General features: G+C 63.5%; 50 protein-coding genes and 2 pseudogenes (1 of these 52 cut by a window edge). 27 read left to right on the top strand and 25 right to left on the bottom strand.

Translation table 11 applies throughout. The features are described 5' to 3' along the window. Positions 1 to 196, bottom strand: partial view of a selenium-binding family protein gene (locus tag AB7M16_RS22595; protein ID WP_260381885.1) — the beginning only. 1,205 nt of this gene lie to the left of the window's left edge; the window shows 196 of its 1,401 coding nt (coding positions 1-196); its start codon is at positions 194 to 196; the stop codon falls past the left edge of the window. A gap of 48 nt (positions 197 to 244) precedes the next feature. Here AB7M16_RS22595 and AB7M16_RS22590 point away from each other — a divergent pair, with 48 nt between their 5' ends. Further along, positions 245 to 391, top strand: a complete 147-nt coding sequence (locus AB7M16_RS22590; RefSeq protein WP_172785190.1) for a hypothetical protein — start codon at positions 245 to 247, stop codon at positions 389 to 391. Between the two features lie 282 nt (positions 392 to 673). On the opposite strand, the gene AB7M16_RS22585 is transcribed toward AB7M16_RS22590, so the two are convergent. The 5 genes and pseudogenes from AB7M16_RS22585 to AB7M16_RS22565 all read right to left on the bottom strand — a co-directional run bounded on the left by AB7M16_RS22585 (position 674) and on the right by AB7M16_RS22565 (position 5,834). Continuing rightward, positions 674 to 1,612: a dihydrodipicolinate synthase family protein gene (locus tag AB7M16_RS22585; protein ID WP_212259540.1), complete on the bottom strand. Its 939-nt coding sequence runs from the start codon at positions 1,610 to 1,612 to the stop codon at positions 674 to 676. 127 nt (positions 1,613 to 1,739) lie between these two features. Continuing rightward, positions 1,740 to 3,821: a methyl-accepting chemotaxis protein gene (locus AB7M16_RS22580; RefSeq protein ID WP_260381884.1), complete on the bottom strand. Its 2,082-nt coding sequence runs from the start codon at positions 3,819 to 3,821 to the stop codon at positions 1,740 to 1,742. A 122-nt stretch (positions 3,822 to 3,943) separates the two neighbouring features. Further along, positions 3,944 to 4,716, bottom strand: a pseudogene (locus AB7M16_RS22575) (enoyl-CoA hydratase). 14 nt (positions 4,717 to 4,730) lie between these two features. Further along, the gene (locus tag AB7M16_RS22570; protein ID WP_453945274.1) at positions 4,731 to 5,180 is read right to left on the bottom strand and encodes a MarR family winged helix-turn-helix transcriptional regulator; all 450 of its coding nucleotides are present in this window, start codon (positions 5,178 to 5,180) and stop codon (positions 4,731 to 4,733) included. A gap of 45 nt (positions 5,181 to 5,225) precedes the next feature. After that, entirely contained in the window at positions 5,226 to 5,834 is a 609-nt protein-coding gene (locus AB7M16_RS22565; RefSeq protein ID WP_260381881.1) for a TetR/AcrR family transcriptional regulator, read from the bottom strand. Positions 5,835 to 5,975: 141 nt separating this feature from the next. Between AB7M16_RS22565 and AB7M16_RS22560 the strand changes: the two are divergent. The 3 genes and pseudogenes from AB7M16_RS22560 (at position 5,976) to AB7M16_RS22550 (ending at position 10,625) form a co-directional block, all read left to right on the top strand. Continuing rightward, positions 5,976 to 7,227: pseudogene (locus AB7M16_RS22560) on the top strand (HlyD family secretion protein). After that, on the top strand, positions 7,169 to 8,794 hold the full coding sequence (locus AB7M16_RS22555) for a DHA2 family efflux MFS transporter permease subunit (RefSeq protein ID WP_453945273.1): 1,626 nt from the start codon (positions 7,169 to 7,171) through the stop codon (positions 8,792 to 8,794). The pseudogene AB7M16_RS22560 and the gene AB7M16_RS22555 overlap by 59 nt, the downstream one beginning before the upstream one ends. A 109-nt stretch (positions 8,795 to 8,903) precedes the next feature. Continuing rightward, positions 8,904 to 10,625: an ATP-dependent Clp protease adaptor ClpS gene (locus AB7M16_RS22550; RefSeq protein ID WP_453945272.1), complete on the top strand. Its 1,722-nt coding sequence runs from the start codon at positions 8,904 to 8,906 to the stop codon at positions 10,623 to 10,625. A 196-nt stretch (positions 10,626 to 10,821) separates the two neighbouring features. Here the strand turns inward: AB7M16_RS22550 and AB7M16_RS22545 are convergent, their stop codons facing one another. The 7 genes from AB7M16_RS22545 to AB7M16_RS22515 all read right to left on the bottom strand — a co-directional run bounded on the left by AB7M16_RS22545 (position 10,822) and on the right by AB7M16_RS22515 (position 20,715). Further along, complete coding sequence (locus AB7M16_RS22545; RefSeq protein ID WP_453945271.1) at positions 10,822 to 12,276, bottom strand: GntP family permease; 1,455 nt, start codon at positions 12,274 to 12,276, stop codon at positions 10,822 to 10,824. A gap of 3 nt (positions 12,277 to 12,279) precedes the next feature. Beyond that, a complete protein-coding gene (locus AB7M16_RS22540) occupies positions 12,280 to 13,299 on the bottom strand; it encodes a patatin-like phospholipase family protein (protein WP_453945270.1) in 1,020 nt (339 codons plus the stop codon). Positions 13,300 to 13,409: 110 nt separating this feature from the next. Continuing rightward, on the bottom strand, positions 13,410 to 14,654 hold the full coding sequence (serA, locus tag AB7M16_RS22535) for a phosphoglycerate dehydrogenase (protein WP_453945269.1): 1,245 nt from the start codon (positions 14,652 to 14,654) through the stop codon (positions 13,410 to 13,412). A gap of 124 nt (positions 14,655 to 14,778) precedes the next feature. Next, positions 14,779 to 16,011: a rhodanese-like domain-containing protein gene (locus tag AB7M16_RS22530; RefSeq protein ID WP_453945268.1), complete on the bottom strand. Its 1,233-nt coding sequence runs from the start codon at positions 16,009 to 16,011 to the stop codon at positions 14,779 to 14,781. A gap of 76 nt (positions 16,012 to 16,087) precedes the next feature. Beyond that, complete coding sequence (locus AB7M16_RS22525) at positions 16,088 to 17,284, bottom strand: PepSY-associated TM helix domain-containing protein (RefSeq protein ID WP_453945267.1); 1,197 nt, start codon at positions 17,282 to 17,284, stop codon at positions 16,088 to 16,090. 2 nt (positions 17,285 to 17,286) lie between these two features. Beyond that, positions 17,287 to 19,626: a TonB-dependent siderophore receptor gene (locus AB7M16_RS22520; RefSeq protein WP_453947243.1), complete on the bottom strand. Its 2,340-nt coding sequence runs from the start codon at positions 19,624 to 19,626 to the stop codon at positions 17,287 to 17,289. A 204-nt stretch (positions 19,627 to 19,830) separates the two neighbouring features. Then, entirely contained in the window at positions 19,831 to 20,715 is an 885-nt protein-coding gene (locus tag AB7M16_RS22515) for a dihydrodipicolinate synthase family protein (protein WP_453945266.1), read from the bottom strand. A gap of 174 nt (positions 20,716 to 20,889) precedes the next feature. Here AB7M16_RS22515 and AB7M16_RS22510 point away from each other — a divergent pair, with 174 nt between their 5' ends. Continuing rightward, on the top strand, positions 20,890 to 22,302 hold the full coding sequence (locus tag AB7M16_RS22510) for an FAD-binding oxidoreductase (RefSeq protein WP_453945265.1): 1,413 nt from the start codon (positions 20,890 to 20,892) through the stop codon (positions 22,300 to 22,302). A gap of 7 nt (positions 22,303 to 22,309) precedes the next feature. Beyond that, positions 22,310 to 22,984 (top strand): GntR family transcriptional regulator, encoded by a 675-nt coding sequence (locus tag AB7M16_RS22505; protein WP_453945264.1) that lies wholly within the window; start codon positions 22,310 to 22,312, stop codon positions 22,982 to 22,984. Here AB7M16_RS22505 and AB7M16_RS22500 read toward each other — a convergent pair. After that, positions 22,981 to 23,118, bottom strand: a complete 138-nt coding sequence (locus tag AB7M16_RS22500) for a hypothetical protein (protein WP_453945263.1) — start codon at positions 23,116 to 23,118, stop codon at positions 22,981 to 22,983. The genes AB7M16_RS22505 and AB7M16_RS22500 overlap by 4 nt on opposite strands. 224 nt (positions 23,119 to 23,342) lie before the next feature. Between AB7M16_RS22500 and AB7M16_RS22495 the strand changes: the two genes are divergently transcribed. From AB7M16_RS22495 to AB7M16_RS22485, 3 genes are all read left to right on the top strand, one after another. After that, on the top strand, positions 23,343 to 25,364 hold the full coding sequence (locus AB7M16_RS22495; protein WP_453945262.1) for a YgiQ family radical SAM protein: 2,022 nt from the start codon (positions 23,343 to 23,345) through the stop codon (positions 25,362 to 25,364). Between the two features lie 722 nt (positions 25,365 to 26,086). Then, positions 26,087 to 26,944: an HD domain-containing protein gene (locus tag AB7M16_RS22490; protein WP_172785208.1), complete on the top strand. Its 858-nt coding sequence runs from the start codon at positions 26,087 to 26,089 to the stop codon at positions 26,942 to 26,944. A gap of 275 nt (positions 26,945 to 27,219) precedes the next feature. Beyond that, entirely contained in the window at positions 27,220 to 28,665 is a 1,446-nt protein-coding gene (locus AB7M16_RS22485) for an IS1182 family transposase (protein WP_453942833.1), read from the top strand. Positions 28,666 to 29,435: 770 nt separating this feature from the next. Here AB7M16_RS22485 and AB7M16_RS22480 read toward each other — a convergent pair. Beyond that, positions 29,436 to 29,693, bottom strand: coding sequence for a hypothetical protein (locus tag AB7M16_RS22480; protein ID WP_246571937.1), 258 nt, complete (start codon positions 29,691 to 29,693; stop codon positions 29,436 to 29,438). Between the two features lie 380 nt (positions 29,694 to 30,073). Between AB7M16_RS22480 and AB7M16_RS22475 the strand changes: the two genes are divergently transcribed. After that, on the top strand, positions 30,074 to 30,559 hold the full coding sequence (locus AB7M16_RS22475) for a hypothetical protein (protein WP_212259556.1): 486 nt from the start codon (positions 30,074 to 30,076) through the stop codon (positions 30,557 to 30,559). Positions 30,560 to 30,601: 42 nt separating this feature from the next. Here the strand turns inward: AB7M16_RS22475 and AB7M16_RS22470 are convergent, their stop codons facing one another. Then, positions 30,602 to 30,940 (bottom strand): hypothetical protein, encoded by a 339-nt coding sequence (locus tag AB7M16_RS22470; RefSeq protein ID WP_453945261.1) that lies wholly within the window; start codon positions 30,938 to 30,940, stop codon positions 30,602 to 30,604. A 284-nt stretch (positions 30,941 to 31,224) separates the two neighbouring features. Here AB7M16_RS22470 and AB7M16_RS22465 point away from each other — a divergent pair, with 284 nt between their 5' ends. From AB7M16_RS22465 to AB7M16_RS22445, 5 genes are all read left to right on the top strand, one after another. Further along, positions 31,225 to 31,494, top strand: coding sequence for a hypothetical protein (locus tag AB7M16_RS22465; protein ID WP_453945260.1), 270 nt, complete (start codon positions 31,225 to 31,227; stop codon positions 31,492 to 31,494). A 164-nt stretch (positions 31,495 to 31,658) separates the two neighbouring features. Further along, complete coding sequence (locus AB7M16_RS22460) at positions 31,659 to 32,414, top strand: outer membrane protein (RefSeq protein WP_212259558.1); 756 nt, start codon at positions 31,659 to 31,661, stop codon at positions 32,412 to 32,414. A gap of 283 nt (positions 32,415 to 32,697) precedes the next feature. Then, the gene (locus AB7M16_RS22455) at positions 32,698 to 33,213 is read left to right on the top strand and encodes a Spy/CpxP family protein refolding chaperone (RefSeq protein WP_439365531.1); all 516 of its coding nucleotides are present in this window, start codon (positions 32,698 to 32,700) and stop codon (positions 33,211 to 33,213) included. 428 nt (positions 33,214 to 33,641) lie between these two features. After that, on the top strand, positions 33,642 to 34,160 hold the full coding sequence (locus AB7M16_RS22450; protein WP_246571939.1) for a hypothetical protein: 519 nt from the start codon (positions 33,642 to 33,644) through the stop codon (positions 34,158 to 34,160). A gap of 178 nt (positions 34,161 to 34,338) precedes the next feature. Beyond that, on the top strand, positions 34,339 to 35,724 hold the full coding sequence (locus tag AB7M16_RS22445) for a TAXI family TRAP transporter solute-binding subunit (protein ID WP_453945259.1): 1,386 nt from the start codon (positions 34,339 to 34,341) through the stop codon (positions 35,722 to 35,724). 629 nt (positions 35,725 to 36,353) lie between these two features. On the opposite strand, the gene AB7M16_RS22440 is transcribed toward AB7M16_RS22445, so the two are convergent. Together AB7M16_RS22440 and AB7M16_RS22435 are read right to left on the bottom strand one after the other, a co-directional pair. Next, on the bottom strand, positions 36,354 to 36,875 hold the full coding sequence (locus AB7M16_RS22440) for a DUF4188 domain-containing protein (RefSeq protein WP_453945258.1): 522 nt from the start codon (positions 36,873 to 36,875) through the stop codon (positions 36,354 to 36,356). Between the two features lie 804 nt (positions 36,876 to 37,679). Next, positions 37,680 to 37,967 carry a hypothetical protein gene (locus AB7M16_RS22435; RefSeq protein WP_453945257.1) on the bottom strand — a complete coding sequence of 96 codons (288 nt, stop codon included), beginning with the start codon at positions 37,965 to 37,967 and terminating at the stop codon, positions 37,680 to 37,682. A gap of 591 nt (positions 37,968 to 38,558) precedes the next feature. Between AB7M16_RS22435 and AB7M16_RS22430 the strand changes: the two genes are divergently transcribed. The 4 genes from AB7M16_RS22430 to AB7M16_RS22415 all read left to right on the top strand — a co-directional run bounded on the left by AB7M16_RS22430 (position 38,559) and on the right by AB7M16_RS22415 (position 42,987). After that, positions 38,559 to 38,945: a nuclear transport factor 2 family protein gene (locus AB7M16_RS22430; RefSeq protein WP_036035076.1), complete on the top strand. Its 387-nt coding sequence runs from the start codon at positions 38,559 to 38,561 to the stop codon at positions 38,943 to 38,945. A 225-nt stretch (positions 38,946 to 39,170) separates the two neighbouring features. Further along, positions 39,171 to 41,195, top strand: a complete 2,025-nt coding sequence (locus tag AB7M16_RS22425; protein WP_453945256.1) for a GAF domain-containing protein — start codon at positions 39,171 to 39,173, stop codon at positions 41,193 to 41,195. A gap of 295 nt (positions 41,196 to 41,490) precedes the next feature. Next, entirely contained in the window at positions 41,491 to 42,534 is a 1,044-nt protein-coding gene (locus AB7M16_RS22420) for a transglycosylase (protein WP_453945255.1), read from the top strand. Positions 42,535 to 42,765: 231 nt separating this feature from the next. Beyond that, on the top strand, positions 42,766 to 42,987 hold the full coding sequence (locus tag AB7M16_RS22415) for a hypothetical protein (protein WP_271505482.1): 222 nt from the start codon (positions 42,766 to 42,768) through the stop codon (positions 42,985 to 42,987). 433 nt (positions 42,988 to 43,420) lie between these two features. Here AB7M16_RS22415 and AB7M16_RS22410 read toward each other — a convergent pair whose 3' ends face one another. Continuing rightward, complete coding sequence (locus AB7M16_RS22410) at positions 43,421 to 43,660, bottom strand: hypothetical protein (RefSeq protein ID WP_172786744.1); 240 nt, start codon at positions 43,658 to 43,660, stop codon at positions 43,421 to 43,423. Positions 43,661 to 43,875: 215 nt separating this feature from the next. Between AB7M16_RS22410 and AB7M16_RS22405 the strand changes: the two genes are divergently transcribed. After that, positions 43,876 to 44,133: a PAS domain-containing protein gene (locus tag AB7M16_RS22405; RefSeq protein ID WP_453945254.1), complete on the top strand. Its 258-nt coding sequence runs from the start codon at positions 43,876 to 43,878 to the stop codon at positions 44,131 to 44,133. Between the two features lie 501 nt (positions 44,134 to 44,634). Here the strand turns inward: AB7M16_RS22405 and AB7M16_RS22400 are convergent. After that, on the bottom strand, positions 44,635 to 44,928 hold the full coding sequence (locus AB7M16_RS22400) for a DUF718 domain-containing protein (RefSeq protein ID WP_157283331.1): 294 nt from the start codon (positions 44,926 to 44,928) through the stop codon (positions 44,635 to 44,637). A gap of 464 nt (positions 44,929 to 45,392) precedes the next feature. On the opposite strand from AB7M16_RS22400, the gene AB7M16_RS22395 reads away from it, so the two are divergent. The 5 genes from AB7M16_RS22395 to AB7M16_RS22375 all read left to right on the top strand — a co-directional run bounded on the left by AB7M16_RS22395 (position 45,393) and on the right by AB7M16_RS22375 (position 50,979). Next, a complete protein-coding gene (locus AB7M16_RS22395) occupies positions 45,393 to 47,354 on the top strand; it encodes a LuxR C-terminal-related transcriptional regulator (RefSeq protein ID WP_453945253.1) in 1,962 nt (653 codons plus the stop codon). A 1,059-nt stretch (positions 47,355 to 48,413) separates the two neighbouring features. Then, positions 48,414 to 49,277 (top strand): L,D-transpeptidase, encoded by an 864-nt coding sequence (locus AB7M16_RS22390; protein ID WP_453945252.1) that lies wholly within the window; start codon positions 48,414 to 48,416, stop codon positions 49,275 to 49,277. Between the two features lie 51 nt (positions 49,278 to 49,328). After that, positions 49,329 to 49,478: a type II toxin-antitoxin system HigB family toxin gene (locus AB7M16_RS22385; protein ID WP_453945251.1), complete on the top strand. Its 150-nt coding sequence runs from the start codon at positions 49,329 to 49,331 to the stop codon at positions 49,476 to 49,478. After that, positions 49,465 to 49,845 carry a helix-turn-helix domain-containing protein gene (locus AB7M16_RS22380; RefSeq protein WP_453945250.1) on the top strand — a complete coding sequence of 127 codons (381 nt, stop codon included), beginning with the start codon at positions 49,465 to 49,467 and terminating at the stop codon, positions 49,843 to 49,845. Before AB7M16_RS22385 ends, AB7M16_RS22380 begins: the two co-directional genes overlap by 14 nt. 111 nt (positions 49,846 to 49,956) lie before the next feature. Next, positions 49,957 to 50,979, top strand: coding sequence for an LLM class flavin-dependent oxidoreductase (locus AB7M16_RS22375; RefSeq protein WP_453945249.1), 1,023 nt, complete (start codon positions 49,957 to 49,959; stop codon positions 50,977 to 50,979). A gap of 223 nt (positions 50,980 to 51,202) precedes the next feature. Here the strand turns inward: AB7M16_RS22375 and AB7M16_RS22370 are convergent, their stop codons facing one another. Both AB7M16_RS22370 and AB7M16_RS22365 read right to left on the bottom strand, forming a co-directional pair. Next, positions 51,203 to 52,522 (bottom strand): aminotransferase class V-fold PLP-dependent enzyme, encoded by a 1,320-nt coding sequence (locus tag AB7M16_RS22370; RefSeq protein ID WP_453945248.1) that lies wholly within the window; start codon positions 52,520 to 52,522, stop codon positions 51,203 to 51,205. A gap of 195 nt (positions 52,523 to 52,717) precedes the next feature. Continuing rightward, positions 52,718 to 53,971 carry a diguanylate cyclase gene (locus AB7M16_RS22365; RefSeq protein WP_453945247.1) on the bottom strand — a complete coding sequence of 418 codons (1,254 nt, stop codon included), beginning with the start codon at positions 53,969 to 53,971 and terminating at the stop codon, positions 52,718 to 52,720. A gap of 358 nt (positions 53,972 to 54,329) precedes the next feature. Here AB7M16_RS22365 and AB7M16_RS22360 point away from each other — a divergent pair, with 358 nt between their 5' ends. Next, positions 54,330 to 54,833, top strand: a complete 504-nt coding sequence (locus AB7M16_RS22360; RefSeq protein WP_453945246.1) for a hypothetical protein — start codon at positions 54,330 to 54,332, stop codon at positions 54,831 to 54,833. A 37-nt stretch (positions 54,834 to 54,870) separates the two neighbouring features. Here AB7M16_RS22360 and AB7M16_RS22355 read toward each other — a convergent pair whose 3' ends face one another. Next, positions 54,871 to 55,248 carry a hypothetical protein gene (locus AB7M16_RS22355; RefSeq protein WP_439365514.1) on the bottom strand — a complete coding sequence of 126 codons (378 nt, stop codon included), beginning with the start codon at positions 55,246 to 55,248 and terminating at the stop codon, positions 54,871 to 54,873. Between the two features lie 26 nt (positions 55,249 to 55,274). On the opposite strand from AB7M16_RS22355, the gene AB7M16_RS22350 reads away from it, so the two are divergent. Beyond that, positions 55,275 to 55,703 (top strand): hypothetical protein, encoded by a 429-nt coding sequence (locus AB7M16_RS22350; RefSeq protein ID WP_212259576.1) that lies wholly within the window; start codon positions 55,275 to 55,277, stop codon positions 55,701 to 55,703. A gap of 96 nt (positions 55,704 to 55,799) precedes the next feature. Here the strand turns inward: AB7M16_RS22350 and AB7M16_RS22345 are convergent, their stop codons facing one another. Both AB7M16_RS22345 and AB7M16_RS22340 read right to left on the bottom strand, forming a co-directional pair. After that, the gene (locus AB7M16_RS22345) at positions 55,800 to 56,258 is read right to left on the bottom strand and encodes a hypothetical protein (protein ID WP_172786733.1); all 459 of its coding nucleotides are present in this window, start codon (positions 56,256 to 56,258) and stop codon (positions 55,800 to 55,802) included. A gap of 10 nt (positions 56,259 to 56,268) precedes the next feature. Continuing rightward, positions 56,269 to 56,487 carry a hypothetical protein gene (locus AB7M16_RS22340; RefSeq protein WP_025032458.1) on the bottom strand — a complete coding sequence of 73 codons (219 nt, stop codon included), beginning with the start codon at positions 56,485 to 56,487 and terminating at the stop codon, positions 56,269 to 56,271. Between the last annotated feature and the right edge of the window lie 40 nt (positions 56,488 to 56,527).

Here is a 56,527-nt window from a genome sequence, read left to right as displayed (position 1 = left end):
CGCCCTTGTTGGGCATTGTGACGGTGTGGACGATCTGGCTGTAGGTCGGCGATCCCGGCTTGACGTCGATGACCGCGAGAGCGTCCGGCTTTGAGAAATCCGGACTGAGCAGCAAGGTGTAAGCGAAGTTCTCCGCAGGCGCTTCCATCGCAAGCTTGGGCGATGCGTGAAAGGTGGGATCCGGCCTCATCGTCATGGCACTGCCTCCCTGTTCTGTCGGTTTGCACCAACCTGGCTCGGGATCGTGGCAAAAGAAGAGCTGTTGCGCGATGTCTTGTTGCGCGATGCCTGGGATTCTCCGCAGGGCCGGTTGGCGGGCGTACAATATGCCATCGCCGGGCCGGCGGAAACTGGCGGAATTGCGTTAATTCGACGCCTTCAGGCGAAATGAGCGCCCCCGTCATTGCGAGCGAAGCGAAGCAATCCAGACTGTCTCCGCGGAAACAGTCTGGATTGCTTCGTCGCTTCGCTCCTCGCAATGACGGGGAGAGACCTATTTCCCCCAGCGCAGCCTTCGTAGGGTGGGCAAAGGCGCGCTTGCGCCGTGCCCACCAACTTTCGCGATGGCAACAGGTGGTGGGCACGCTTCGCTTTGCCCACCCTGTACCCTTGTGGGGTTCGTGGCGGCCTTCGGATGTAGACTGGCCGTCCTACGGCCGCGGGGTATGTGGCTCTACTTCCCCCACCTGAGCGCCAGTGCGTCGCGCTCCTTGGCCAGTTCCAGCAGCCCCGCCCGCGTTGCCGGATGCAGCGGCTGCAGCGGATGGCGCACCGCCTCCGACTTGATCACGCCGCCGGCCTGCATCATCACCTTGCAGGCGATCAGGCCGCATTGGCGGTTCTCGTAGTTGATCAGCGGCAGCCAGCGCTCGTAAGCGGCCTTCGCCTTCTCGCGATCGCCGGCGAAATAGGGATCGATGATCTGGCGGATGCCGTCGGGATAACCGCCGCCGGTCATGGCGCCGGTGGCGCCGGCGTCGAGATCGGCGAGCAGCGTGATTGCCTCCTCGCCGTCCCAGGGACCTTCGATGTCCTTGCCGCCCGCCTCGATCAGGCTGCGGAGTTTCGAGGCCGCGCCCGGCACCTCGATCTTGAAATAGCGGATGTTGGCAAACTCGCGCGACAGCCGCGCCAGCAACTCGACCGACAGCGGCGTGCCGGCCACCGGCGCGTCCTGGATCATGATCGGGATATTGATCGCCCCGGAGAGCACCTTGAAGAATTCGACGATGCCTTTCTCGGGGACGCGGAAGGTCGCGCCGTGATAGGGCGGCATCACCATCACCATGGCGGCGCCGGCCGCCTCGGCCTGTTTGCTGCGCGCCGCGCACACGGCCGAGCTGAAATGCGTGGTGGTGACGATCACGGGAACCCGGCCGGCCACATGCTCCAGCACCGTGTGCATCACCGTCTCGCGCTCGGCATCGGTAAGCACGAACTGCTCGGAGAAATTGGCGAGGATGCAAATGCCGTGCGAGCCGGCATCGATCATGAAATCGATGCAACGGCGCTGGCCCTCGAGGTCGAGCTCGCCGCGCTCGTCGAAGATGGTGGGCGCGACCGGGAACACGCCGCGATAAGGGCGTTGGGCCTTGTGTGGGGTGACCGGCATCGAACTCTCCATCCCTGATGTGTCTTGCGTCTGTCGCTGCGCTCGCGGGAGCGAGGCGGCACAGATGTACCCGCAGTGCCGGGCTGCGGCAATGCCCGCGCGACGTCCGATGGAAAGAGGACGAAAATCAGGCGCTCTTCACGGCGCCCAGGAAGCCCTCGACGGCGACGCGAAGACGATCGGCATCCGCCGACATCTTCTTGACGGACTCAGACAGCACGGTCCCGGCATTGCCGGTCTCCTGGTTGAGCCTGGCGACGCTGCCGATCGTGTCGGTGACCTCGCGGGTGCCCTGGGCCGCCTGCTGGAAGTTGCGCGAGATTTCCGTCGTCGCCGCGCGCTGCTCTTCGACCGCGGCGGCAATCGCCGTCATCTTCTCGTCGATGCCGCCGATGGCCCCGCCGATCGACCGGATCGCGGCGACCGCCTGGCCGGTCGCGCCCTGGATCTCCTCGACCTGGCGCGAGATCTCTTCCGTCGCGGTCGCGGTTTGCGTCGCGAGGCTCTTGACCTCGCCCGCGACCACGGCGAAGCCGCGGCCGGCCTCGCCCGCGCGCGCGGCTTCGATGGTGGCGTTCAATGCCAGCAGATTGGTCTGGGCGGCGATCGCGTTGATCATCTTCACGACCTCGCCGATGCGGCTGGCCGTCTGATCGAGGATCTCGACCGTCGCATTGGTCTGCTCGGCCTGGGCCACGGCCTCGCGGGCCTCGCGCGCGCTCGACTGCACCTGCGCGGAGATCTCTCCCACGGAAGCGGAGAGCTCCTCGGTCGCGGCGGCAATGGTCTCGAGATTGTTGGTGGCCTGCTCGGCGGCGGAGGAGACCGCCGCGGTCTGGTTGCTCGATTCCGAGACCAGCGAGCGCACGCCGCTTGCGGTGGCGTCGAGCTCGCGCGTCGAGGCCGCAACGCTCTGGATAACGGCCTGCACCGTATCGTCGAAGCTGCGGCAGGCGGCATCGACGGTGCCGGAGCGGGCGAGCTGAAGCGCCTGCTGCGATTCGCGTTCGCGGCCGAGCCGCTCCGCGGTCGCCGCGCTCTCGCGCAGGCTTTCGAGCGCAGCCGCCATGGTGCCGAACTCGTCGGGATGCCGCGATTGCGGCACCGGCGTCGCATAGTCGCGGGCGCTGATGCGGGCGATGGCGTCGAGGATGGCGCGCACCGGCCGCATCAGGCGATTGCGCACCACGAACACGCCGGCGAGGGTCACGGCCAGCGCGAGCAGGAACGCGAAGGATTGCACGATGAGATTGGTCAACGCTTTGGCCTGGACCGCCTCAGCGCGCGCGATCGACAGGTCGAGCGCCTTGCTCGCGACCGCGACGATGGACGCGAAGGGGGACTGGCACAATGCGTTCCATTCCGAGGCGGGCATCGCGGGCCGGCCGCTGCCGTCGAAGCCCTTGGTGAGCTCGCCGATCTGCTTGAGGGCGCCGTCAGTCTTGGCCCTCGCATCCTTGGCCGTGTTGACGAGTTCGGCCGGCACGTCAGGCGCAGCCAGGAGCTCCTCCATGCCGGTCCACCCGGCGGTGACGACGCCGTTCCATCCGGCCACGGTCTGCTTCTGGGTGTCGTCGAGCGGCTTGCTGGCGTTGACGTTCGGCCGCAGGGTCGAGCACTGGATGCCGTAGCGGTCGCGCACCTGCCAGGCGAGGCGGCGGGCCTGGATCATGCGGGCGATGTAAGGATCGTTCATCCAGGCGCGGTTCGACACCGCGGTGGAGGCGAGATTGGCGGTCTCGATCACCTTGGTGACCGCATCGTACCAGGGTGCGGTGCGCTCCAGCTTGCGCTCGGCGCGCGGCAGCTTGGCCTCGTCGTAGAACAACTGGAATTTTGGTGCGGCCTCACTCCAGCGCTGCTTCAGCGTGCTGGCGAGCTCGTCGCGCGCCGCGAATTCGACGGTGGAGAGCGCAGCGCTGATGGCGTCAAAACCGGCCTGCTCGGCTTTCTCGGCGGCGCCGAGCTTGGCGCGCGGATCGTCCTCGCCGAGCAGCGCGCTCTGGGCATCGCCGCGATTGCTGCGCAGGGCAACCACGCCGTGGAAGATCGACTTGTCAGCATTCGCGAGCCGCTCGGTCTCCAGACTGTCGCTATAGCGGCCGAAAGCCCCGACCATCTGGATGGCCGTGCTGGTCAGCGCGCCGGCCGCCAGCAGCGTCATCAGAACCAGGAGAAGCGTGCTTACCGATTTCTTAAAAATGGACATGGACCCAAAGACCCGCTCGCCGAGAGCGGTCACCTTGCACGGCCACATGCCAAAGTTTCGTTAAGGTTTATATCAAATGATAAGCGCCCCGGAGTTGCCGGCCCCTGTCCGGGGCAGCCGGCTCACGCCACCTTCGTGAAATCCGGCGGGCGGCGCTCCGCAAACGCCGTAAACGCCTCGCGTGCTTCGGCGGTACGCAGGCGCTGCGCGAACTGCTCGCCTTCGGCCTGCATCTGCGCGACCAGCGCCTCGCCGTTGCGCATCAGCCGCTTGGTGGCGATGAGGGCGCCGGCCGGCTGGCGGGAGCGAGACGCTGCGCCAGCGCAAGCGCCTCGGCATCGAGCTTGTCCAGCGGCACCACGCGGTTGGCGAGGCCCCACTCCAGCGCGGACTTGGCCGCCACGGTTTCGCCGAGCGCGAACATCTCGTAGGCGCGGGCATAGCCGATGCGCGCCGGCATCAACAGGCTGGAGGCGGCTTCCGGCACCAGCGCGAGGCTGACGAAGGGCGTCGACAATTGCGCGTTGTCGGCGAGCACGACGAGGTCGCAATGCAGCAGCATCGTGGTGCCGACGCCGACGGCGCGGCCCTGCACGGCCGCGACCAGCGGCCGGGTGCAGCGCGCCAGCGACTGGATGAAGCGCACCACGTTGCGGCTGCCTTCGGACTTGCCGGCCGCGACGGCCGCGAACTCGCCGACGTCGTTGCCGGCGGTGAACATGTCGCCCTCGCCGCGGATCAGGATCACGCGGGCGGACGGGTCGAGCTCGGCGGATTCGATCGTGTCGGCGAGCTTGCCGTACATCGCATCGGTCAGCGCGTTCTTCTTGTCGGGACGCGCCAGGGTGAGGGTGAGAATTCCGTTGTTATTCTCGATCCGGACGTGCTCGGTCATTGGTCTGCTCCGTGTTAGTCGTCTGAACTTCTTGGAAACTTGTCCTGAATGCTCGTCAGCCAGCGCGCGACGATGTCGATCTCCGCGGCCGTGAATCCCTCCGTCAGCGCCGCATTGATCTCGGCCGCGCCAGTCTTCGCCTGCGCCAGCGCGGTGCGCCCCTTCGGCGTCAACCAGATGCGAAAGGCGCGGCCATCCTCGCGGTCGGCCCGCCGCTCGACCAGCCGCGCCGCTGCGCTGCGATCGACGAGGCCGGAAATCCCGGCCGGCCCGAGATCGAGTGCCGCACCCGCCTCGCCCATCAGAATGCCGTCCTGCCGGCCGAGGATGAACAACAACCCCGCCTGCGCCGGCGTCACCTCGCTCGAAGGCTGCGCGGCCATCCAGCGCTGCAAACGGCGTTGCGCGACGTTCAACAAATAGATCAGCCGATGGTGCTTCGCTGCGGCTGCATTATTTCGCATGCGAAATATCTAGCCCAACGGATCCCGATTGTCAAATCAGGGCCGCTAGGCCGACGCGGCGCGACAACCGTCGAGCAGAATTGCGGCGCATGTCTGCGCCCGCCTCTCGATCTCCTTGCGCGAGGGCAGTGCCAGGCTGGCGTAGATCGCCGCGCGCTGCGGCGCCGACACCATCATGCCTATCATCATTCCGGCGGCTTCATCGACGTTATCGAGCGCGATGCGCTTCTTCCTGACTTGATCGCGAAGCCAGCCCGCGAGCGCCGCCACGGTACGGGAGATGCCATCCCTGTAGAAATTCGCGGCAAGGTCGGGGAACGTGGCCGATTGCTGCAGTACCATACGCTGGAGTGCCACGACCTCCGGATCGAGCGCGAGATCGGCACAGGCGACAAGCACGGCAGCCAGACTCGTCTCGACGTCGGCCTGATTGTCGGCCTGAAGATTGACGTCGGAGAGCAACCGATCGAGCCGGTCCGCGCACATCGCTTCGAACAGCGCTGCCTTGCCCGGAAACAGCCGATAGAGAGTCTTGGTGGAGATGCCGGCGCCACGCGCCAGTTCTTCGGTGCTGGTTGCTGCGTAGCCATCGACTGCGAAGGCGTGCCGTGCCGCCTCGATGACGATGCGCTTCGTCTCGTCGTCGGTGCGCACTGGTGGCCGCCCACGCGGGCGGCCTTCTGATGACGATTTTGCCTGAGCCATGTTTTTAGATGATGTCTGTCATTCCATTGACAGTCCTCAAGCTAGTCCTATTTTGGAAATCGTCAAGTTTCCTAATTTAGGGAGCCGGCCATGACCGCACATACCAATCCATCGAAGAGCGAAACCATCGTGGTGCCAACCAGCCCGCCCGAAGGCATTCTGCCCGCCGCGCCGGTCCCCACCCCGCGCCGAAAGCTGAACTTTCGCAAGCTGTTGCTGGCGGGAGTGGCCGTCGCCGCGCTCGCCGGCGCGAGCTGGTACGGCTACGATTACTGGACGGTCGGACGCTTCTTGGTCTCCACCGATGACGCCTATGTGAAGGCCGACAACACCACCATCGCGCCGAAGGTCAGCGGCTATCTCGACCGCGTCCTGGTCGGCGATAACGAGCATGTGAAGGCCGGCCAGGTGCTGGCCCGGATCGACGATCGCGACTTCCGCGTCGCGCTCGATCAGGCAAGGGCCGACGTCGCCGCCGCGAACGCGACGGTGACGAGCAAGCAGGCCCAGCTCGAGGTTCAGGAGGCGGTAATCGCAGCCGCGAAAGCGACCATCGATGTCGACACGGCCGCGAAGACCTTCGCCCAGCAGGAGAACAAGCGCTACACGGATCTCGCCAGGACCGGTTATGGCAGCGTGCAGAATGCGCAGCAGGCGCAGGCGCGCGATGCCGGCGCGGACGCCGCGATCGCGCGCGACAACGCCAACCTCATCTCCGCACAGAAGCAGGTCGATCTTCTCAAAGGCCGAGATCGTGCAGGCCAGGGCCGCCGCCGCCCGCGCAACCGCGGTCCAGCACCAGGCCGAGCTCAATCTCGGCTACACCACGATCGTCTCGCCGATCGACGGCGTCGTCGGCAACCGCACCTTGCGCGTCGGCCAGTATGTGCAGGCGGGCACGCAGTTGATGTCGATCGTGCCGGCCACGGGCACCTATGTCGTCGCCAATTTCAAGGAGACCCAGCTCACGCATGTCCGCGCCGGTCAGAGCGTCGAGATCGAGGTCGACACCTTCCCGGGCCAAGTCGTGCATGGTCACGTCGATTCCATCGCGCCGGCCAGCGGCCAGGAGTTCGCGCTGCTGCCGCCCGACAACGCCACCGGCAATTTCACCAAGATCGTGCAGCGCATTCCCGTGAAGATCGCGCTGGACGCCGGGACGGTGCCTCCGATCGCGCTGCGGCCCGGCATGTCCGTGATCCCGAAGATCGCAACGCGTTCAGCGCCGGCCGCTCAGGCGGCAGCGACGCCCAAAGCAAAACCTGTTTCCGGAGGGTCGTGCCATGTCAAACAGCCTCTCAATATCGACGCCAGCACAAGCAATTCCGGCCGCGACGCCTGAGCGCGTCGCCGCCGACCCCAATCGGGCCAGCGCCACGATCTGGATCGCCGTGTTCGCGGCGATGATCGGCGCCTTCATGGCGATCCTGAACATCCAGATCACCAACGCCTCGCTGCTCAACATCGAGGGCGGCATCGGTACCGGCGCCGACAACGGATCCTGGATCTCGACGTCCTATCTGATCGGCGAGATCATCGTCATCCCGCTGACCGACTATCTGTCGCGGGTATTCTCGTTCCGCAACATCATCCTGAGCTTCGCGAGCCTGTTCGCGGCCTTCTCGGTCGCTTGCGCCTTCACCCATGATCTGCCGTCGATGATCGCGATGCGCGGCCTGCAGGGTTTCTTCGGCGGCGTGCTGATCCCGATGGCGTTCACGCTGGTCTTCACCAAGCTGCCGAAGGGCCAGCAGCCGATCGGCCTTGCCATGTTCTCGCTCGCCGTGACCTTCGCACCGGCGATCGGGCCGACCATCGGCGGCTATCTCACCGAGAATTACGGCTGGCAGACCATTTTCTTCGTCAACGTGCTGCCCACGGCGGTGATGGTGACCACGCTGTTCTTCACGCTGGAGCGCCAACCGCTGAACCTCGCTTTGCTGCGCGAAGGCGACTGGTTCGGCATCGCGACCATGGCGATCGGCCTCGCTTCGCTGCAAGCCGTGCTGGAAGAAGGCAACAAGGACGACTGGTTCGGCTCTCCCTTCATCGTGCGGCTCGCGGTCATCGCCGTGATCAGCCTGTCGATGTTCATCGCCAACGAGCTGATGGTGGAGAAGCCGCTGCTGCGCCTGCGCCTGTTGACGCAGTGGAATTTCGGCATCGGCACCATCGCGGCGGTGTTCCTCGGCTTCGCACTGTTCGGCTCGGTCTATCTCCTGCCCGCCTATCTCGGCCAAGTGCAGGGCTACAATGCCGAGCAGATCGGCAACGTGCTGGCCTGGACCGGACTGCCGCAGCTTCTGCTGATTCCGCTGGTGCCGAAGCTGATGCAGCGTTTCGACGGCCGCTATGTCGCGACCGTTGGCCTGCTGCTGTTCGCCGCGAGCTCCTTCATGAACATCCAGATGTCGCTCGATTATTCCGGCGATCAGTTCCTGATGCCCAACATCGTGCGTGCGGTCGGCCAGGCGCTGACGCTCGCGCCGCTGTCGGCACTCAGCCTCGGCAGCGTCGCGCCGCAGGATGCGGCGGCCGCCTCCGGCATCTCGAACATGATGCGCAACCTCGGCGGCGCCATCGGCACCGCGGTGCTCGCCACTATCGTCACCAAACGCGAGCAGTTCCACTCCAACATCATCGGCCATTCGGTCACGCTCGGCCGCGAGGAGGTCCGCGCCCGCATCGCGCAGATGACGGACTATTTCATGGCCCACGGCGTCCCCGATCCCAACGCCGCACGCGAGCAGGCCATCATCGCGCTCGGCAAGACCGTGAAGCGCCAGGCGCTGGTGATGGGCTATTCCGACACCTTTGCCGTGATCGGCGTGGTGCTGGTCCTCGCCGCGATCGCGGTGCTGCTGACGCGAAGGGTGAAGGCGCCGGGTGGCGGAGGTGGCGCGCATTAGAGCTCGAAAACGAGCGACCAAATCGACGCGGCCGTCACGCTTGACGGCCGCGTCCTTTTGTGTTCCCTATTTGTTCATATCAATTATAGGTTGCTCAAGGGGACACTTCATGAGCGATACTCAGGTCGAGGCCGTGCCGGCTCAGCTCGTGCTGCATGCTGACGAAGATACTCCGCGTGAATTCATCGTTGACCTGTTGCGTCGCGTCTTCGGCAAGTCGGAAAGTGAAGCCGTCTCCGTGATTGCCGACATGGAGAGGCATGGCGCGGCAGCCTGCGGTCCCTACCCACCACCGGTCGCAGGAGCCCTGCTGGAATCTGCAAGGCGTCGTGTCGCTGCCGCCGGCCACCCACTCCTGATCACAAGCGAAACGGCGAAGCCCTGCTGCGAGCTTTGCGGCCGACCGATCGCGCAGTCGGAAGCACAATTGGTGGACCGCACAGTGTGGCTGTGCGCCGATTGCGTACTCGCAGCAGCATGCGCATCGCGGGACCTCCCCTCGGAGGAGTTCAATTACACGTTCGGTGTCTTGAATTGGCACTTCGCCGATGTGCCGCGGAGTCAGCTGGTGACCACGGTACGCCAATTTCCTGGCCACATGCGGGCAGACGTCCAGGCCGCCATCGACCGATTATTTGCGTCTCCGGTCCGGCTATTCGGTATCGCCGAGGACCGCCGCTACGAGACGCTATCCATGTCGAGATTGATGCAGAACGACGGTTTCGCGGCGACGATCGCACCGCTTCAGTACAACGACGTCGATATCGGCGAACCGACACCAGCCAAGTGCCTCGACAATGGTCTTTGGCTTTGCGCAACCGCTGGTCTCCGCTACGCGGTGCTTCTGGCCATTCATCGTGAATACAGCCGCGAGGTCGGCGTGCGGATCGAAATCATGGCGCCGGCCGGGGCCGCAGGCTCAGCGCTTGTCCAGCAGTGCTTCAGCGCGCTGGAGGACGCCGTTCAGGCCGCGCGCACCTACCGTGGCAAGATTCTCTCTCTCGATGCCGATTCCGACTACCGTGGGCGCTCGCGCGGGATCACAGTGCACCGGCTTCCTTCCGTCAGTCGTGACGAGGTGATCCTGCCTGAACAGACGTTACGGCTACTTGATCGTAACGTCCTGAACTTCGTGGGCACGCGGGACGTGCTGCGCCGCCTCGGACAGTCGACCCGGAAGGGTATCTTACTCTACGGCCCACCCGGCACGGGCAAGACTCACACCATCCGCTATCTCGCGGCCCATCTGCCCGGTCATACGACGCTGATCATCACAGCGGAGCAAATCGGCCTGCTCGGCGCCTATATGAATCTCGCTCGCCTCCTGCAACCGGCCATGGTTGTGATCGAAGACGTCGATCTCATCGCGCGGCAGCGCGAGAACATGAGCGGCTGCGAAGAACCGCTGCTCAACCGATTACTTAACGAGATGGATGGCTTGAAGCAGGACGCTGACATTCTGTTCGTGCTGACAACAAATCGGCCTCAGCAACTCGAAGGCGCCCTAGCGGGCCGCCCCGGTCGCATAGATCAGGCCATCGAAGTGCCGCTTCCCGACGAGACCGGCCGCAACAAACTGGTCCGGCTCTATGGCAAGGGACTGCCACTCGACGACGCCGTCGTCGCCGAAGCCGCCAGGCGCAGCGAAGGCACGAGTTGCGCATTCATCAAGGAATTGATGCGGCGCCTGGCACAAGCGAGCCTCGCGCGCGATGGCGGCAATTCCGTCATTTCCGCCGATATCGACGAAGCCCTCGATGACATGCTGTTCTCCGGCGGCCGGCTCAATGCGCGACTGCTCGGCGGCGCGCAGGCGATGGCGGCGGGATGAGCGGAGCATGTCTCCCTCTCCGCGTCTTCGCGGGGAGAGGTGAAGGGTCACTGCGCGCAGAAATAGCTCGACGCCTCCGTCACCAGTCCCGACTTGTAGTGCGGCCAGGCCGGCCAGCGGCACAGTGGCAGCGCGCGGACGACAGGGAACGCGGGCAACCTTCGCCCGTCCGTCAATCGCTGACGCCGGCTTTCCGTCAGAACGACCCCAGCGCACTGCCCAGGGCAATCACGGCCACCAGCGCCAGGAGCGAGGTCACGATGCCCACCATGACGATGTCGAAATAGCTGTCGCGGTGAGTCAGGCCGCAGATCGCGAGCAGGCTGACCACCGCACCATTGTGCGGCAGGATGTCCAGCGTTCCCGCGCCGATCACCGCCACGCGATGCATCAACGCAAGGTCGATGCCGTTGCGCGCGGCAAGTTCGACATAGGTCGGGCCGAGAGCGTCGAGGGCGATGGTGAGGCCGCCGGACGCCGACCCGGTCAGCGCGGCCAGGATGTTGGTCGCGACGGCGAGCGAGACCAGCGGTCCGCCCTCGATCGCCAGCACCCAGTCGCGCACGATCGCGAATGCCGGCAGCGAGGCGACGACGGCGCCGAACCCGACGAGGCTGGCGACGCTGAACGCGGGCAGGACCGACGCATTGGCCCCGGCGTCCATGGTCCGGCGCAGCGCCGGCAGGCGCGCCCAGTTCAGCGCGATGGTGGCGGCGATGGCGGCAGCCAGCGCAACCGCGACCGACCAGACGCCTGCAACAGCTGCAAGCGTGGTATCACCAAAGCGTTGCTCGGCGAGATAGCTGACATCGAGCCGCGGCAACACCAGGAGCGACATCAAGAGATTGACAGTCACGACGACGACCAGCGGCGCGATGGCGTTCAGCACCGGCGAAGGCCGCTTGCTGCGATGACCGTGCTGCAGTTCCGCCGGGTCGAACTCCCGCGCCGTCGTCGCGCGCTCGCGCACGAGCTCGTCGGCGGCTGCGCGCTCGGCCGAGTCCTCAACGTCATCGCCGTAGCCTTCTCCGGTGCGGCGCGCCGACGCTTCGGCGCGATGCAGCCACCACAATCCCGCGCCGAGCATGATGAGGGAGGCGACGATGCCCAGGCCCGGCGCCGCAAACGGCGTCGTGCCGAAGAACGGCATCGGGATCGCGTTCTGGATCGACGGCGTGCCCGGCAGGGCCGACATCGTGAAGGTCGACGTTCCCAGCACGATCGCAGCCGGGATCAGGCGACGCGGAATCGAAGCGGCGCGAAACAGCGAACGGGCCATGGGAACGATGACGAAGAACGCTACGAACAGGCTGACGCCGCCATAGGTGACCAGCGCGCCGGCAAGCACGACCGCCAGGATCACGCGCCGTTCGCCGAGGCGCTCCGCCATGAAGCCGGCGACGGACGTCACCGCCCCGCTGTCGTCCATCAACTTGCCGAAGACGGCGCCAAGCAGAAAGATCGGGAAGAACTGCGCCAGAAATCCCGCTGCGTTCACCATGAACACCTGGGTCAGGTTCGCGAGCAGCGGCTCACCGCCGAACAGCGCCGCAACGAGTGCGGCGAACGGCGCGAGCAGCAGGACGCTCCAGCCGCGGAAGGCGAACAGGACCAGCAGAGCGAGCCCGACGAGGAGGCCGAGGAGACCCATGCCTCAACACTCCGACAGGAGGACGTCGAGATCGGCGGTCGAACGACGGCCGATGTCGGCACCATGCTCGGCGAGGAAGGCGTCTGCGGCCATGCGCCCCTCGGCGCGTAGCATCGAGACGAATTCCCATTCCGCGTTGAGCTTCGAGGACGCCCCGAACTTCGCCAGCATGTCGCTCTTGACCCGGTGCGTCCGCATCTTGGCCCAGCGCGCGCCCTCGCCGCTGCCGGGATCGGCCGCCTGCCGCAGCAGCGCGATCATGCGCAGCTCCTTCATCAGCGGCGAGTTGAAGGAGATTTCGTTGAGCCGGTTGAGGATCTCCGCGGCCGTCCGCGGCGCCTCCAGCCGTTCGGTCGGATTGATCTGGACGAGGATGGTGTCGTGCGCGTCGCTTTCGCGGACCAGCGGCGTGATCGTCGGGTTGCCGGCGAAGCCGCCGTCCCAATAGGGCTCGCCGTCGATCTCGATGGCGCGGAACATGGTCGGCAGGCAGGCCGATGCCAGCAGCACATCCGCCGTGATCTCCGCGTTGCGGAAGATACGGCCGCGCCCTGTGCGCACCCGCGTCGCGGTGATGAACAGCTGGATCGGCGAGCGCACGAGGCGTTCGAAATCGATGCTCTCGGCCAGCACCGCACGCAGCGGATTGTAGCCGGTCGGATTGAGATCGTAGGGCGACAGCACGCGCGACATCAAATCGGTCAGGATGTAGAAGGGCGACGTGTCGAGGGTCCAGCGCCCCATCAAGCGGTCGAGCGGCGAGCGTTGCAGCGGGCTGAAGGCCGCGGCCTTCGAAACACGGCGCCAGTATTGGTCGAGCGCCTCACGCGCGCCCTGGGCGCCGCCGGCGGTCCAGCCGTCCGCCAGCACCGCCGCATTCATCGCGCCTGCGGAGGTTCCGGAGATTGCGGCGATGCTGAGCCAGTTTTCCTCCAGCAGGCGATCAAGCACACCCCAGGAGAAGGCGCCGTGCGAACCGCCGCCCTGAAGCGCGAGATCAATCAGTACGGCGTCCCGTTCCATGGCGGACACTCACGCAACTGAAGCTCAAATTCGACCTGATTGGAACACGTCGAATTCGACCGCAGTGTGGGAGCAGTGGCCGCACAATGCAACCGGAACGTGGTGGCAGTCTAGTGCTCGAATACCAGCCGCGCGCCGACCGTGCCGTCGAGCGCGCGGATCTGCTGGAGCAGCGCCGCCGAGTCCTGACCACCGAGATCGGCGTCGAGCACCACGTAGCCGAGATCGCCGGCGGTCTCCAGATATTGCGCGGCGATGTTGATGTCGCGCTGGAGGAAGACCTCGTTCAGCCGCCGCAACATGCCGGGCACATTGCGGTGGACATGACTGAAGCGCGCGCCGGAGGGACGCAAGTGCAACTGCACTTCCGGGAAGTTCACCGCGCCCATGGTCGAGCCGGTAATGAAATAGTCGACCAGCTTCCGCGCGACCTCGCCGCCGATCCGCTCCTGCGCCTCCTCGGTGGAGCCGCCGATATGAGGGGTGAGGATGACGTTCTCGATGCCCTGAATGGGGCTGTTGAAACGATCGGCGTTCGACGAAGGCTCGACGGGAAAGACGTCGACAGCCGCGCCGGCGAGATGGCCATCGCGCAAGGCACGCGCCAGCGCATCGAGATCGACGACGGTGCCGCGGCTGTTGTTGATCAGGAACGAGCCTGACTTCATCGCCCGCAGCTCCTTCTCGCCGATCATGCCCGCGGTCTCCGGCGTCTCCGGCACGTGCAGGCTGACGACATCGCTCTCCGCCAGCAGCTCTTCCAGCTTCTCGACCGGCTCGGTGTTGCCATGGCGAAGCTTGTCGGTGCGGTCGAAATAGATCACGCGCATGCCCATGGCTTCGGCCAAGGTCGAAAGCTGCGAGCCGATATTGCCGTAGCCGACGATGCCGAGCGTGCGGCCGCGCACCTCGCGGCTGCCGGCCGCCGACTTGTCCCAGCCCCCGGCATGGGCCGACACCGAGCGCGGAAAGATCCGCCGGAGCAGCATCACGATCTCGCCGATGACGAGCTCGGCGACGCTGCGCGTATTGGAGAACGGCGCGTTGAAGACGGGAATACCGCGCTTGCGCGCCGCCGAAAGATCGACCTGGTTGGTGCCGACGCTGAAGCAGCCGACAGCGAGAAGCTGGTCGGCCGCCCCCAGCACCTCATCGGTGATCTGGGTGCGCGAACGGATGCCGAGCAGCGACACGCCCTCGAGCGCGCGCCGCAGATCCGCGCCGTCCAGCGCATTGGTCAGCCTTTCGACGTTGGTGAAGCCCGCGCTCCTGAAAAGATCGACAGCGCTATCATTGACGCCTTCGAGCAGCAGCGCCTTGGCGCTTCGCTCAGGGCTTTGGCCGGGGGCGGACATGGAATCTCCGTAAATGGCAGCTTTGCCGCAGCTCATAGACCGCGGGCGATACGCAGCACAATAGGGCTTGGATACGGGGAGAAGATGGCGAGGCGATGGGTGCGCTTGGCATCCCAGAGCTCGGTCAAATCACATAGAACCCGTGCGTGCCGTCGCGGCGGAGCTGCTCGACGAGGCCGTATTCCCAATCGAGATAGGCCTGCATCGCAGCTTCGGCCACATCGGTGCCTTCATAGGGACGGCGGTAGCGGTGGGCCGGATCAGGCTTCGGCATCACCAGCGGTGGACCGATTTCCAGCGCTCCGTCATAGCCGCCCTCGAGCACATAGACCTCCCAGCCCATCTGCGCCAGCCAGGACGCCGTCATGTCAGCGCGGACGCATCTGTCGTCGGTCAGGACCATGCGCGCGCCGCGCACCGGCGCGGCCATGTCGGTTTCCTGCACGAGCTGGCCGCCGGGATAGTGGCGGAAGCCGGGGAGATGCCCGGCCGCATAGTCCTCGGCATCGCGCACGTCGAAGCGATACAGCGTGCGATCGGTCTCTGCGACCAGCGCCGCCATCTCGTTCGCGCCGATATGACGGACACCGGCGCGATAGGCGACGTCACGGGCATTGGCCGGTCCGCCCTCGAACGGGCCGATCGCGCCGCGCCTGTCGGCGCCGTGATCGAGCGCGTGCCGCGCCAGCGTCCAGCCGATCGTGCCGTTGCGCAGCGCCCGCACCTTGTTGGGCACGCCGGCATTGATCAGGGACTGGGTGCCGATGATGGAGCGGGTGCGGCCGGCGCAATTGACGATGATGGTGGTGTCGGGATCGGGCGCGGCCTGCCCTGCCCGCAGCACCAGCTCCGCGCCGGGGACGCTGACCGAGCCCGGGATGTTCATGGTCGCGTATTCGTCGAAGCGGCGGACGTCGAGAATGGCGATGTTGGCCTTGTCGGCGATCAGCTTTGCCACCTCGTCGGCGCTGAGCGAGGGCGTGTGACGACGCGACTCGACCAGTTCGCCGAAGGCCTTGGAATAGGAATTGACGTCCTCGAACACCTCGAAGCCCGCATCGCGCCACGCCGTCAGCCCGCCGTCGAGTGCGCTGACATTCGTGTAGCCGAGTGCAGCCAGACGCTCGGCAGCGGTTGCGACCAGCCCCTCGCCGTCATCATAGAGCACGATCGCAACGTCCTTGCGCGGCAGCCGCATCTCGGCCTCAACTGCAATCCGGTCCGCAGCCATGTTTGCGGCGAACAGCGGATGGCCGGTTGCAAAGGCCGCCTCGTATCTGAGATCGAGCAGCGCAATTTCCTCGCGCAGGAGCAGCGCGCGGCGGATATCGGCGGGGGTAACGCTCGGAAGCATCATGGCGTGAACCTGACAAGGACGTGCCACGGGCTTTTGAACGATTGTCGAGGTGTTGGCTAGCCTCTTCGGCAGCAGCTCACTCCCCCGGAACGAGCCGGCCCTGCGGCGCCTGCGCCGGGCGCCGCAGCCTGGGGCGCGACAGATAGAGCAAAATGCCGGTGACCGAGAACAGCGGCATCAGGGCCGCGGCAATCATGAAGGCGAGCTTGCCGGGCCAGCCCAGGACAGCGCCGCGATGGATATCGAGCACGTTGGCGATGATCTTCTCGCCGAACGTCTTGTCGGAATAACGTTCGGCGGAGGCGACCTGACCGGTGACGGCATCGATGCGGAATTCGTCGCGCGTGGTGTCGAGCGCCGAATCCCTTCCCCACGACCGGATCCGTATCACCGTGCCGGGGCTGGGCGGCAGCGTCAGCAGAGCCCTGGCAAAGCGGTCGCCCTCGTCACGCCGGAACGTCGTCCACGCCAGGTCGAACCGGATCGGCCGGGCCGGCTCGGAACGGGCCGCCGCACGCGGCGCCTTCGCCGACATTTTTGGCGGCATCTTCGCGGCAGAGACTTCTGGACGCGACAGCAGCCAGACGACGCCGTCCTTGTACCAGTCGAACGAGTACCACAGGCCCGTCAGCGTCATCACCAGATAGACCGGAAGCACCCAGGTGCCGATGACCGCATGCAGCGAGCGATGCAGCCCGCGCCCGCTGAGACCGAGATTGGGGTTGAGCCACATCTTCACGCTGCGCGCGCGACGTGGCCAGCGCAGCACGAGACCCGAGACCAGCATGACGATCAGGCCGAGCGCGGCCACACCGGTGATCTGGCGGCCCCAGCCCCTGGCATCGCCGGGGATCAGGAGCCAGCGATGCAGCTTCCGAACCGTCGCGAAAAACGCCTCGCCACGCGGCGCACCCAGCACGCGCGCATCATAGGGATCGACATAGAGCGAGTTCGGCCGCGCGCCCTGCTCGTCGCGCGCGAAGCGGATGCGCACGGCGGCGGCCGGATCGCTCGACAGCGAAACAGCCGTAACCTTGCCGAAATCCTGCCCCGCCATCAGCCGCGCGACCAGCTCGTCCGGCATCAGCGCCGGCATCTCGCGCGGTGCGACGTGCATGATGCCGGTGTTGAGATGATCGACGATCTCGTCCTCGAAACTCATGATCGCGCCAGTTAGCGCGATCAGGGCGAGCAGCAGCGCGAGCACCAGGCCCGCGATGGAATGGACCTGGAGCAGGACAGCTTTGATCATGTGCCCCGGCCGCACTGCCATCGCTAGAACTTCACCGTTGCCGAGAGAGATACCCGGCGCGCGTCGCCGATAGCAACATTGAGCGCGTTTCCGGTGCTGGACGTATAGTAGACTTTGTCGAACAGGTTCTTGACGTTGAACTGGTAGGTCACCGGCAGATTGTCGATCTGCGTGTCGTAAGTCGCAAAGACATCTGCGACGGTATAAGCCGGCAAGAAGAACTTGTTGGCGGAGTCGCCCGGCCGGTCACCGACATAGTGCGCGCCGCCGCCGAGCCGCAGGCGTCCGGGGAGCGTATCGCCGAAATCGTAGACGAGATAGAGCGAAGCCGTGTTCATCGCAGCATTCAGCAACTTGGCGTTGCCGTTGATGGGATCGTTCTCCAGGCGGGCATCGGTATAGCCGTAGCTTCCGATCATGCTCCACTCATCGCTCAGCTTGCCGGTCACGTCCAACTCGACGCCGCGCGACCGCGCCTTCGCGGACGTTCGTACCAAGACCGTACCGCTAGTAAAAGGGTCGGAGACCAGCACGTTCTTCTTCTCGATGTCGTAAACCGCAAGAGTGCCGGACAGCCGCCTGTTGACATCGAACTTGACGCCAGTCTCCCATTGGGTGCCCTCTTCGGGCAGAATGGTGGAGTCGACGACGAAGCCGATGGGAGCACCGGTGAAGGGCGCGATGGTCGAGGTCGGTTTCAGCGACTGCGTGTAGCTCACATAGTAGGACAGCTGATCGTTCAGCTTGAAGATGACGCCGCCGAGCGGCAGCACCTTGTCGCCCGACAGATTGGTGTTGGTGACGAACACAGGCCGGCCTCTTCCCGCGAGCTGCTCGTATTCCATCCAGCGCACGCCGCCGACCACCGACAGCCAGCTGGTCACGTGGAACGTGTCCTGGGCGAAGAAGCCACGGGTGCCGAGCTTGTCGGTCTGCTCGCTGTCCGTTGCCGAAACGGTCGTTCCCGGTGTGATCAATCCGTAAACGGGGTTGTAAAAATTGAAGCTCGGGGTCGCCTGGCGGATCAAATCGTGGCGGTCGATCGTGCGATACAGCGCCTCGCCCCCGAACAGGATCTCGTTGCGGAAGCCACCCACCCAGACGTCACCCTGCAGATAGGAGGTGCCGTAGCTGGCGTTGCTCAGCGAGTTCCTGGTGCCGTCGTTGCTGCGGGTCTCGACGCCGGTCTTGGCGTTGACGCCGGTGATGCGAAGCTGATTGGCGCTGTAGGTCTCGGTGTTGTAGCTGTAGGCCGCCGTGACCTTCCAATTGTCGTCCAGCTTCTGCTCGACCGAGCCCTGGATCAGGTCGGAGGTGCCCCACATGTTGTTGAAGGGCTCGTCGAGCCGGCGAGTCTTCGGGATCGCCAGCGGCGCGCCGTTGACGAAAGCGGTGCCGCGGTCGAACGGATAGATGAACTCGCGGTGCTCATAGGTGAGCTGGACCGTCGTGGTGTCGCCGTACCAGGCCAGCGAGGGATTCACCAGCATCTCGCGGTGACGGCCGAAATTGCGCCAATAATCTTCGCTGACGCCGTAACCGATGAAACGATAGGCGAGACCGCCGTCGCCGATCGGACCGGTGATGTCGAGCGTACCGTCGGCTCCGTTCCGGTTGTTGGCGTATGTCGAGCCGAGCAGCGTGACCGAGCCGTGCTGATAAAGCTCGGGCCGCTTGCTGATGGTGTTGACGATGCCGCCGGGATCCATGATGCCGTAGAGCAGCGAGGCCGGGCCCTTCAGCACTTCGACGCTCTCGACCGCGGCATTGAGGCTGCGGCCCTGCACCAGCGGCATGCCGTTGCGCATGATCGAGCCGTCGCGGTTGTCGCCGAAGCCGCGGCGGATCACGGCGTCCTGGGTGCCGGCGAGCGTGTTGGTCTGGGTGATGCCGGATATATTGACGAGAGCGTCGTCGATGTTGCGCGGCAGCTGGTCCTTCAACACTTGCGCCGGAACGACGTTGACGGACTGCGAGGTGTCGAGCGGCGAGGCGCCGCTGCGCAGCGTGGTCGCGCTCGGCATTGCACGATAGCCGAGCTTGGCCGCCTGTTGCGCGGCGGCTTCGGCGGCGGCGCGCTCCGACAATGTCGGCACCGCGGGTGCGGGATTGCGGCTGGGTTGGCGGCGCGCGACGGCTTGGTTGCGGCGCGACGACTGATCCGATGCACGGGCCGGCTTCGGCCGCGGCGCCGGCGCTTCAACCGTCACCGGCGGCAGAGCCGATTGCGCCTGAGCGCTCGTGGTGTTGGAGGGGCTTTCGGCAAGCAGCACGGCCGCACCGATGAGAAGACCTGCTCGGCTCTTGCCGGCACGGGTTCGATGGCCGCTGACGCAGCCATCCACGAAGGCACGCACTTTGATTCCACTTCAAGTCAAGAACGTTGAAGTGTGCGCCTGTAACAGTCGCCGCAATCGAAGAGAACCGTAGCCGAGCTTGAATCGCTCTAGTGTTGAATCGTTCTAAGCACCGTGAGGCGCGGGGCAACAATCAGCGATTGACCCCGCAACGATGGCGACACGCTGCACGCGAATTTCGCGGCAACGTGTCGGGACGCCAGCGCGATCTCACGCGATGGCGGGCGCCACCATTTCGTCGAGCTTCCGCTTGAGCGCGGTGCCGTCGGCCAAGGCGCGGAGCGGCGGTCGCACGCGCAGCCAGCTTGCATCGCCGGTCTGCGCCGCAAGGATCGCCTTCAGCGTCGTGAGGAAAGACGGCGATTTCACCACGATGTCGATCGCCGCCTGCATGCGCGCTTCGACGTCCTTGCCCTCAACCATCGCCTTGACCAGCTCCGGCGCAATGTTGGCCATGCCGCAGATGGTGCCGGCGCCGCCGGCGGCGATCGCGCGGGTGATATCGGCTTCGTTGCCGACGGTGATGGCAAGCTCCGGCGCGGCGGCACGGAACGCTTGGAACTGCTTGAAGTCGCCGCTGGAGTCTTTCAGACCGGCGACCACCCTGCCGTAACGTTTGCGCAAGTTCGCAGCGACATGGGTCGGGATCGCAACGCCCGAGATCTGCGGGATGTGATAAAGATAGGCGCGCAGGCGATCGTCGCCGACGCCGTCAATGATCGCAGCGAAGGCGTCCTCGATGCCTTCGGCTGTGACGCTGCGGTCGAAATAGGGCGGCAGCAACAGAACGTGGCGCAGGCCGAACCCGAGCGCGGCGCGCGTCAGCGCGATGCTGTCGCTGATGGCGGGAAAGCCGCCGCCGATTCCGATGCGCTCCGGCGCCACACCGGCCTTGAGGACGGCTTCAACGGTCGCGACGCGTTCGGCAGCATTGAACGAAGTGCCTTCGCCGGTGGTGCCGAACAGCACGACGCCGTCAACGCCCTTGCTGAACAGCTGCTTGGCGTGTGCTGCCAGCTTTGCGGCGTCCACGCTGCCGTCCGCTGCCAGCGGCGTCGCCGACGCCACCCAGAACCCGCGAATCGCCTCCGTCATCACACCACCCTTTGTTGCGGCCGCCAGCTAAGCCTCTGATCCCAAACGATCTTCTCTGCGGGGCGAAGCCTCGTTTTTGCTTTACTTTCCATCTTGTACCTTACATACAAGACGGGTGCAAACCCTTTCCGTCGCGGCGCGTGCGGCGCAGTCGAATCCTAAAGGAGGTCTCGCATGAACATGGTGAGCCCCATTGAGCATCCCGACCAATTGCTCGGCGCGTTGCGCGACAGGCTCGGCGCGGCCGCGGTGCTCGTTGGCACCGATGTGCCGGCGCGCAATTGCAACGACTGGAGCGCGAGCCTGCCGGAGACGCCGCTGGCGGTGATCCGCCCCGTCGATGCGCAGGGCGTTGCCGATGCGATTGCGGCCTGCCGGCAGGCGCATCTGCCGTTCGTGCCGCAGGGCGGCTTGACCGGCCTGTGCCGCGGCGCTTCGCCGGAAGCGGGCTGGGTCGCGATCTCGCTGGAGCGCATGACCGGCATCGAGGAGATCGATCGCGCCTCCGCGACGATGACGGTGAAGGCGGGCACGCCGCTGGAGACGATCCAGAAGGCGGCGGACGAGGCCGGCTTCTTCTTTCCGCTCGATCTCGGCTCGCGCGGCTCCTGCGCGATCGGCGGTAATCTCTCGACCAATGCCGGCGGCAACCGCGTGATCCGCTACGGCATGACGCGCGAGCTGGTGCTTGGCCTCGAAGTGGTGCTGCCCGACGGCACCATCATCACCAGCCTCAACAAGCTGATGAAGAACAATGCCGGTTACGATCTGAAGCATCTGTTCATCGGCTCGGAAGGCACGCTCGGCATCATCACCCGCGTCGTGCTGAAGCTGTTTCCGAAGCCGCGCTCGACCATGGCCGCGCTGTGCGCGCTGAAGGATTACCCGGCCGTGATCGCGCTGCTCGATGCGGCGCGTTCGGGGCTTGGCCCGCTGCTGTCCGCCTTCGAGGTGATGTGGCCCGATTATTGGGACGTGATCACGGCGCGCGCCGGCGTGAAGCCGCCGGTCGCCGCAGGCCACGGTCTCTACGTGCTGGTGGAAGCGCAGGGCACCGACGAGAGTGTCGATGCGCCGCGCTTTGAGAGCTGGCTCGAGGAGCTGATGGAGCGCGGGCTGCTGGCGGATGCCGCGGTGGCGCAGTCGCTGGCGCAGACGCAAGCCTTCTGGCGCGTGCGCGACATCTGCGCCGAGTTCGGCCAGGTGCTCGGCCCGCACATCTCCTACGACATCGGCCTTGCGGTGGCACGGATGGACGAGTTCGTCACGCGCTGCAAGGCGGCGCTCGCTTCCGGCATCAAGGGCTGCGAGAGCGTCTATTACGGCCATATCGGCGACGGCAATCTGCATCTCGTCTCCTGGGTCGCGGGCCTATCCGTCGCGCAGCAGCCGAAGGAGGAGATGGACGCGATCATCTACGGCCTCGTCCGCGAGCTCGGCGGCAGCGTCTCCGCCGAGCACGGCATCGGCACGTTGAAGAAGCAATGGCTGGGCCATGCCAGGAGCGAGGCCGAGATCGCGCTGATGCGGACGCTCAAGGCGGCGCTCGACCCCGATCACCTGCTCAATCCCGGCAAGGTGATCTGAGCGCACCATGCGATCGCTCAAGCTCGATACGCCGAAATCGCTGTCGCAGCGGGTGATGCAGCGGCTGCGCCAGGCCATCATCGACGGAGAGTTTGCGCTTGGAGCGGCCATCTCCGAGGAGATGGTGGCCAATTCCTTCGGCGTCAGCCGCACGCCGGTGCGCGAGGCGATGGGACAGTTGCAGGCGCAGGGGCTCGTCGTGATCCGGCCGCAGGTCGGCAGCTTCGTCTTCACGCCGAGTGCGGACGACATCAACGCGCTCTGCACCTTCCGCATCGCGCTGGAGCCCAAGGCCGCCGAGCTCGCCTTCCGCCACGACCGCGACGGCACACTTGCGACCATGAGCGCCGCGATCGCGGCGATGGAGCCGGCCGTCGCGGCAAAGGACAACATCGCCTATGGCCGCGCCGACACCGCTTTTCACGAAGCGCTGTTCGCCCATTGCGGCAATCGCTATCTCGCCGAATCCTATCAGCTCGTCTCCGGCCGCGTCGCCGCCCTCCGCACCAATTTGACCTCGCCGATCGACGTGCGCACCCGCACCTCCTTCGACGAGCACCGCAAGCTGCTCGATCTGTTCGCACGCGGCGACTTCTCCGCCTTCGGCGAATTGATGACCACGCACATCACGAATTCGGGAATCGTCTACGCCAAGGCGCTGAAGGTGGATGAGCGCGTCTAGTGCTCCTCCTTCGACCCCGGCCTGTCCAGAAAATCCAGCGCGGTGTTGATCTGCTCGAGCTGATGCTCGATTCTGTCGCGATCCTCCACCGACGGCGCCGCTTCCAGCTGCTCCACCAGCTTCTGCTTCCGCATCAGCAAGTTCTCTATGACCGTACCCACGATTCCCCCATCGCCAGAGGCGACGTCACGGACGCCGAAACGATGGAGGCGCGCGCAACCCGGGCCCGCGTCGAACCCGTAACCAGAATGCACGCGGGCACGGTTGGTTCCTGCGGCCGGTCCGACCGGCGCCGGAACCGCATCACCGGACAGCGAGCGGTTGAATTCGCCCGCCCCTCGCCCTATGCGTAGGCGCCATGGACACCCAGATGATCACCGCCGAAAAGCCGCTGATGGCCCAGGCCCGCCCGCGCAAGCCGGCGCCGTTCCTCCCGATGAGCCGCGCCGAGATGGATGCGCTCGGCTGGGACGCCTGCGACATCGTGCTGGTGACCGGGGATGCCTATGTCGACCATCCGAGCTTCGGCATGGCGATCATCGGCCGCCTGCTGGAGGCGCAGGGCTTTCGGGTCGGCATCATCGCGCAGCCCGACTGGCATTCGGCCGAGCCGTTCAGGGCACTCGGCAAGCCAAGGGTGTTCTTCGGCGTCACCGGCGGCAACATGGATTCCATGGTGAACCGCTACACCGCGGACCGGCGCATCCGCAGCGATGATGCCTATACGGCGGGCGGCGAAGGCGGCAAGCGGCCGGACCGGTCGACCGTCGTCTACGCCCAACGCTGCCGCGAGGCGTTCAAGGACGTGCCGATCGTGCTCGGCGGCATCGAGGCCTCGCTGCGCCGGATCGCGCATTACGATTACTGGTCCGACAAGGTGCGCCGCTCGGTGCTGGCGGACGCCAAGGCGGATCTCTTGCTCTACGGCAACGCCGAGCGTGCCGTGGTCGAGGTGGCGCACCGGCTCGCCGCCGGGGAAGCACCGCGCGCGCTCGACGACATCAGGGGCGTGGCGCTGTTCCGCAAGGTCCCGGACGGCTACACCGAGCTGCACGCCGACGATCTCGATTCCGCCGACGAGGGCGCATCGCGCCAGAAGGGTGCCACCGTGATCCGCCTGCCGGCGCTGGAGCAGGTCGAGCAGGACAAGGAAGCCTATGCGCGCGCCTCGCGCGTGCTGCACCGGGAAAGCAATCCCGGCAATGCGCGGCCGCTGGTGCAGCGTCACGGCGACCGCGATCTCTGGCTCAACCCGCCGCCGATCCCGCTGACCACGGAAGAGATGGACGCGGTCTACGATCTGCCCTACGCGCGCGCGCCGCATCCGTCCTATGGCGAGGCACGTATCCCCGCCTGGGAGATGATCAAATTCTCGGTGACGATCATGCGCGGCTGCTTCGGCGGCTGCACCTTCTGCTCGATCACCGAGCACGAGGGCCGCATCATCCAGAACCGCTCGGAGGGCTCGATCCTGCGCGAGATCGAGCGCATCCGCGACAAGACGCCGGGCTTCACCGGCGTCATCTCCGACATCGGCGGCCCCACCGCCAACATGTACCGGATGGCGTGCAAGGACCCGAAGGTCGAGGCGGCGTGCCGCCGGCCGTCCTGCGTCTTCCCGGAGATCTGCCCGAACCTCAACACCTCGCATGACGATCTGATCCGGCTCTATCGCAAGGTGCGCGAGACCCGTGGCATCAAGAAGGTGATGGTGGCCTCCGGCGTGCGCTACGACCTCGCGGTCGAAAGCCCCGAATACATCAAGGAGCTCGTCACCCATCACGTCGGCGGTTACTTGAAGATCGCGCCTGAACATACCGAGCGCGGCCCGCTCGACAAGATGATGAAGCCGGGCATCGGCGCCTACAACAAGTTCAAGCGGATGTTCGATGAAGCGGCCGAACGCGCCGGCAAGAAATATTACCTGATCCCCTATTTCATCGCGGCGCATCCGGGCACGACCGACGAGGACATGATGAACCTCGCGCTGTGGCTGAAGAAGAACCGCTATCGCGCCGACCAGGTGCAGACCTTCCTGCCCTCGCCGATGGCGACCGCGACCGCGATGTACCACACCGGCGTCAACCCCTTGCGCGGCGTGCGCCACGGCGGCAGCGACAAGGTCGAGGCGATCAAGGGCCTGCGCCAGCGCCGCCTGCACAAGGCGTTCCTGCGCTATCACGATCCCGATAATTGGCCGCTGCTGCGCGAGGCCCTGATCGAGATGGGCCGCCGCGACCTGATCGGCGCGCAGCCGCACCAGCTGGTGCCTGCGCACCAGCCGCCCGGCACCGGCAAGGCCGCCGGCACGAAGCGTCCCGTTCGACCCGGCGGCAGGACGCAGAAGTTCACGACCAAGGGCCTGCGGGTGATGAAGTAGCGCGCGAGGGCCGGATCAGGCGCGGTTCGGTTGCGCTTTCGTGCCCTCCCAAACAGAAAGTTCGAAAACAACCCCATGCACAGTAGGCGGGGACAGCAAAATCAACGGCTTGGCGCGGCACACGATCGAATGAGGCGTGACCTCGCCTTAGCCTGTTGATTGAGCACGATCTTTTCGAACAACCGCTGCGCATTCTGCTGATTTTACGAAACGGTTGCTTCGTCGGGCAAAACAGGAGCAGAATGACAGCATCGGAAGGACCGGGATCGGATGCCCCTTCCGTTGCTCAGCGCTGGCTCGTCGAGCTCAGGACTGCGTCGCGCGCAATCCGTTCAGCGGCTCGACGCGCTGCAGGCGGCGGTGCTCCTGATCGCTTGATCACCGGCGGCCCAGCAAGAGCCTGCGACACCCCGCTGCCGGCTTTACCCTAGCCGCACCGCGCTCGAGGTGCTCGCGGCTCGTGGCCCATCTGCGAAGTTGCGTGGGGTCTGACGGAGGTCCGCTCATCGCGGCAGAGCGGACCAGATTTGCCAAACCTGAGTCCTTCACGTTTTGACCCTGAGCGGAAGTCGCTACTGCGCACACGCGTAGTCCGGCGTCGCTGCTGTTGATCCAAGTCAACTATCACCCATCCTTTGGCTTCACACTACTTCGGTCGTCCTCTCCCTCCCGATCCTGCAGAAGGCCTTCTGAAGGTTCGGCACCAAAGTGAGAGATTGCTCATGATAACAATCCCAGAACTGACGTCTCAGGCGCTCGGTGCGTTCCTGATCTCGGAGACAAGTGGTCGCTTCGGCTCGTCCCACGCCAGCTTGCCGGAATTGCTCCCCTATGCAGCAAAGCTGGCCCTGGAATGTATTGGTAACAGCGATGCACTCTACCACAACGTCGAACACACCTTGTTGGTCACACTGGTGGGACACGACATCCTGATCGGGCGCTCCCTTCTTAGGCCAACGACGGCCAGCGACTATGCTCACTTCATCCTGGCGTGCCTGCTTCACGACATTGGCTACGTTCGGGGAATAGTTCACGGAGACCAGGACGGTGCCTATGTGGTTGATGGTACTGGCCGAACGGTCGAATTGCCAGTCGGCTCCTCCGATGCAGCGCTTGCGCCCTATCATGTCGACCGCTCAAAATTATTCACCGTGGAGCGTCTTGACGCAGTTGACGAAATTGACGCCGCTCGCGTTGCTCGAGCCATCGAATACACTCGTTTTCCTTATGCAGACGCATCAGCGAATGAACTCAAGGATGATCTTGACGAAGAGGAGGGTTTGTTGCTTCGCGCCGCCGACCTGATCGGTCAGCTCGGCGATCCGAACTACATGAAGAAATCAAATGCGCTGTTCTACGAGTTCGAGGAGATAGGACTCAACAAATCGCTCGGATACACCACGCCCGCGGACGTGGTGTACAAATATCCTCAGTTCTACTGGACCAAGGTCGCACCGCACATCCAAACTGCCGTCCGCTATTTGAATGTAACCTCGAGCGGAAGACAATGGATCGGCAGTCTCTATGGGAATGTCCTGCGTGCTGAGCGAGAGGTCGGACTTTCTGGTCCGGAACTGTAGGCGTTCCAATAGCGTGATTTCGAGTGGATCCCGATCAATTCTCCGACGCTCAAAACCGACAATACCTGACTTAGACGGTGGCTCCAGTCGGGTCCCGGTGTTCGGCGCGTTTGCTCCTGGCCCATCGGCGAAGTTGCACCTCGGCGGTCGGTAGTCCGCTCATTGAACCAGAGCGGACCAGATTAGCTCAACCTGAGTTCTTCACGTTTTGACCCTGGCTGTGTGAAAAGCCACGAGTCGGTTACGATTCCTCCGTTTTCTGATGGAGGATACGGATGGGACGCTTCGTTGAAGGCGCGGACAGATCCCAGCTGACGCTCTTGCCGGAATGCCTGGAGGATTGGGTAAGTGAGGACAACACGGTCCATGTGATCGATGCGTTCGTCGAAGCGCTCGACCTGCATGGACTGGGGTTTGAGCGTGTGATCGCCAAGGAGACGGGCCGGCCTTCCTATCATCCGGCAGTGCTTCTGAAGCTTTACATCTACGGTTATCTCAATCGGGTGCAATCCAGTCGCCGCCTGGAACGTGAGGCGTGCCGCAATATCGAGGTGATGTGGCTGATCGGCCGCCTGGCTCCCGATCACAAGACGATCGCCGATTTCCGGAAGGACAATGGTGCGGCGCTTCGGAAGGTTTGTGCGAAGTTCATTGCACTATGCCGGCAAATGGGCCTGTTGCAGACCTCAAGCGTCGCAATCGACGGCAGCAAGTTCAAGGCGGTGAACAACCGCGACCGCAACTTCACGCATGCCAAGATGGCGAGGCGGATGGCGCAGATCGAGGAAAGCGTCGGTCGATATCTGCGTCAACTCGATAGCGCCGATCGGCAGGAGCCATCGGAAGCGATCAGCATCAAGACGACGAGGATTAAGGAAAAGATCGCTCGGCTGAAGCAGGAGATGGGCCGCCTGGAAGTGCTCGATGCGCAGATGCGCAACACGCCGGATCAACAGATATCGCTCACCGATCCGGATGCCCGTTCGATGGCCACCAGTGGACGCGGATCAGGTGTCGTCGGCTACAATGTCCAGGTCGCGGTGGACACCGAACACCACCTGATTGTTACGCATGAGGTCATCAACGTCGGCAACGACCGTGGGCAGCTTGCTCGGATGTCGAAGCAAGCCAAAGAAGTGCTCGAAGTGGACAAACTGGAGGCGGTCGCCGACCGTGGCTACTTCGACGGAGAGGAGATATTGGCCTGCAAAGAGGCTGGCGTTGCAGTCACGCTGCCCAAGCCCATGACGTCGAACGCCAAGGCGGAGGGTCGGTTCGGCAAACAGGACTTCGCCTATCTACCTGACGAGGACGTCTACCGTTGCCCGTCCGGCCAGGTGCTGCCCTATCGCTATACCAACATCGAGCATGGAATGACGCTGCGCCGTTACTGGTCGACAGCAGCGTGCCAAGGCTGCGCAATCAAGAGCCAATGTACGCCGTCCAAGGAGCGCCGCATCACACGCTGGGAGCATGAGCATGTGGTCGAGGAGGTCCAGAGACGGCTCGATTCCGACCCCGACGCCATGCGGAGGCGGCGCGAGACGGTCGAGCATCCCTTCGGCACGATCAAGGCCCGTATGGGGGCGACCCACTTCCTGATGAAGCGCCTACGGAACGTCGCCGCCGAAATGGCGCTGCACGTTCTCGCCTATAACCTCACACGGGTGATGAACATCGTCGGCAAACCGCGCCTGATTGCAGCCATCCGCGCCGCCTGAAGCCCGGAAAGTACGTCCAAAAGCGCAATACCGCCTCGCGATACCCGCTTTGGCCGTCATTGGGCGATCCGACGCGAGAACCTCAGCCGCCTGCAGTGATTGGCGACCCACGGCCGCGTGCCGACCATCCGTTTGCACACAGCCAAGACCCAAAGCGGACCGGACTCGGCGACAGATCGTCACCAATATCTAAAGCCAAACCAAGCAGCCGGTCCTTGCCGCGCCGCCAGAAGGATCGGCGGCTCCGCATGCCGTCTTCCAGCATATTTCCTGCTCGGTTGTCGCTTCCGCTGTTCAAGCGATGCTGCGCGATGCGACCCGGGCAGAGGCAGCCGCGCAAATGCGTCGCGCACTCTGGCATCATTATTAGGACCGGCCGGTACAGTGCCAGGCGGCGCCGGAGGGTTCGTGTCCCATGGCGCAGGTGTCGGCGCCGCAAGACTCGCCTGTGTTGTGTCGAAGACGACGAGCGCGGGTAATTTCCGCTCCGAGTGGATGTGTATGACAGGCGGACTAGCTGCCGCTCTTTGGGCGACGGGCGAGGTTGGCAGATAGAAGCCCGCGATCAACAGCAGCGCGAGCAACACGGCGCCGACGTTGCGGAAATAGGCCAACAAAGGCATCTGTCGCTCCGCACCCTCAAACTACTCGGGCTCAATGCGCGACGCACGTTGAACAAAGGCCGGGCCCTCCCGGGAGCAGATTGCTCGTCGTAAGACCCTGCCATCTTCGGCCTGAGCGCGAGTTGCGCTCAACCATCCTGCTTCACCTTAGCGACCAGCCCCAATGCGATTGACGCCGCCATTTGCATTGCCACCGACATTATGACGGACCGCAGCGCGAGCCACCGGTCGGGGCCTCAGCACCACTCCCGCGCGCGCAACGCAACCGGCGGGATAGCCGACGTACGTGCAGTACACGACCGCACCTGCCGGCTTGCTGCTGAACGTTGCGCCCGCAATTCCCAGCAACGCGCTGCATGCGAGGCCCGCGAATGCAAGTTTTGTAAGAGAGGGAAACTGCAGCATCGGAGCCTCCTGATCTCACGAGGCTTGATCGCATGCCGTCGGCTGCGATCAGCGCCTGACATTGTGAGGCTGCCGACGCATAGCGGCCTTTGATCCAGGTCAAGCCCTGAGGCCGATTTGCGATGTCGGCGACTCGCGAAAGGAGAGACACCAATATTGTCCCATCGGTGCACACTGGGGCAGCCGAGGCTACTTCCATTACGAAGACCGCGCGGCGCTGTCCTGCTCCTCGGCAGGCCAAGCGACAATGCCGGATGCTGGAAATGGCCCGCGGGGAAGGTGGGGACTTATCGAAAATGGCGAGGCCTTCCAACTCCGACATCTTCCTGTCGCTGGGCGTGACAGGCTACATTGTTGCATTCTGATCCTGGGGGCGCGGAATGCTGCGACGGGATTTTCTTGGCTTGATCTGCGGCGCGGCAGCATGGTCGCACTCGGCCCGGGCGCAGCGGTCGAACCCGCTAGGCTCTCTCGAACTAACCGAGCCTAGTGGAAAGCCGGTTCACATCAACATTGCGCTGGTGACCTTCGTCCGATCTGACACGCATATTTCAGGTGCTAACGCCGAACTAGGTCTCGCAAGCGGGAAATCTCAAGGCGTCCGGGAGAACGTCGACGAGGTCATGCAGTTGATCATGACATTACATCGCGGCGAAATGTCCTGGATCAAACTGACTGAACCGAACGGCAAGCTCATCCACATCAACGTGTCACAAGTAACGACCGTCAGGTTTGAAGATCGAATTCCGGGCGCAAATGCCGAACTTGGTTTCGCGAGTGGAAAGCTTCAGGGCGTGCGGGAAAGTGTCGATGATGTCATGCGACTGATCACGGTCGTCGCAGGGCAGAAAGGGAAATCGCCATGACCCTGCGCGACGTCTCTACTCTGCGACCGATTTGCGATCGAACTAATCGCAGCCCGTGATGCGCTTCACCGCCTTCGCGTACTTCATGTGAAGCGAACCGAGAGGCTCATCCGAAGGTGCATTGCGAACGAGGAGGCGATCCGAATCGATGCATGTCTGGAGGTCGAGCTGAATGTGCGAGCAGGATCCCAGGGCGTTCTTCTCGGCCTCCTCCCTTGATGCTCCAAATCCAACAAAAGTCTGCACACGCCCGGCCTCGGTGTCGACCGCGGATACAACCGTGACTTCCGAAATGTAGTAGGACGAGCACGGGGCGGCGAGCACCTCAGCGGAAAGCCCAAGCAATCCAAGACTGAGTGCGCCGAACGAAACTGCTTTCATGTTCGCTCCTGTACAGCGAAGCCCACAATGGCGACTGGTCGCATCATTGTGCTTATCCTTACGGTTCGAATGCCGACTTCCAATCGAACGATTCAGTGCGGGATAACCGTTGACCTAAATCAAACCGGCAGCGGGCACACTGGCGTAGGCCGGAATCAGTCGCGTGAGGGCGCAAGTCCACGTGAGCGCGTTCGCGGGTAAGTGCGCGTCCACGGCAGCACGCCGCAGACCAAGTGCGCTCGTTGGCCAGTTTCGCGAGACTGCGCGTTCGGAGTTCCCGTGAGATGACGCCAACCTGGTATGTCACTTTTGAGAGTCGTCCGCGCATCCTGCGCGCAAGAAGGCGAAGCCCACGCGAAACCAGAACTTTCGCAACCGAAGGCGAAGCCAAGATCTTTGCGCGCTCAAAGGTCGAGGAAGGGCTGATTGTATCAACGGGAACGATCAATCCGTATCTGCCGCGGCGGCATATCCCGTCCAGTCAAGTTCACCAGTGGCTTTCCGAAGGGCAGGAGGATTCCGTCGAATCCGCGCCGCTTCCTGACAACGAATGAGCGCTGTGACGCGCACGCGCCGTGGAGGATATCGCTTGGGTGTTGCCATTTTATTACATGGGCATAAGGCGGTCACGACTAAACTCGCGATTGTTATGAAGTACTTATGCACGAATACGTGCACAGGGTTATCAATCAACAACAAGGGATACGGAGACAATCTCATGAGGAAACTCCTGGTAGCCGCTGTCAGCGTGGCATCCATGGGCCTGGCTGCCCCTGCATCGGCTGCCGACATGGCCGTCAAGGCCCCGCCACCAGCACCGGTCGTGACGATCTACAACTGGAGCGGGTTCTACATCGGCGCTAACGGCGGTTGGGGACGAGCCGAAAGCTGCGTGGATTTCGTGACGCTCGCCGGGACAGTGGCGGCCGGTTGTGCTGATCGCAACGGTGGTCTGATCGGTGGTCAGATCGGCTATCGCTGGCAGACCAATCAGTTCGTCTTCGGCCTCGAAGCACAGGGCGATTGGGCCGACATTGAGAGAACGCGTGTGAGCCTGGTCGATCCGCTCATTTCGACCACGGGCAAAACCGATGGCATCGGCCTTTTCACGGGCCAACTCGGTTGGGCATGGAATGCGTCGCTGTTCTACGTGAAGGGTGGCGCGGCCGTCACTCACAATCGCTTTGACATCTTCAACAACGTCACCGGTGTCGGCCTCGCCTCGGCTGGCCACACGCGCTGGGGCGGTGCCCTTGGTGTCGGCTGGGAATATGGCTTTGCACCGAACTGGTCGTTCGGCGTGGAATACGACCATCTCTGGATGGGGCGCGACAACGGTACCTTCGCCGGCGTGGTCACGCCCGGAGGCTTGACGCTTACGGGCAGCGGGGTCAGCCAGGACGTCGATATGATCACCCTACGGCTCAACTATCGCTTCGGCGGTTACACGGCCCCGGTCGCAGCACGTTACTAGTCCACGAGCGGTACCCGGCAGCTGGCCCCGGGGTTTCCCCCGGGGCCTTCTGTTGTTCGTATGACGAACGCCGCGTCGCGCTGTGCTGCGATGAAAGGTCGAGGGCCGCGCGTCCGAATGGGGGCCCAAGAACGGACATGTCGGAGTTCGCGCCTGACCTGTGCGCCACAATTCTTTCTCCAAGTCTTCTTTCTCCAAGTCTCTTGACTTGAATCAACGTGACATCGTCCTGCCGACGATTGTTTGCGCGGTGCCTGGGGGCCACTTACCAAGGAGGTCGCCGATGATGAAGATCGTAGTGATCGGAACAGTTGCACTCCTTCTTGCCGCACCGTCGATTGCCAGGGCGCAAGCTAACTCCGCTGCAACGCCAGAACGGCTCAACGCAGTAGACCGAAATACCCTGATGGACATGCGGATCGATTTGACCAAGGCTGCCTTGCAGCTGACACCTGACCAGGAAAAACTCTGGCCGCCTGTCGAGAGTGCCATTCGTGCCAGGGCGGAGGATCGGAAAGCCCGGGTTGCAAAGATTTCGGAAACAGTGGGTCGACGGACCGACCAAAATGCCGTCGAAACCATCCGCAATCGTGACCCCATCGCCTTCTTGCAGCGACGCTCGGAGGCATTGGCGCAACGATCAGCCGATTTGGATAAGCTCGCCGAGGCGTGGCAGCCACTTTACAAGACCCTCAATCCCGAACAGAGGCAGCGCATGGGGGCCCTGGCGGTCCTTGTACTTCACGACATGAGTGATGTCGTGGAGCGACGTCGTGCGCAGGCCGACGACGAAGACTGAATTGATTCAGACCTGCCGCGTGATGGTCTGAACATGCGCGGCTAACTGACTTTAGGCCTGGGTGATGTCCCATTTGCCAAAGCCGACATCCCCCGGGCCCACGTCTACGGTCATGGGTCTTGGAGCGCCAATGATTGGGAAGTCACCCCATCGAGCCGTACGTGCACGGTACTGACAGAGTTGGCAGGCTCGTCCACTTAGCTCTGGCGAAAAGCTCGCTCAAAGAATAGCAGCGAAACACTGTTCGCGGCGATGCGGCGGAGGAGATGAAAGCGGATTTCGCGCTCCCGCCGTTGCTTACCTGTTGCGTCAGCGTTGGTGCCTCGTTGAGACACAACAAGCGGAGGAACCGTTGATCTAGCGCAACGCACGCTTCGAAGAGGAGGTTGAATCATCGGGCCGGGGCAGGAAGCGGTGGAGTAAGGTCCATGATGCAGATGAATGTACGAAACGTTGCATTAGCAGCCTCGACGTTCACTTGTGCGATGCTGCTCTCCTTCAGTTGGTCCGAGCAAGGCGGCGCTTCGCTTTCGACCGATAGCGCACAAGCACGGGTCGGTCGTCCCCTGACACCCGTGAGCGTTGCGGGTGTTGCACGCCGACAAAACCGGCGGGCTGCATATGGATACGGGGCGGGCGTCGTCGGCGCCGGCGTAGGCGCTGCAGCGGTTGGCACCGCCGCCGCAGTTGCGGCCACCCAACCCTGGAACTGGGGTGGTACCGGATACTATGGCAGGCCATACGTGGGCAGCGGCGCATTGGCGGCCAACGCCTATTATGGCGGTCCGATTGAAACCAGTCCCTACTATCTCCAAAAGGCCTACCCGGCGAATGGCCCCTGGTATGGCTTTAGCGGATGGGCCGACTACAAGGCTCGCGGCGGCATTGTCTGCGATCCCGGCACCATGATCAAAGGCCCTGATGGCCTGATGCATGTCTGTCAGTAAAACTTGAACGCGGCATGAGGCTGGAGGGGGCGGCTCAAGAGCCGCCTCCTGGTGGCAGAAATGCAACTCGGGTGGGTGTGGAGAGTCGTCCCGCTGTTCGGGTAGCTAACCTTGACCAATCGGCGGTGCTCGGAAGTCTGCAAGGCCTGCCGTTGGGACGAAAGGCCAGCCGGGTACTATGGATGATCTGTCGAGAATTCGCATTGACGGTGCCAAACTGCCGATCTGGCTTCGCATCGTCGTCGTCCTGGCGCTAGCACTGCTGGCCGCGGGCGCAAGCCTGTTCGCGTATCGCTGGTACGTCCAACCGGTGACGCTGTCGATCGCGGTTGGGTCAGTGGATGGCGACGCCCCCAAAATCGTGTCGGCGCTGGCGAGCAGGCTTGTCCTCAACAACGCGCCGGTCCGGCTGAAGGTGGTGGAGACGACCGGCCCAATTGAATCCGCGGAAGCGTTTTCCTCCGGCAAGACGGACCTTGCTGTGGTCCGCGGTGATGTCGGCGACCTTTCACAAGCGCAAGCCATCGTCGTCCTCGCCGAGGCCGTTGCGCTGCTGTTTGCACCGCCGGGATCCACGATCAAGGACATGGCTGGCCTAAAGCGCACAACAATAGGGGTGGTTGCGGGCGAGACCAATGAGAAGATCGTCAGCGTATTGACAAAGGCATATGACCTCGACCGCGCCAACGTTGCTTTCAAAAGTGTCGCGCTCGACCAGGTTCGCCGCACCCTCGACACAAAGGAAATACGTGCCGTCCTTCTCGTCGCGCCGCTGAGCGAGAAGTACGTATCATTGGTGCGAGGTCTATTCCCGCAGACTCCGAAGAGCGCACCGGTCCTGATTCCGATCGAGAATGCCGGTGCAATTGCCGAGAAGGAGCGCGCTTACGAGAGCTTCGACATCCCAAAGGGAACACTACGCGGATCCCCTCCCGTTCCTGAGGACGACGTGACCACTTTGAAGGCGTCCTTCTACATCGTCGGCAAGAAGAGCCTGGACAACGATATGATCGCCGACTTCACGCAAGCCATTGCACGCGCTCGCAGAGACGTTTTGGCCGAATTGCCGGTTCTCGCGCAGTTCAAGGCGCCCGATACTGACGCCGGCGCCTATCTCCCCGTTCACCCCGGCGCCGCAGAGTTCTACAACGGTAGCCAACTGAGTTTCCTGGACAAGTGGAGCAACGCCATCTTCCTGGCGCCAATGGCGCTCGGCGCGCTTGCCACGATCCTTGCGGCGGCATGGCAGTTTCTTAGATCCGGCGATCTCAAGCCGAGAGAACCCGCGCTGGATTTGCTCTATGCATTGGGGAGACGAATAAGGCACGCCGAGAACGAAGCGAATTTGTTGGAGATCGAGACTGAGATCGACCAGGTACTGAGCGCGCAACGCGCCAGAGCAGATGCGGACGTATCCACCCTCGATACGGCCACGCTAAACGTTGCCGCACATCGGCTCGAGAACCTCATACAAGATCGTCGCGCGGCACTCGGTGCGCGACCTCCCGGGGAAGCGCACAATGCGAAGCGGGCAGCGCTCGGGCCAGTATCGAAGGACAGTTAGCGCACGGGACAGGTGAGTGATCTGGGCAGGCTGGGCGAGTATCGCAGATCGCCGCCTATCGCGTACCCCGGAGCAATGGCCCCCGAGCCACACGCACCGCGACGCGAACCTTGACTTATCTCAAGCCTCTCAGCGACCGATGCTGCCAGCTTTTCGAGCGGGGCCAGTGCCAAGGAAGGATCGAATGATCCGATTGATCGCTGTTCTCGCCTTCACCTTGTCGGTTCTAACATCGGCGCACGCCATGGGGCCTGCACCGCTCCCTTCGATCGAAAATGATGAGATTACGCAAATCGCGGCCGCCTGTGGTCCGGGCAGGACGCGAGTCAACGGTGTATGTGTGGCAAGGACGACCATCCGTCAAACCCGCCGAGCGGTTCGCAGGTGTGTGCGTTGGCAGGGTGGCGTTTGCGCTCTGTACGAGTGAAGGCTGCCAGTGTGTTTCGCCGGACCCCAACATAGCGAGCACCTCGAGCGCGGTGTGGCTAGGGTCAAGCGGGCAGCGGGTATCGCAGGCCTTTGCAAGGCTGGCGGGTCATCCGCCATCGGATCTGACCGGAAGCCATCGCGGCCGGACTAAACCGACGCGCTTGCCCCAAACGAGACATCACTGGAATTGAGAACGACAATTATGCGGGTCCGTCCCCACCATAAAATTGGGCCTCTTTGATCACTGAGGGAAGCAACTGGCCGGATAATTTGGCCCGGTGGCGGGCGGCGAACATTGGCCCGCGGGCGGGCTGCAGCGGCGCGAACTGTGCGAGGCCAATGGGCGCCGGCAGGTCATCGTAGATGGCCTCCATACCGCCCCGCATGAAGTAAGTTTCATGCCAGAAGCCAGTGCCGCGCGATGACTTCAAAAAATCCTGCCACCATTGGCGGTGCGGTATCGAACGGGACCACGCCTCCAGCGCATCAAAGTCGCGCCAATATTGTCGCATGCCAAGGTGCAACGGAAACAAGGACATGATGAAATTCTCATGCAGGAGAAGCCCTTCGGGCCGCTTGTCGACTGCGTCCTGAATCTGCGGACCCAAGCCGAGCAAGGTTCTGATCCCGGTCCACGCATTGACGCGCATCCCGAGATAGATCACGACCAGATCGGGAAACGACGAAAGGTCGACAGTTTGTCGTTGGACTGCGCCCTTCATTCTGACCTCCTGACGCATAATTGCGTCCGCCATGGATGGCCGCGAGCTCCGCCTATAACGACGGTGGTCGTGTTGCGCCCGAAGAGTTCCTGCAAGCCATCGCGTGCACCTTGCAAACCGCCGACGAATTTGGATCAGGGGCGGCACCTCGTGCTGACGGAGCATAAGGGCCATCCGGTTCGAACGCATGTCAGGCAGATCACATCACGCAAGGTAAGCGAGTTCCGCGATGTCAGCAAGGTCGGCTTCCCGCCCATCTGCGAAGTTACGTGGGGTCTGACGAAGGTCCGCTCCTCGCGGCAGAGCAATCCCCGCGCGTGCGGGAGCGCGAGAGCCGGCGGACGCATGACTTATTATCACCACGCTTTTGCGTGCTCGCGGAGACTGGGTCTTGTTCTCCAAAGGAGTTGGGAGCGAAGGTCAGCTTGCAGTGAGACAGATCGCTCGGCCTAAAGATAAGGCTCGGCGTTCCCTTGCCGAGCCTTCTATTTGTCTATCCGTCGACTCCAATCAGACAAAGGCGATCTTTACTTCACTTGGCGGCTATCACACGGCAAACGGCCCGTGTTTCTCGGTCGTAGCGATCCGGCTGTTTCAGGACAGCTGCACAGCGACGCAACACCCGCTGCTGCTCTGCGACCTCCAATGTCGCGAAGGCTGTGCCGACGTTGGCAGGATTGAGGCCTGCCAATCCAGAGCTGTTGTTTCCATTGGCAACGCCATTATTTGAAATGCCCACGGCTCCCGCGGCACCAGGACCAATGCCAACAGTGCCAAGCCCGCCGGTGCCGAGCCCCCCAGTACCTACGCTGCTAGAACCGACGCCAACTCCCGCGCCTGCCCCACCAACTCCTGCAACACTCGCACCTGCGCCAGCTCCTGCCGCGCCCCCGCCGACACCCACGCCCCCCGTAGCGCCAATTCCGCCAGCTCCGGCGCCCACGCCGGCACCCACGCCACCATCGCCCACTCCGGCGCCGGCACCCGCGCCAACGCCCCCAACTCCGGCACCAACACCGGCGCCGACGCCACCGCTACCCACTCCCGCACCAGCACCTGCACCTGCACCGACACCTCCAACACCGGCGCCAACACCCGCGCCCACCTGGGCTTGCGCGACTGGTGCTGCTGCGGACAATGCAACGCAGACCGTGGCTGCATAGAAAAGCTTCATTCGCATACACGCCTCCATGAATTCCCGGCGCCCGCAAAGGGACGCCTGCAACAAGATTCTTGTCCAAGAGGAAGCGATGATTTGTGGGTCCGTTCCTCAACCGGCTGCAAGTAGGTTAACGGGACGAAAAGAGCAGTCTGAGAATTTTTGCGATTGCGGAACCAGCGCGCAGCCGCGAGGCTGTCGAGTTCGCAATTCATCTCGTCGCTTTTGGGGAAGCGTTTGGTGGCTCACGCGCGGCTTCGTAAGCTCCGCTTTATGTGCCGTGCTAGACCTCAGCTCGGAGCGCCGCGAGGTCAGCGGTCGGGGCGTGACCCGCCAAAGTTATGACTGGTCAAGGCAGCCTTTGACCCGAAGCGGGCTTGCGCTGCACCGGATGCGCCCGACCGCTGGTCAAAACGGCGCTTTCGACCCGAAGGCGTCATCGACCAGACGTCTAATCGGCCCTTCAACTCACCTGTGTGCCCTTGTGTTATTGTATCCCTTCCGAGAACTCGATGGAGGTAAGGATGGACATTCGATCGAAATTGACGGCGCTGTGTGAAGCGTTCAACGCGCACGACTTGGATTCCATCATGGAGTTCTTTGCTGACGATTGTGTCTTGGAGATGCCGAGGGGAAGCAAGCCTTGGGGCTCCCGCTTCGAGGGCAAACGCAACGTACGAGACGGGCTCGCCACGCGCTTTGAAGGCTTACCGGATGTTCACTACGGCGACGCCGAGCATTTTGTGGATACGATGGCAAACACGGGCATTTCAAAATGGACGCTGACGGGCACGACAGGCGAAGGAAAAAAGATCGAGGTCCGAGGATGTGACTTTTACACTTTTCGCGCGGACGAGGTGATCCGAAAGGACTCGTATTGGAAGATTGTTGAAGGACCTTCGTCAGCCTGACGACGCACATGTCCGAATGTGGCCCATCGCTTCCATTAGGGCGTAGCCGCGAGTTGTCCGGAGTCGGCGGTAAAACGGAAGCGCTCGACCGCTGGTCAAAACGGCGCTCATGACCCTTCTCGGACATCAGCCCGGCCCGGTGACATGCGATTCAGGCTATTCCGGCCCTTCCTGAATGATGGTTTGGACCGATAAGATACCCTTCTTGACCCTTTGGGGACGGATATGGCGCGGCCATCAAGAACGGGCAGCAAGACGAGCCAGGCGAAGACCCGCAAGGGCCGCAAGACCACCAAGAGCAAGCGCCGCATTGCGCCAGCGGCCAGCCGAGCGAACCGTCGTTCGGTCGCCGGTCCGAGCAAAGACCTGAAGGAGGCCCGCGAGCAGCAGGCGGCGACGGCCCAAATATTGAGGGTCATCGCAAGTTCGCCCGACGATGTACAGCCGGTATTCGAGGCGATTGCGATCAGCGCCAACAGGCTGATTGGCGGTTTCTCTACGGCAGTGTTTCGATATATCGACGGCATGCAACACCTAGAGGCGTTCACGCCGACAAATCCGGTCGCTGACGAAGCATTGCGAGCTTCGTTCCCGCGGCATCTCACAACGTCTTCGGCGCCCTTCGAGTTGCTGCGTAATGGCAAACCAATGCAGATTGTCGATACCGAATCCTCGCCAAACATACTGGCCAGGGATTTGGCGCGATTGCGCGGCTTTCGCAGCATGTTGTTCACGCCGTTGATGAGCAATGGGGTGCCTATCGGCTTGATCACCGTGACGCGAGTCGAGACCGGTTCATTCGCCGACCATCATGTGCAATTGCTACAGACCTTCGCCGACCAGGCGGTGATTGCGATCGAGAACGCGCGATTGTTCAATGAAGCGAGGGAAGCGCTGGAGCGGCAAACCGCGACGTCGGAAGTGCTACAAGTCATATCCAGTTCGCCTGGCGGACTTGGGCCGGTGTTCGAGGCCATGCTGGAAAATGCCGTGCGCATCTGCCGTGCCAGTTTTGGGACGCTGCTCCTATACGAAGGCGACAGGTTGCGGCGGGTGGCGCGAATGGCCGCGCAAAACGTGCCGCAATTGTACGCGCCCGACCAGGAAACGCCGCCACACTTCATCGCGCCGTTTGATGGGGCGCCTTCGCTGGGGCGCCTCGTCGAGACCAAGGCGCTGGTTCACATTGCCGATATCGCCACAGAGCATCCCGACGATCTGATCTACAAGGTCGCCGCAGCCCGCACCGTTCTGATTGTGCCGATGCTCAAGGAGAGCGAGCTTGTCGGTGGCTTTGCTGTCTACCGCAAGGAAGTGCAAGAGTTCAGCGACAAGCAGGTCGAGTTGCTGGAACATTTTGCGGCACAAGCGGTGATCGCCATCGAAAACACACGACTGCTCAAGGAGCTGCGGCAGCGAACCGACGATCTCTCGCAATCCCTCGACGACCTCCGCGCCGCACAGGACCGCCTGGTGCAGACCGAAAAGCTTGCCTCGCTCGGCCAGCTCACCGCGGGCATTGCGCACGAGATCAAGAACCCGCTCAACTTCGTCAATAATTTCGCAGCCCTTTCAGCGGCGTTGACCGAGGAGTTGAACGAGGCCCTCAAGCCCGCCGAACTCGCCGACAAGATCCGCACCGAAGTCGATGAGCTGACGGCGCTTTTGAAGAGCAACCTCGAAAAGGTCGTGCAGCACGGCAAGCGGGCCGATTCCATCGTCAAGAACATGCTGCTGCACTCACGCGAGGGACCGGGCGAGCGCCGCCTCGTCGACATCAATGCCCTGGTCCAGGAGAGTCTCAATCTCGCCTACCATGGCGCGCGCGCAGAGAAGTCCGACTTCAACATCACGCTCACGCAGAACCTCGATCCCGACGCAGGCGAAATCGAGGTATATCCGCAGGAGATCACGCGCGCGCTTCTCAACGTGATCTCCAACGGCTTCTATGCCGCGACCAGGCGCAAGTCCGAGGCGGGAGACGAGACCTTTGAGCCTGTGCTGAGTGCGACCACGAACAACCTTGACGATAAGGTCGAAATTCGCATCCGCGACAACGGCGCCGGGATTCCGATCGAGGTGAAGAAAAAAATGTTCAATCCCTTCTTTACTACCAAGCCAGCTGGCGAAGGCACGGGGCTCGGTCTGTCGATGACCCATGACATCATTGTCAAACAACACGGCGGAACCATCGATGTCCAGAGCGAGCTGGGTGTGTTTACCGAGCTCATCATCACGCTGCCGCGATGACCTCTTTTGGCCCGAAGGCGACGACCGCGGTCTCGGCCGGAACGTTCGCACTTGAAGCCAGACCGGAAATGCTTCAGGCCCGCCGGAAACGACACGCTTGACCCCTAGCCGACCCTACGAGCCTCTCCCGCCAGCGGCCGCTGGTGACCCAAAGAGGGACAGATCGAGTTGCGAGGCAGCACGCTGCTCTCGTTCACCACATTTAAACCTTAAGATTCTACCAAGAGTACTGACCCACAGGCCGCAGGACCATGCCAACAGCCTTCGTACAGAAGCCATCGGTGGACTTCGGGCAATGAAGGTCTGGCAGACCAGCTGCATCGTGGCTGTTGTCGCATCCGCAGGACTCTATCTGGCCGCCGGTAACAGGCCGGCCGCGACTTTGCCGGATGTCGTGCCGGAAGCGGCAGCGAGCATACCGGCTGCGCGCATGGCGGCTCCCGCGAACATGGTGACGCCTGCGGTGTACGCTGAGGCATCCGCCAGACTCGCGGCAGCGCTTCGGGCAGAAAGCGCAGAGCTCGGCGCGGTGACGTCAGCAGATTCCGGGCCGCCACGCACCGAAGCCGAGATCGTCGACGAACCCGTCGCGCCGAAATTGGCGTCGTTGGGACAGGATGTCGTCCAACCGCTGCCGCCGGAACGCGATGCGTCCAACGATGCTCCGAAAGCTGCGTCGACGCCAGATTTCCGTTATCTGGTCTACTACGTCTGGTCCGAACTGCCGCCCGCCGAGAAACCGGCGGAGATCGTCCTGCGTGCGTTCAAGGACATTCCGGTCGGAACGCCGACTGAGGAGATCAAGCGCGCTGCCGACGCGTTTGGTCTCGATTTCAATTTCATGATGGCGGTTGCCAAGATCGAATCCGGTTTCAACCCCAATCAACGCACCGGGTCGTATATCGGGCTGTTTCAGCTGAGCCATTATGAGTTCGGCAAGTTCGGCTTCGGGCAGATTCGCAGTCCGCGAGATAACGCCGTTGCGGCCGCCTACAAAATCATTGCCGAAGGCGTCCAATTCGAGTGGATCACGCGCCGCAAGCCGGACATGAGTGATCTCTACCTGATCCATCAGCAGGGCTGGGAAGGCGCCGCCGAGCACATCAGCAAGCCCGCTCGCCTCGCCTGGAAATCCATGTGCGCCAGCAGCGAAGGCAAGGAGAAGGGTGAGCGGTGGTGCAAACGCGCGATCTGGGGCAATGCACTCCCGGCCTTCAAGCGCACCTGGAAATCGGTCGACAACGTGACGTCAGAGGCGTTCGTCGGCATGTGGCGCGGCCGGGTCGCCGAATTCTACACGAAATACGTGGCGACTGCTGCGGCGGCGGCAAGCCAATAATTTGAAGCTTCACTAACTTGACGGGTTGCAGACCCCAGCGCTTACGGTGGCAACAAGTCTGCCGCGCACATCGCGAAGGCGGGTCGCTTTGGAGTGCCTATGAGGCTGCGCCGCCTCGGCGATGCCAACTGTTCCGTTTGATGGAACCATCGGCTGCTTCGGACATTACGCGAAACATTTTTCACCCCACTAACTTAAGTTAATCGTGGGGCCTAATCGAAAGGTCTCGATATGGAACCAGCCAATCGAATATCGGACCACATCGACCGTAAGACGGCCCGGTCGATCTGCGACGAGGTGGGCGACAGGTTGCAACAGCATTTGCTTCACGAAGCCTCGCCACTGCCGTCCTACCTCGAACGTCTCGTCGATGAATTGCGCGAACGGGAGCGTCATCAAATGGACGGCGTCGGCGCGCCCGCTGACCGTTTCCTTCACGCCGCGCGGCGATAGTCGCGGGCTGACCGCCGCAGAACTTTGGCACGGCCCTAAGTTTCGTTTCTTGGCTTTCGCGCGGACTGTTCTGCAGAACAAGCCCAGGTCGTGCGGCGTTATAGTCCGATGCAGGACGAACTTCTTCAGCGGGCGGACAAGGCGATTGCAGCGAGCGAACGGCTCGTCGATGAGCTGTACGCAGCGATGGAAAAGGCAAGGAAGCTAGACGAGCAGCTTCATTGTATCCACCAGCGCCGGATTGCGGACGAGCTGTCCAGGAAGCAAGGCAGGCCGCCTCAATTGGTGGCCTCCTTCGCTGGTAGGCAACTGGAAAGTTGCAAGCGTCGCGATCCGAGCGGTCGAACCTCATCGCACTGGCTCGGGAACACCTGAAACGCCGCTTGGCTCCGAATAGGTTCCCGGCGCGTGTTCCTGGGATTACCTGCAGAACCTAGAGCTCTCCAGCGTCGATACCCTCAATGGTCCTGATGATGTGCTTCCTGTACTCCTGCATCTCTTGGAGAGTACGGCGGAAAGTTTCCAGCATTTGCTCCGCCAACTCCGTGTTGTGACCACCTTCGCGTAGCCGCTCGATCTCGATCAGCTGATGTCCGATGGACCGTTCTGCGACGGCGACGTGACGATCAGCCTCTGCAAGATGCTGAACCTCGGCGTTGCGGTCCAAGGACATGCCGTTCTCCCAATCTGTTAGGAAAGTGAAATCGAACGGCCGAAGTTCCCGAAGCGACCATTTCCCCCTAGAAGAGAGGTCGCCCGCGCCAGGCCGGGGGAAGCGTCGCAATCGGTTCCATGTTCCAAAAAGGCTTGCGAACGCCTATTTTCGATACAAACAAGGTTGCCCGCACCGAGCCAAGCGGCAAGACGCGCTGAATAACGGGTCGAGACATGACGATCGCCACTCGCCAACCGAACTTCCGGTCGCCCGCTGCTGTGATGGCCGAAGCACAGAACGTGTGGCGGCGGCTGTTCGAGCATTCGCCTCTTCCGATACTGGTCCTTGCGCCGGACTTGAGAATAGTCGACGCCAACGAGAGCTACCTCCGCGAGGTCTCGCGCTCGCGGGAGACGCTGGCAGGTCTGGACATGTTCGAGGCGTTTCCGGACAACCCACTTTGTGCAGCGGCGGATGGCGTTCCAATCTGAGCGCGTCGTTCGAGACCGTGCTGCACACAGGGCGGGGACACGTTATGCCTCTGCAGCGCTATGACATCCAACCCGATGGACGACCATGGCAGGTACGTTATTGGTACCCGAAGAATTGGTCAGTCCTCGATGACAAGGGATCAACAGTCGCGCTGGTTCATCATGTTGCCGACGCGACCGCTTCCGTCTTGCGCAGAAAGACATTGCCGCTGCCTTCGTCATCCCGCTCGTCAGAGGATGTCTTGCAACGGGCCGACGAGGCGATTTGGGAAGCGCGAGAGCTGGTGAGGCAGACTCACGAGAGCATTCTGGCATGCCGCGCAGGCATGAAAGCGAGAAGCTAAAACCCCCCGCTCGCAGCCCCACCAGTTGGTCCCTGCGCACCAGCGCCCGGCACCGGCAAGGCCGCCGGCACCAGGCGTCCGATTCGCCCCGGCGGCGAGACGCAGCGGTTCACGACCAAGGGTTTGCGGGTGATGAAGTCGCGGGGCTGCTCGCCGGCTACAGCGCGAGCACGACCTCGCCCGACACCGCGTCCGTCACACCGCGTCCATTGCCCTGGTCCTCGAGCACGGACCTGAAGCTGTCGAGGGTCTTGATCATCGCGGAGCGTGCCGCCACCAGCGCATCCTGGCTGGACCACGTGCCGATGAGGCAGAAGGTCTGATCACCGGTCCTGATGATGACGCCGTGCTCCAGCCCCGGCCATTTGGCCTTGCCGTCCCGGTGCGCATCGAGGAAGGCGCCTTCCTCGCCGGGCTTCACCTTGAACTTGACCACATTGTAAACCTGCATGATGCGTCTCCGAAAAATGAATGGATGAAAATGCGAGCGCCGGACCAGATCGGGTTCGGACAGATACTTTTGCACCCCCGTTACAAAAAGTCGAAAACAACCCCATGCACAGTAGCCGGATGCAGCAAAATCAACGGCTTAGTGCGCGACGAGATGGGATGGCTTCCCGCCGCGGCCCTGGCCGCTCGCGCGAAGCACGATCTGATCGAATGATTGCTGCGCGTCCTGCTCATTTTACGAAACCGTTGCACCGTCGGGCAGAACAGGGGCAAGATGGCAGCATTGGAAGTAGCAGGATGGACGAGCCCCTTCCGCTGCTTCCGGTGCCAGCATCCCTGGGCTTCACACCTTGCGGAACCAAGCGACGTGCCCCGCGTTGCTGCGGTGCTCTTGAAGGTGACGCCGCCAAGACCCGGTCGCCTTGCTGAGCCAATCAAGGCGGGAAGCCAGGCGAGCCAGACCAGATGCGTCGTATCCGACTCGTGATCGCAGATCGCCGTCCGATCGTCTTGCAGGGTTTTGAGTCGCTATTTGCGACGGAGCGTGACTTCGAGATCGTTGCATCCTGCACCAATGGAGCCGAATGCCTCGAAGCCGTCCGGACGTTGACGCCGGATGTCGCGCTCGTCGAGGACGGATTTTCCGACGTGACGGCGTCTGGAATGCTCGCCGCCGTCAATGCCGAGAGCCTTGCCACACGGCTGGTCTTCTACACCGCATCGATCGCCCGTGGCGATCTCGCGGCGGCCATCGCTGCCGGTGCCTGCGCTGCTATACCGATGCGCGAAGAGCCGGAGAACCTGTTGCAGTCGTTGAGGCTGGTGGCGCCGGCCGCAGCCCGCAAAACCGGTCATGGCGCCTTGGGCGAAGCACTGACGGACCAGGAGCACAAGATCATCCGCCTGGCCGCCAGCGGCATGTCGAACAAGCAGATTGCGCGCCAGATCAAGGTCGCCCCAGCCAGAGTTGAGGCGCGTATCGAAGAGATATCTGCGCAGCTTGGCATAAAGAACCGGACGGAACTCGCAAGGTTCGCCCTGTCGCGCCTTTACGGCGGCGTCGGCGTGCTTGCAGCTCTGATTTGGGCCGTGCTCGACGACATTCAATCCGCAAACGCGACCGCAGTCGACCATGCGGATGCCGATAACGTCACGATCATGACCGCCGACGGCACCGGCGCGGTCGTGACCATCAAGATCAGCCCCCAAAAAACGTCTGCTGCTTCGGAGAAAACGGCCAAAGCCGTCGGCAAAGTCCTCCGGTTGGAGCATTCGTCGGCTGACATGCCGATGCGGGCGAGCAAGCTCATCGAATCCCGAGCCGATATTGCTGGCAGCACGATCACAGTGCCGACACTCAACCCTTCAAGGCCGGGCTTGAGCAGCGCCGGCGCGCTCATGATGACGGCGGTCGGCCTCTCGATCTACGAACTCCTCAGCCGTCACACCCAGGCGTCCACCGTTTGGGACAGCCCGAGCGATGTCTTTGCGTGGGCTGACGCGAACGCCCGCAGCGAGTTGGTCGCCCTCAATAGTCCCGGCAGGCCCGACTTCAACGGCTTCGACGGCCTGCCCTGGCTTGATTCCGACAGACACCATGAATCATTCGCCTTCGAGGCTGCCTCAGGCGATGCCATGGCCAGAGCCGACGAAGTTCAGATCATCGATGCGGCCGCGCGCGAGGACAGCTTCCGCGGCAGCGATAACCCTCACATCGGATCCGGTGCCGTCGACGCACTGAGTGATCATGGCGGCGTCGAGCAGGCGGCCGCAGCAGACTCACGCGATCATGAACAATCGCAACGCGAGTTGCACGTTTCGGAAGACGGCGCAGCAGCAGGCAAGCCGCATGCCGAGCACGAGCCACCGGGTCACGATCCAAGTCACAGGCAATCGGAGCGTGACCTGCACGCTTCGCAGAACGGCGCAGCAGCCGACAAGCAGGATCCAACCGGACACGACTCCAATCCTGGGCAACTGCGTCACGCTTCGAAGGACGGTTCCGCAGCTGCCGAGCAGCATGTCAAGAATGATGGACCGGGAAGCCACGCCAATCCCGGCCAGTCGCAACGTGACTCGCAACAGACCCATTCAGACGCTTCCACGAAGCTGCATCCCGAGCCGAGCCAAGAGGCTCGCGGCAACGACCAAGCGGAGCATGACGCCGGTCCGGCACAAACGGCTGCCTCGCCCAGGGCCGGAGATTCCTTCCATTTCAAAAACGATATGCCATGGGCCAAGGATTCGGATCATCGTGCGAATGGCTACGGCGCCGACACGGCCGAACATGGTCCGCCCCGAGGCGGACATGCTGATCTGGCGCTGATCCCGGATGCAGACCTGATTGGCCCGTCGCGCGCGGAGCAAAGCGCAGTTGATCACACACGAGGCGTCGAGCACCATCCGACGCATGATTTCTTTGTGTAGCTGGTTCGACGCCTCGCGCAACCGGCATCGGTGCGGACATTCAACAGAAGCCTCGAAGTTCCATTCACGAAATTCCGGCCCCGCGCGCGCAGCGCGAGCCCGGAACGATTTTTACCGAAGGTTGTGAGGTAACCACCGCTCGCGGAGACAAGATCGTTCGGGTGGAAGTCTACTTTGGGATATGCCTCACAAAGTTCCGAAGGCGGCTTTATCGAAAATGCCGGCAAGGGTCACGCTTAGCAGGATGCCGGTCTAGCAACCATCACCAACGCGGCTCTGGCATTTGTCCGTGTCGAGGCAACGCTGGCGATTTTCATGCTAACGCAGCTTCTGCTGTTCGCGACGGACGCGCTCTCTCTTGCGAGTCATGGTCCGACTACGATAACCGCCACCTGGTTCTAGAGCGTTAGCCCGGAGGATGGGTAGAGCGCCAGCGAAACCCGTCAATTCCTCCGCCTGTCGCGAGGCTTGATGCGGTTTCGCAAGGGCTCAATCCACCCGACGTGCGTACTGTGCCTCGCCGAGGGACGGCGCTCAACCCGGACCTCGGCTGCATTTCCGCGCAAGCGCCTGATGCAATCCGAAGCAAACTTTGGGCTAAAACAACATACGATTCACATATGTTGATGCTGGAACAACGTCGGCGGATTTCAGTCGCGATTGCATCATTTTCCCGATTGGTCCACCGCCGGGCCATGATCCAAGCCTGTTCGAAAGCTTGGTTTGGGGGTTACACGACATGCATGAACATCATGACCTAGCGGCTGACGCCGCTGTGCTGCTGCATGAGCGTGTGGAACAGCTCACGTCTCTGTTGTCCGAACTGGAAAGTCTTCGCGCCCGCGTGCTTGCGGCGGAGCGTACCACCACGACCGAAATCGCTCCGGTCCGAGCGCGGGCGCCATCGCGGCACGCGCCTTCTTCAATTTCTCCGGCCGCTACATCGGCTTGGAGTTGTGCCGTTTCACGATGATGGCGTTAACCATCGTCAACGGGTGTTTCGAAGTTTCTTAAATCTTGCCGGGTACCTCTCCTGGGTATGACGACCTGGGAAGAGACATGAGCAAGCGGGCCAAACGCCGGAAGGTCGAGACGATCGCACTGCCGATGGCCGCGCGCGTTGGAATTGGCGCCGTGGCCGTCGCCGCGTTGGGGTACGGCCTGCTGGCTCGCCCCGGAAGCGTGCAACCGGTGCGGAAGCCGTCGGCGCCGCAGGCGATGGCATCGTCAAGTCCGGTCTACGTGGCACCTCCGGCTCCTGCAGCAGCGCCCGCGCCGGCTGCGATTCCGGCTCCGGCGCCGCTGGTCGAGCCGCCCAAGGCCGACGCCGACGTTCCCGGCGCCTTGGTCCGGCAGGTGGTCGACTATTCCAGCCACCAGGCGCCGGGCACGGTGATCATCGATACCAAGAACACGTTCCTCTATCTCGTCCTGAACGACACGCAGGCGATGCGCTACGGCATCGGTGTGGGCCGCGAAGGTTTCGCGTGGTCCGGCGAGCAGACCGTGGCGCGCAAGGCAGAATGGCCGGATTGGCGTCCGCCTGTGGAGATGGTCTCGCGTCAGCCTTATCTGCCGCGGTTCATGGCGGGCGGGCCCGGCAATCCGCTCGGCGCCCGGGCGATGTATCTCGGCGAGACCGAATATCGCATTCACGGCACCAACAAGCCCGATACGATCGGCAAGCGAGTGTCGTCCGGCTGTATCCGGCTGACCAATGAGGACGTCAGCGACCTCTATGAGCGGGTGAAAGTCGGCGCGAAGGTGATCGTGCTTCCGACGAATGCGGCCCGTCGACCATCCCAGGGCGCGCCGCCCGACGCAGCATCCCGACCGCCGGACGCGGCCTCGCCATCGAACCGGCCGTCGGCAACCAATGCGCAGATGCCGTCACCTGGACCGAAGATCGCCGAGGTGCAGTAGTTCGCGATCGCCGCGCTCGGCCTGCAATCGGGGACAGGGCGGCACTTCAAGTTGTCACTTGAAGTCAGTCGTTGGGGAAACGACTATCGACTCGTCGCCGCCATTGATTTCGAGAAGAGCATCGTGTGGATCAAATGGATCGGCACGCACCGAGACTACGACAGGATCAACGTAAGAGAGGTTCGACATGGCGAGGACTGAGATCAAGCCGATTCGGACGAAGCGGGATTATGAGGCCGCCCTCAAGGAGGTGGAGCGCCTCTGGGGCGCAAGGTCGGGCACACCAGAGGGTGACCGGCTGGATGTGCTCGCGACGCTGATCGATGCATACGAGGCTGAGCATTACCCAATGGATCCACCCGACCCTATTGAGGCCATCAAGTTTCGGATGGAGCAGCAAGGGCTCACGCGGCGGGACCTGGAAGAGATCATTGGGACGCGCACCCGCATCGCCGAGGTTCTGAACCGAAAACGCGGGCTATCGATCACGATGATCCGGCGCCTTCACGAGCGCCTTGGCATCTCCGCAGACGTCCTGATCAGGCCTAGTCGAAAGAAGACGGCCTAGTGAACGTGACGGCGGCTTGAGGTGAGAGCGCCCGGGAGATCTGGCTCCTTCGCAATATCTTTACCCGGACCGAGTCTCGCCACACCGGCCGATGGTCGCTAGATTGCTTCCATGAAAAAGATCGGATTCCTCTCCTTCGGGCACTGGACGCCCTCGCCGCAATCGCGGACGCGCTCGGCGGCGGATACGCTGCTGCAATCGATCGAGCTGGCGGTCGCGGCCGAACAGCTCGGGGCCGACGGCGCCTATTTCCGCGTCCACCATTTCGCGCGGCAGCTGGCCTCGCCGTTTCCGCTGCTTGCGGCGGTCGGCGCCCGGACGAGCCAAATCGAGATCGGCACGGCCGTGATCGACATGCGCTACGAGAACCCGCTCTACATGGTGGAGGACGCCGGCAGCGCCGATCTCATCGCCGGCGGGCGGCTGCAGCTCGGCATCAGCCGCGGCTCGCCCGAGCAGGTGATCGACGGCTGGCGCTATTTCGGCTATCGGCCGGCCGAAGGCCAGAGCGATGCCGACATGGGGCGGCGCCATGCCGAGGTCTTCCTCGACCTCCTGCGCGGCGAAGGTTTTGCCGAGCCCAACCCGCAGCCGATGTTTCCCAATCCGCCGGGGCTGCTGCGCCTGGAGCCGCATGCGCAGGGCTTGCGCGAGCGGATCTGGTGGGGCGCCGGCTCGAACGCCACCGCGGTTTGGGCGGCGAAGCTCGGCATGAACCTGCAGAGCTCGACGCTGAAGAACGACGAGACCGGCGAGGCCTTTCACGTGCAGCAGGCGGCGCAGATCCGAGCCTACCGCGCGGCGTGGAAGGAAGCCGGTCACAACCGCGAGCCCCGCGTCTCCGTCAGCCGCAGCATCTTCGCGCTGATCGACGATCGCGACCGCGCCTATTTCGGCGGCGAGCGCGGCAGCGAGGACCAGATCGGCTTCATCGACCCGCACACCCGCGCGATCTTCGGCCGCAGTTATGCGGCCGAGCCGGACGCGCTGATCGAACAGCTGCGGCAGGACGAGGCGATCACCGAAGCCGATACGCTGCTGCTGACGATCCCGAACCAGCTCGGCGTGGACTATTGCGCGCATGCGATCGAGGCGATTTTGACGCATGTGGCGCCGGCGCTGGGATGGCGGTGACTGCGGTCGGCGAGCCAGGCAGTCGCACATAACATCTTTGAGCGGCCTGAGCGCGCGCCTCGTCCTTCGAGACGACCGCTTTCAGCGGTCTCCTCAGGATGAGGCTAAGCAGCATCGGCGTCCATTGAAACTGTTGCCACGTACTCAGTCCTTATCCTGAGGAGCCCGCATCAGCGGGCGTCTCGAAGGATGGCCGAGAGAGATTGCCAATCGTCCGCCCGCCTCACCCCGTCTTCGTCCCCGTGATGACGGCCAGTGCCTCGACGAGGCGGTCGAGATCGGCCTCGTCGGTGAAGAGCGCCGGCGTCACACGGATGCACTGGCCTTTGGCGACGCCGGCGCGGCGCACCGTCATGATCCGGTAGCTGTCGCGAAGCTTCGCAACGATGGCCTCGTTGTCGGTCTTGCCGGTCTTGCCGGCGAGGCGGAAGGACGTGATCGCGCCATATGAGCCGGCTTCATCCGGCGTCAGGATCTCGATGTCCTTGAAGCCGCGGACGCGGCTCACCCAATAGTCGCGCAAGTGGCGCAGGCGCGCCTGCTTGGCCGCCGGGCCGATCTCTTGATGCAGCGCCAGCGCCGTCGGCACGGTCAGCACCGTGGCGAAATTGACCGTGCCGGTATGCACCCGCGAGCGGATGTCGCTTTCCGGAAAATCCTCGTCACCCATGTCGCGATCGATGGCCGAAAGGCGGTCCTTCCTGATGTAGAGGAAGCCGACGCCGAGCGGCGCGCCGATCCATTTGTGCAGATTGAAGCCGACGAAATCGGTCTCGAGCTCGCTCACCCGGAAATCGAGCTGTCCCCAGGAATGGGCGGCATCGACGATGGTGTCGATGCCCTTGGCCTTGGCCATGCGGGCGATCTCGGCGACCGGCATGACGAAGCCGGTGCGATGGCTGACATGGGTCAGGAGCAGAAGCCGCGTCCTCGGGTTCGCCTCGATGGCGCGGGCATAGGCGTCGAGCACCGCCTGGCGAGTGGCGGGCTCCGGCACGTCGAACTTGACCACGTCGACGCCGCGGCGCGCCTTCAGCGCGTTCATCGCGTATTGCATCGAATCATAGTCGAGGTCGGCATAGAGCACGCCGTCGCCCGGCTTCAACCTGTTGTAGCCGCCGATGAGGAGCTGAAGCGCTTCGGTCGCGCCGCGTGTGAGCGCGATCTCCTCCGGGAGCGCGCCGACCGCCTCCGCCACCTTGGTGCGCACGGCCTCGAAATCCGTGCCCGCACGCAGCCGCGCGTAATAGGTGTTCTGATAATTGACCATGTCGGACTGGCGGATGAACTCGCGCCTGACGGGCTCGGCCATGATGCCCCAATAGCCGTTCTCGAAATTGACGATTTCGGGCGTGACGGCATAGAGCCCCTTCACGGCCGCCCAATAGGACTTGTCGGTGGCGATCGCGGCCGCCGAGCCGGTCGGCTGCGGCGGAAGGCTCGCGGCGGCAAAGGCCGGCGCCGCAAGCGGCGCCATTGCCGCGGCCGCAAGGCCCTTGAGCATCGCGCGGCGGTCCGCCGAAATCGTCTTGATCAGTTGCATGTCAGCTCTCCCCAGAGCGTCTTCGGGCGAAGCGGCGTCGGGCTCGCGTCAAGAAAACGCATCAACAACAATCCGGAGCTCGGTCCCGATGTCATCGGAACGGAGCCCTGGCGCGCCGGGAAAAGAGCAACGGACGATGCAGCTAAGATGACCGGAGCATGACAATGCGATGATCGCGCAAAGGAGATTGCAGGATCAGGCTGCCGCCCGCTTTGTTGCCGCTCGCGCGTGCTCCGCGAACGGGATCGGACGGTCTGCAGAAACGCCGGGCACGAGCGGAACGAGCTCGTCCACCGCGCTCTCGACCCGATTGCGGCCGAGCGACTTCGCCGTGTAGAGCGCCTTGTCGGCGCGCTCGCACAGCGCCTCGATGCCGCCGGGCGCGCTGTCCGCATGTGCGAGGCCGACGCTGACCGTGGCTGCGATCACGACATCGTCCACGACGCGCGCGATTGCCGCGAAGCTCTCGCGGACGCGCTCGGCGACCGCGATCGCCGCCTGCCGGTCGGGCCCGCTGACGATCGCGGCGAACTCCTCGCCGCCGAGCCGGCCCGCAACGCCGCCTCGCGGCAGATTGGCGGACAGCGTCTGTGCGAACAAGCGCAGCACGCGGTCGCCCGTCGCATGCCCATGGGTGTCGTTGATCGCTTTGAACAGGTCGAGATCGAACAGCAGGAACGCGATCGTCCCGTTTGCAGGTGACTTCAGGCTCTGCTCGCCGGATTCCAGGAAGGCGCGGCGGTTGGCGAGACCGGTCAGCGCGTCCGTCATCGAGGCGCGCTTGTGCGCGAGCTCGCTCCGCTCCTTGGTGAGCGCAAGAAACAGATAGTTGATGGCGATGAAGTAGAGCAGGGTGAACGCGCTTACGATCGCGAACCAGAACGATTGCAGCGCCTCGAAGCGCGTGACCGGCGCCGCGGCGAGGGGATGCGCCACGTGGAGCGGAATACGCACGAGAAACAGGGCGCCGCCGAGCGCGGTCAGCACGATCAGCGGCCACCGCGACAGCAGCGGCTCGGCGCGGCCGGTCCACAGCACGTAGGCGCAGCCGAGCGAATAAGAGCCCATGGCGACCGAGACGATGATCAAGCGCGCCGTGGCGGACTCGTACAGTGCCGGGATCTGACAGGTCACAATCCATGTCGCCGCGCCCGCGAGCAGGAGAAGCGGGCTCGTCCGCCGGCCTTCGAAGCAGCGCGCCCCCTCCAGCATTAGAGCGCAGGCCGTGAACAGGACGGCGTAGGCGAGATCGAGCGACAAGGCGTCCGGGATCACGCCGCGCAGGCAGAGCAGGCCAAGCGCGGCCGCCATGACCAGCACGGCGCCACCCCACCACGCAAGGGCGCTAACCGCGCGATTTTGCAGCCACGCGAAAAGCGTCAGGGCGCCGAGCAGCACCATGACTGCCAGCATCAGCACGTAGATCGTGGGGACATGGAGCAGCGGCATGATTCTCACCTGTCACCGGTGGCTATACCAAGCCGCCGCTACGATTTGCTTGCGATGATTGGTAAACGTGGTCGTAACGGCCGGGGAATCAGGCCTTAGCGCAGGCCAGGGAGGCGGACGCGCCGAGCATTCCGCAGTCCATTGAGTCTGACGCTCGCGGCGAACAGACAGACGACGACGTCCTCTCCAGGCAGATGAACGGCGGATGAATGAACGCGATGGCTTTGCGCGTCGCGGAACTGACTCAAGGCCGCACCAACACGTCAACGTGTCTGGCACAAGGAACGTTTGCGCGATTGCCAATTTATCCCGTGCCTGATTGGCGATTTGATTTTGGAAACCCTGGAGGAAAATGGACATGAGGATCCTGAAGCTCTCTGCGGCTGCGGCCGCGCTGCTGGCCGGCACGGCGCTCGCTGTTGCGCAATCGAGCTCGACGGTCGGCACCGGCGGTTCATCGGCCGGCGGCGGCACCAGCTCTTCGACGGTGGGCACCGGTGGCTCTTCGGCTGGCAGCAGCGGGTCGGGCTCTGCATCGACGCTCGGCACCGGCGGCTCGTCCGCGGGCGGCGGCACCAGCTCTTCGACCGTTGGCACCGGTGGTTCGGCGGCCGGCAGTGGCTCGGGCAGCGGCTCGGCCTCGACGCTCGGCACCGGTGGCTCGTCGGCCGGCGGCGGCAAGAGCTCGTCCAGCGTCGGCACCGGCGGTTCTGCGGCGGGCAGCGGCTCCACCGTTGGCCAGTCCGGCGCATCGAAATCGCCCGGCATGAGCGACGGCAAGTCCGGCAGCCACGCCAGCGACAGGGGCCTCGAGAAGGGCAAGGGCCACAACAAGGACGAATGGAAGAAGGACAAGAACTAGTCCGACCCGGGGAGCGGCACGCGCCGCTCCCTTTCGTCTATGGAGGAGGAGCCGCAATGAACAAGGCAATCGTTGCGATCACGGTGCTCGCCCTGACGGCGAGCGCTGCATCGGCAGAGACCATGGAAAAGACCGGAAAGACGAGCTCTGGCGAGACCTGCAAGGTCAAAGTGGAGAAGCACGCAGACGGCAGCATCACCGCCGCCGGCGCATCGAGCTCGGGCACGACGGGCTCGACCGCATCGAGCGGTTCACTTTCGAGCTCGAGCTCGGCCGGCGGATCGTCGGTCCATGTGCAAGCGGGCGGCGGCCACGTCTCGAGCTCCTCGTCGACGGCGGGAGGACCTGGCTCAACCAGCGCCAGCACCATCACCGTCAACGGCTGCACGATCTCGACCTCGTCGCCTTGAGACAAGTTGCCATCGAACAGAGGATTGAAACATGAGAACACTCGTTACGACCTCGGCGGTCGCGCTTCTGCTTGCCGCCACTTCACCAGTGCTGGCGCAGACCAGCATCACCGGCGGCAGCGGCGGCTCGGCCGCAGCGGGCGGCACCTCCGCCTCCACCGTCGGCACCGGCGGCACGTCCACCTCGGCGACGGGCCGCACCGGCTCCTCGATCGCCGCCGGCGGAAGCGCGGCTGCCGCCAGCGGCAAGACGCAGACCGGCGTCAGCATGAACAAGGGCAACGGCCCGGTGCTCAACTCCAACGCCCGCGCCCAGGCTCATGACGGCGGCACGTTCAGCCGCTCGCACACCCGCACCAAGGTCAAGGCCGGCGAGCAAGTCGGCTCGACCACCAAGACGATGTCGCATACGCCGGGTTCGAAGCCGACCATGTCGACCACATCGACGACCGCGCGCTAGACGCAAATACGCGCGGCTCTATTCCTCACGACCTGCTGCCCGGCGTGCCCGGGCAGCTCTTTTTCGTCTTGTGACTTTTCCGTCTTGTGAGCCGGCTCAACCAGCACGCAGGCTGCGGCTGATGCGGGTCACGACGGCATCCCATCGCTGCTTCTGGGCGGCTGGATAATTGATCAGCACGCAGTGCACATAGCCCCGCGAGAAATTGCACCGGTCGTACCAAATCTTGTCGCGCTTGATGCTCGAGACCACGAAGAAGTTCGACGTGATCCGCTTGTAAATGATCCCTGTCGGCGGATTCTTCCGGGCCAGGAATTCGGCCGGCGACAGGCCTTGCTGGTTCTCGACGGCCTGAACGGTGAGGTCCGCACTGCCGTCGTGGCTGCGAAACTGCTGCCCATATCCGTCGGGCTTCCCGGCCGGCTCGGTAAAGATCGAGGTGGGAATGTCGACCGAGGTTGCGGATTCCGGGATGCGGTACGCCCTCCAGCCGTTTGCCGAGGCAAATGATGATGTCGCACAAAGCGCGATGATTGCGGCAATCAGTGTCTTCATGTTCGCCTCGTCACTTGCGCGGCGCCAGCTGCAGCTCCATCAGGGCGATCCTTTGCAGGTCGGCAACGTTCCGCTCGCCTGCGCTGGCGGTGCGCAGGATGGATTCGGCGAGCGCGTTGACGTGCGAGGAATGCACGGGGTCCGGCAGGGTCGCAACGGCAGCTTCCAGCGCGGTCGTCATGATCTCGATCACCTCGGGAGAAAATTCGGCGTTGGAAAAATTCTTCATCGCGTGCTTCGGCCGCTTGTGCGGGTCCTGTTCAACGCCG

The sequence above is a fragment of the Bradyrhizobium sp. USDA 372 genome (assembly GCF_053629095.1).
This window is presented reverse-complemented; position numbering and strand designations above follow the sequence as displayed.

Excerpts from the sequence above, each read along its gene's own strand:
- AB7M16_RS22585 (WP_212259540.1), bottom strand. The coding sequence starts at position 1,612 with ATGCCGGTCACCCCACACAAGGCCCAACGCCCTTATCGCGGCGTGTTC.
- AB7M16_RS22580 (WP_260381884.1), bottom strand. The coding sequence starts at position 3,821 with ATGTCCATTTTTAAGAAATCGGTAAGCACGCTTCTCCTGGTTCTGATG.
- AB7M16_RS22570 (WP_453945274.1), bottom strand. The coding sequence starts at position 5,180 with ATGCGAAATAATGCAGCCGCAGCGAAGCACCATCGGCTGATCTATTTG.
- AB7M16_RS22555 (WP_453945273.1), top strand. The coding sequence starts at position 7,169 with ATGTCAAACAGCCTCTCAATATCGACGCCAGCACAAGCAATTCCGGCC.
- AB7M16_RS22550 (WP_453945272.1), top strand. The coding sequence starts at position 8,904 with ATGAGCGATACTCAGGTCGAGGCCGTGCCGGCTCAGCTCGTGCTGCAT.
- AB7M16_RS22545 (WP_453945271.1), bottom strand. The coding sequence starts at position 12,276 with ATGGGTCTCCTCGGCCTCCTCGTCGGGCTCGCTCTGCTGGTCCTGTTC.
- AB7M16_RS22540 (WP_453945270.1), bottom strand. The coding sequence starts at position 13,299 with ATGGAACGGGACGCCGTACTGATTGATCTCGCGCTTCAGGGCGGCGGT.
- serA (WP_453945269.1), bottom strand. The coding sequence starts at position 14,654 with ATGTCCGCCCCCGGCCAAAGCCCTGAGCGAAGCGCCAAGGCGCTGCTG.
- AB7M16_RS22530 (WP_453945268.1), bottom strand. The coding sequence starts at position 16,011 with ATGATGCTTCCGAGCGTTACCCCCGCCGATATCCGCCGCGCGCTGCTC.
- AB7M16_RS22525 (WP_453945267.1), bottom strand. The coding sequence starts at position 17,284 with ATGGCAGTGCGGCCGGGGCACATGATCAAAGCTGTCCTGCTCCAGGTC.
- AB7M16_RS22515 (WP_453945266.1), bottom strand. The coding sequence starts at position 20,715 with ATGACGGAGGCGATTCGCGGGTTCTGGGTGGCGTCGGCGACGCCGCTG.
- AB7M16_RS22510 (WP_453945265.1), top strand. The coding sequence starts at position 20,890 with ATGAACATGGTGAGCCCCATTGAGCATCCCGACCAATTGCTCGGCGCG.
- AB7M16_RS22505 (WP_453945264.1), top strand. The coding sequence starts at position 22,310 with ATGCGATCGCTCAAGCTCGATACGCCGAAATCGCTGTCGCAGCGGGTG.
- AB7M16_RS22500 (WP_453945263.1), bottom strand. The coding sequence starts at position 23,118 with ATGCGGAAGCAGAAGCTGGTGGAGCAGCTGGAAGCGGCGCCGTCGGTG.
- AB7M16_RS22495 (WP_453945262.1), top strand. The coding sequence starts at position 23,343 with ATGGACACCCAGATGATCACCGCCGAAAAGCCGCTGATGGCCCAGGCC.
- AB7M16_RS22490 (WP_172785208.1), top strand. The coding sequence starts at position 26,087 with ATGATAACAATCCCAGAACTGACGTCTCAGGCGCTCGGTGCGTTCCTG.
- AB7M16_RS22485 (WP_453942833.1), top strand. The coding sequence starts at position 27,220 with ATGGGACGCTTCGTTGAAGGCGCGGACAGATCCCAGCTGACGCTCTTG.
- AB7M16_RS22480 (WP_246571937.1), bottom strand. The coding sequence starts at position 29,693 with ATGCTGCAGTTTCCCTCTCTTACAAAACTTGCATTCGCGGGCCTCGCA.
- AB7M16_RS22475 (WP_212259556.1), top strand. The coding sequence starts at position 30,074 with ATGCTGCGACGGGATTTTCTTGGCTTGATCTGCGGCGCGGCAGCATGG.
- AB7M16_RS22470 (WP_453945261.1), bottom strand. The coding sequence starts at position 30,940 with ATGAAAGCAGTTTCGTTCGGCGCACTCAGTCTTGGATTGCTTGGGCTT.
- AB7M16_RS22465 (WP_453945260.1), top strand. The coding sequence starts at position 31,225 with ATGACGCCAACCTGGTATGTCACTTTTGAGAGTCGTCCGCGCATCCTG.
- AB7M16_RS22460 (WP_212259558.1), top strand. The coding sequence starts at position 31,659 with ATGAGGAAACTCCTGGTAGCCGCTGTCAGCGTGGCATCCATGGGCCTG.
- AB7M16_RS22455 (WP_439365531.1), top strand. The coding sequence starts at position 32,698 with ATGATGAAGATCGTAGTGATCGGAACAGTTGCACTCCTTCTTGCCGCA.
- AB7M16_RS22450 (WP_246571939.1), top strand. The coding sequence starts at position 33,642 with ATGATGCAGATGAATGTACGAAACGTTGCATTAGCAGCCTCGACGTTC.
- AB7M16_RS22445 (WP_453945259.1), top strand. The coding sequence starts at position 34,339 with ATGGATGATCTGTCGAGAATTCGCATTGACGGTGCCAAACTGCCGATC.
- AB7M16_RS22440 (WP_453945258.1), bottom strand. The coding sequence starts at position 36,875 with ATGAAGGGCGCAGTCCAACGACAAACTGTCGACCTTTCGTCGTTTCCC.
- AB7M16_RS22430 (WP_036035076.1), top strand. The coding sequence starts at position 38,559 with ATGGACATTCGATCGAAATTGACGGCGCTGTGTGAAGCGTTCAACGCG.
- AB7M16_RS22425 (WP_453945256.1), top strand. The coding sequence starts at position 39,171 with ATGGCGCGGCCATCAAGAACGGGCAGCAAGACGAGCCAGGCGAAGACC.
- AB7M16_RS22420 (WP_453945255.1), top strand. The coding sequence starts at position 41,491 with ATGAAGGTCTGGCAGACCAGCTGCATCGTGGCTGTTGTCGCATCCGCA.
- AB7M16_RS22415 (WP_271505482.1), top strand. The coding sequence starts at position 42,766 with ATGGAACCAGCCAATCGAATATCGGACCACATCGACCGTAAGACGGCC.
- AB7M16_RS22410 (WP_172786744.1), bottom strand. The coding sequence starts at position 43,660 with ATGTCCTTGGACCGCAACGCCGAGGTTCAGCATCTTGCAGAGGCTGAT.
- AB7M16_RS22405 (WP_453945254.1), top strand. The coding sequence starts at position 43,876 with ATGACGATCGCCACTCGCCAACCGAACTTCCGGTCGCCCGCTGCTGTG.
- AB7M16_RS22400 (WP_157283331.1), bottom strand. The coding sequence starts at position 44,928 with ATGCAGGTTTACAATGTGGTCAAGTTCAAGGTGAAGCCCGGCGAGGAA.
- AB7M16_RS22395 (WP_453945253.1), top strand. The coding sequence starts at position 45,393 with ATGCGTCGTATCCGACTCGTGATCGCAGATCGCCGTCCGATCGTCTTG.
- AB7M16_RS22390 (WP_453945252.1), top strand. The coding sequence starts at position 48,414 with ATGAGCAAGCGGGCCAAACGCCGGAAGGTCGAGACGATCGCACTGCCG.
- AB7M16_RS22380 (WP_453945250.1), top strand. The coding sequence starts at position 49,465 with ATGGCGAGGACTGAGATCAAGCCGATTCGGACGAAGCGGGATTATGAG.
- AB7M16_RS22375 (WP_453945249.1), top strand. The coding sequence starts at position 49,957 with ATGAAAAAGATCGGATTCCTCTCCTTCGGGCACTGGACGCCCTCGCCG.
- AB7M16_RS22370 (WP_453945248.1), bottom strand. The coding sequence starts at position 52,522 with ATGCAACTGATCAAGACGATTTCGGCGGACCGCCGCGCGATGCTCAAG.
- AB7M16_RS22365 (WP_453945247.1), bottom strand. The coding sequence starts at position 53,971 with ATGCCGCTGCTCCATGTCCCCACGATCTACGTGCTGATGCTGGCAGTC.
- AB7M16_RS22360 (WP_453945246.1), top strand. The coding sequence starts at position 54,330 with ATGAGGATCCTGAAGCTCTCTGCGGCTGCGGCCGCGCTGCTGGCCGGC.
- AB7M16_RS22350 (WP_212259576.1), top strand. The coding sequence starts at position 55,275 with ATGAGAACACTCGTTACGACCTCGGCGGTCGCGCTTCTGCTTGCCGCC.
- AB7M16_RS22345 (WP_172786733.1), bottom strand. The coding sequence starts at position 56,258 with ATGAAGACACTGATTGCCGCAATCATCGCGCTTTGTGCGACATCATCA.
- AB7M16_RS22340 (WP_025032458.1), bottom strand. The coding sequence starts at position 56,487 with ATGAAGAATTTTTCCAACGCCGAATTTTCTCCCGAGGTGATCGAGATC.